Annotated in this window: 58 protein-coding genes, 1 tRNA gene and 1 riboswitch (1 of these 60 cut by a window edge); of the genes, 23 read left to right on the top strand and 36 right to left on the bottom strand. The window is 57.0% G+C overall.

Annotation, left to right across the window (positions count from 1 at the left end; translation table 11 throughout):
* On the bottom strand, nt 1-703 hold the 5' portion of the coding sequence (gene gmd, locus RYC17_RS19545) for a GDP-mannose 4,6-dehydratase (protein WP_122281293.1). The gene continues 329 nt to the left of window position 1, outside the view; the window shows 703 of its 1,032 coding nt (coding positions 1-703); it begins with the start codon at nt 701-703; the stop codon falls past the left edge of the window.
* Between the two features lie 712 nt (nt 704-1,415).
* On the opposite strand from gmd, the gene RYC17_RS19540 reads away from it, so the two are divergent.
* From RYC17_RS19540 to RYC17_RS19525, 4 genes are all read left to right on the top strand, one after another.
* The gene (locus RYC17_RS19540; protein ID WP_160329159.1) at nt 1,416-2,204 is read left to right on the top strand and encodes an ABC transporter permease; all 789 of its coding nucleotides are present in this window, start codon (nt 1,416-1,418) and stop codon (nt 2,202-2,204) included.
* Nucleotides 2,205-2,207: 3 nt separating this feature from the next.
* A complete protein-coding gene (locus tag RYC17_RS19535) occupies nt 2,208-2,930 on the top strand; it encodes an ABC transporter ATP-binding protein (RefSeq protein WP_058408005.1) in 723 nt (240 codons plus the stop codon).
* Nucleotides 2,927-4,165, top strand: coding sequence for a hypothetical protein (locus tag RYC17_RS19530; RefSeq protein ID WP_122281295.1), 1,239 nt, complete (start codon nt 2,927-2,929; stop codon nt 4,163-4,165). The genes RYC17_RS19535 and RYC17_RS19530 overlap by 4 nt, the downstream gene beginning before the upstream one ends.
* A gap of 325 nt (nt 4,166-4,490) precedes the next feature.
* Nucleotides 4,491-5,633, top strand: a complete 1,143-nt coding sequence (locus RYC17_RS19525; RefSeq protein ID WP_316904166.1) for an acyltransferase — start codon at nt 4,491-4,493, stop codon at nt 5,631-5,633.
* Nucleotides 5,634-5,874: 241 nt separating this feature from the next.
* On the opposite strand, the gene RYC17_RS19520 is transcribed toward RYC17_RS19525, so the two are convergent.
* The 4 genes from RYC17_RS19520 to RYC17_RS19505 form a co-directional block, all read right to left on the bottom strand.
* Nucleotides 5,875-6,078, bottom strand: a complete 204-nt coding sequence (locus RYC17_RS19520; RefSeq protein WP_054091872.1) for a hypothetical protein — start codon at nt 6,076-6,078, stop codon at nt 5,875-5,877.
* 387 nt (nt 6,079-6,465) lie between these two features.
* Nucleotides 6,466-7,347: a glucose-1-phosphate thymidylyltransferase RfbA gene (gene rfbA / locus RYC17_RS19515; protein WP_058408002.1), complete on the bottom strand. Its 882-nt coding sequence runs from the start codon at nt 7,345-7,347 to the stop codon at nt 6,466-6,468.
* An 8-nt stretch (nt 7,348-7,355) separates the two neighbouring features.
* Nucleotides 7,356-8,261, bottom strand: coding sequence for a dTDP-4-dehydrorhamnose reductase (gene rfbD / locus RYC17_RS19510; protein ID WP_058408001.1), 906 nt, complete (start codon nt 8,259-8,261; stop codon nt 7,356-7,358).
* A gap of 568 nt (nt 8,262-8,829) precedes the next feature.
* Nucleotides 8,830-9,978, bottom strand: a complete 1,149-nt coding sequence (locus RYC17_RS19505) for a glycosyltransferase family 4 protein (protein WP_122281297.1) — start codon at nt 9,976-9,978, stop codon at nt 8,830-8,832.
* Between the two features lie 277 nt (nt 9,979-10,255).
* On the opposite strand from RYC17_RS19505, the gene RYC17_RS19500 reads away from it, so the two are divergent.
* On the top strand, nt 10,256-11,674 hold the full coding sequence (locus tag RYC17_RS19500; RefSeq protein WP_058407999.1) for a mannose-1-phosphate guanylyltransferase/mannose-6-phosphate isomerase: 1,419 nt from the start codon (nt 10,256-10,258) through the stop codon (nt 11,672-11,674).
* 94 nt (nt 11,675-11,768) lie between these two features.
* Here RYC17_RS19500 and RYC17_RS19495 read toward each other — a convergent pair whose 3' ends face one another.
* On the bottom strand, nt 11,769-12,425 hold the full coding sequence (locus RYC17_RS19495) for a glutathione S-transferase (RefSeq protein WP_177342358.1): 657 nt from the start codon (nt 12,423-12,425) through the stop codon (nt 11,769-11,771).
* A 182-nt stretch (nt 12,426-12,607) separates the two neighbouring features.
* Between RYC17_RS19495 and RYC17_RS19490 the strand changes: the two genes are divergently transcribed.
* Nucleotides 12,608-13,186 (top strand): TetR/AcrR family transcriptional regulator, encoded by a 579-nt coding sequence (locus RYC17_RS19490; RefSeq protein ID WP_058407997.1) that lies wholly within the window; start codon nt 12,608-12,610, stop codon nt 13,184-13,186.
* Nucleotides 13,187-13,312: 126 nt separating this feature from the next.
* Here the strand turns inward: RYC17_RS19490 and ychF are convergent, their stop codons facing one another.
* The 8 genes from ychF to RYC17_RS19450 form a co-directional block, all read right to left on the bottom strand.
* Nucleotides 13,313-14,413, bottom strand: a complete 1,101-nt coding sequence (gene ychF, locus RYC17_RS19485; protein ID WP_003404927.1) for a redox-regulated ATPase YchF — start codon at nt 14,411-14,413, stop codon at nt 13,313-13,315.
* A gap of 21 nt (nt 14,414-14,434) precedes the next feature.
* Nucleotides 14,435-15,019, bottom strand: a complete 585-nt coding sequence (gene pth / locus RYC17_RS19480) for an aminoacyl-tRNA hydrolase (RefSeq protein ID WP_003317127.1) — start codon at nt 15,017-15,019, stop codon at nt 14,435-14,437.
* A gap of 164 nt (nt 15,020-15,183) precedes the next feature.
* Complete coding sequence (locus tag RYC17_RS19475) at nt 15,184-15,795, bottom strand: 50S ribosomal protein L25/general stress protein Ctc (protein WP_002552144.1); 612 nt, start codon at nt 15,793-15,795, stop codon at nt 15,184-15,186.
* A gap of 124 nt (nt 15,796-15,919) precedes the next feature.
* On the bottom strand, nt 15,920-16,861 hold the full coding sequence (locus tag RYC17_RS19470) for a ribose-phosphate pyrophosphokinase (RefSeq protein ID WP_002552145.1): 942 nt from the start codon (nt 16,859-16,861) through the stop codon (nt 15,920-15,922).
* Between the two features lie 45 nt (nt 16,862-16,906).
* Nucleotides 16,907-16,981: transfer RNA gene (locus RYC17_RS19465), tRNA-Gln, on the bottom strand.
* Between the two features lie 37 nt (nt 16,982-17,018).
* Nucleotides 17,019-17,867, bottom strand: coding sequence for a 4-(cytidine 5'-diphospho)-2-C-methyl-D-erythritol kinase (gene ispE / locus RYC17_RS19460; RefSeq protein WP_316904203.1), 849 nt, complete (start codon nt 17,865-17,867; stop codon nt 17,019-17,021).
* A gap of 20 nt (nt 17,868-17,887) precedes the next feature.
* Nucleotides 17,888-18,505 carry a lipoprotein insertase outer membrane protein LolB gene (gene lolB / locus RYC17_RS19455; protein WP_316904158.1) on the bottom strand — a complete coding sequence of 206 codons (618 nt, stop codon included), beginning with the start codon at nt 18,503-18,505 and terminating at the stop codon, nt 17,888-17,890.
* A gap of 4 nt (nt 18,506-18,509) precedes the next feature.
* On the bottom strand, nt 18,510-20,237 hold the full coding sequence (locus RYC17_RS19450) for a tetratricopeptide repeat protein (RefSeq protein WP_316904156.1): 1,728 nt from the start codon (nt 20,235-20,237) through the stop codon (nt 18,510-18,512).
* 226 nt (nt 20,238-20,463) lie between these two features.
* Between RYC17_RS19450 and hemA the strand changes: the two genes are divergently transcribed.
* From hemA to RYC17_RS19420, 6 genes are all read left to right on the top strand, one after another.
* Nucleotides 20,464-21,741, top strand: coding sequence for a glutamyl-tRNA reductase (gene hemA / locus RYC17_RS19445; protein WP_002552149.1), 1,278 nt, complete (start codon nt 20,464-20,466; stop codon nt 21,739-21,741).
* The gene (gene prfA / locus RYC17_RS19440; RefSeq protein WP_002552150.1) at nt 21,738-22,820 is read left to right on the top strand and encodes a peptide chain release factor 1; all 1,083 of its coding nucleotides are present in this window, start codon (nt 21,738-21,740) and stop codon (nt 22,818-22,820) included. The genes hemA and prfA overlap by 4 nt, the downstream gene beginning before the upstream one ends.
* The gene (gene prmC, locus RYC17_RS19435; RefSeq protein ID WP_316904154.1) at nt 22,821-23,654 is read left to right on the top strand and encodes a peptide chain release factor N(5)-glutamine methyltransferase; all 834 of its coding nucleotides are present in this window, start codon (nt 22,821-22,823) and stop codon (nt 23,652-23,654) included.
* Nucleotides 23,648-24,418 carry a molybdopterin-synthase adenylyltransferase MoeB gene (locus tag RYC17_RS19430; protein ID WP_316904153.1) on the top strand — a complete coding sequence of 257 codons (771 nt, stop codon included), beginning with the start codon at nt 23,648-23,650 and terminating at the stop codon, nt 24,416-24,418. The genes prmC and RYC17_RS19430 overlap by 7 nt, the downstream gene beginning before the upstream one ends.
* Nucleotides 24,411-25,226: a glutamate racemase gene (gene murI, locus RYC17_RS19425; protein WP_316904151.1), complete on the top strand. Its 816-nt coding sequence runs from the start codon at nt 24,411-24,413 to the stop codon at nt 25,224-25,226. Before RYC17_RS19430 ends, murI begins: the two co-directional genes overlap by 8 nt.
* Nucleotides 25,227-25,343: 117 nt before the next feature.
* Nucleotides 25,344-25,862 (top strand): acyloxyacyl hydrolase, encoded by a 519-nt coding sequence (locus RYC17_RS19420; protein ID WP_019742552.1) that lies wholly within the window; start codon nt 25,344-25,346, stop codon nt 25,860-25,862.
* Between the two features lie 441 nt (nt 25,863-26,303).
* Here the strand turns inward: RYC17_RS19420 and RYC17_RS19415 are convergent, their stop codons facing one another.
* From RYC17_RS19415 to RYC17_RS19360, 12 genes are all read right to left on the bottom strand, one after another.
* Nucleotides 26,304-26,660 (bottom strand): YkgJ family cysteine cluster protein, encoded by a 357-nt coding sequence (locus tag RYC17_RS19415; protein ID WP_058402372.1) that lies wholly within the window; start codon nt 26,658-26,660, stop codon nt 26,304-26,306.
* Nucleotides 26,615-27,124, bottom strand: coding sequence for a DUF2878 domain-containing protein (locus tag RYC17_RS19410; protein ID WP_230017537.1), 510 nt, complete (start codon nt 27,122-27,124; stop codon nt 26,615-26,617). Before RYC17_RS19410 ends, RYC17_RS19415 begins: the two co-directional genes overlap by 46 nt.
* Entirely contained in the window at nt 27,117-28,385 is a 1,269-nt protein-coding gene (locus RYC17_RS19405; RefSeq protein WP_058407989.1) for an SAM-dependent methyltransferase, read from the bottom strand. The genes RYC17_RS19410 and RYC17_RS19405 overlap by 8 nt, the downstream gene beginning before the upstream one ends.
* On the bottom strand, nt 28,372-29,172 hold the full coding sequence (locus RYC17_RS19400; protein ID WP_058402375.1) for a DUF1365 domain-containing protein: 801 nt from the start codon (nt 29,170-29,172) through the stop codon (nt 28,372-28,374). The genes RYC17_RS19405 and RYC17_RS19400 overlap by 14 nt, the downstream gene beginning before the upstream one ends.
* Nucleotides 29,169-30,416 (bottom strand): NAD(P)/FAD-dependent oxidoreductase, encoded by a 1,248-nt coding sequence (locus tag RYC17_RS19395; protein ID WP_316904148.1) that lies wholly within the window; start codon nt 30,414-30,416, stop codon nt 29,169-29,171. Before RYC17_RS19395 ends, RYC17_RS19400 begins: the two co-directional genes overlap by 4 nt.
* Nucleotides 30,413-31,201, bottom strand: coding sequence for an SDR family NAD(P)-dependent oxidoreductase (locus RYC17_RS19390; protein ID WP_316904146.1), 789 nt, complete (start codon nt 31,199-31,201; stop codon nt 30,413-30,415). The genes RYC17_RS19395 and RYC17_RS19390 overlap by 4 nt, the downstream gene beginning before the upstream one ends.
* Complete coding sequence (locus RYC17_RS19385) at nt 31,198-31,620, bottom strand: nuclear transport factor 2 family protein (protein WP_058402378.1); 423 nt, start codon at nt 31,618-31,620, stop codon at nt 31,198-31,200. The genes RYC17_RS19390 and RYC17_RS19385 overlap by 4 nt, the downstream gene beginning before the upstream one ends.
* Nucleotides 31,613-33,061 carry a deoxyribodipyrimidine photo-lyase gene (phrB, locus tag RYC17_RS19380; RefSeq protein ID WP_058402379.1) on the bottom strand — a complete coding sequence of 483 codons (1,449 nt, stop codon included), beginning with the start codon at nt 33,059-33,061 and terminating at the stop codon, nt 31,613-31,615. The genes RYC17_RS19385 and phrB overlap by 8 nt, the downstream gene beginning before the upstream one ends.
* Before the next feature lie 9 nt (nt 33,062-33,070).
* Nucleotides 33,071-33,973, bottom strand: a complete 903-nt coding sequence (locus tag RYC17_RS19375) for a MerR family transcriptional regulator (protein WP_058402380.1) — start codon at nt 33,971-33,973, stop codon at nt 33,071-33,073.
* A 3-nt stretch (nt 33,974-33,976) separates the two neighbouring features.
* The gene (locus RYC17_RS19370; protein WP_316904144.1) at nt 33,977-34,933 is read right to left on the bottom strand and encodes a DUF523 and DUF1722 domain-containing protein; all 957 of its coding nucleotides are present in this window, start codon (nt 34,931-34,933) and stop codon (nt 33,977-33,979) included.
* A 233-nt stretch (nt 34,934-35,166) separates the two neighbouring features.
* Nucleotides 35,167-35,382: a TIGR02450 family Trp-rich protein gene (locus RYC17_RS19365; protein ID WP_002552164.1), complete on the bottom strand. Its 216-nt coding sequence runs from the start codon at nt 35,380-35,382 to the stop codon at nt 35,167-35,169.
* On the bottom strand, nt 35,379-36,365 hold the full coding sequence (locus RYC17_RS19360) for an NAD(P)/FAD-dependent oxidoreductase (protein ID WP_058402382.1): 987 nt from the start codon (nt 36,363-36,365) through the stop codon (nt 35,379-35,381). The genes RYC17_RS19365 and RYC17_RS19360 overlap by 4 nt, the downstream gene beginning before the upstream one ends.
* A gap of 288 nt (nt 36,366-36,653) precedes the next feature.
* Between RYC17_RS19360 and RYC17_RS19355 the strand changes: the two genes are divergently transcribed.
* A complete protein-coding gene (locus RYC17_RS19355) occupies nt 36,654-37,556 on the top strand; it encodes a TIGR01777 family oxidoreductase (RefSeq protein ID WP_316904141.1) in 903 nt (300 codons plus the stop codon).
* Between the two features lie 22 nt (nt 37,557-37,578).
* Nucleotides 37,579-38,601, top strand: coding sequence for a ferrochelatase (gene hemH, locus RYC17_RS19350; RefSeq protein ID WP_058407982.1), 1,023 nt, complete (start codon nt 37,579-37,581; stop codon nt 38,599-38,601).
* Between the two features lie 188 nt (nt 38,602-38,789).
* Here hemH and RYC17_RS19345 read toward each other — a convergent pair whose 3' ends face one another.
* Both RYC17_RS19345 and upp read right to left on the bottom strand, forming a co-directional pair.
* Complete coding sequence (locus tag RYC17_RS19345) at nt 38,790-40,067, bottom strand: uracil-xanthine permease family protein (RefSeq protein WP_057456331.1); 1,278 nt, start codon at nt 40,065-40,067, stop codon at nt 38,790-38,792.
* Between the two features lie 4 nt (nt 40,068-40,071).
* Nucleotides 40,072-40,710: a uracil phosphoribosyltransferase gene (upp, locus tag RYC17_RS19340; protein ID WP_002552170.1), complete on the bottom strand. Its 639-nt coding sequence runs from the start codon at nt 40,708-40,710 to the stop codon at nt 40,072-40,074.
* Between the two features lie 207 nt (nt 40,711-40,917).
* On the opposite strand from upp, the gene RYC17_RS19335 reads away from it, so the two are divergent.
* The 3 genes from RYC17_RS19335 to RYC17_RS19325 all read left to right on the top strand — a co-directional run bounded on the left by RYC17_RS19335 (nt 40,918) and on the right by RYC17_RS19325 (nt 42,390).
* Nucleotides 40,918-41,475 carry a hypoxanthine-guanine phosphoribosyltransferase gene (locus tag RYC17_RS19335; RefSeq protein WP_002552171.1) on the top strand — a complete coding sequence of 186 codons (558 nt, stop codon included), beginning with the start codon at nt 40,918-40,920 and terminating at the stop codon, nt 41,473-41,475.
* A gap of 66 nt (nt 41,476-41,541) precedes the next feature.
* Nucleotides 41,542-42,036 (top strand): hypothetical protein, encoded by a 495-nt coding sequence (locus tag RYC17_RS19330; protein ID WP_230017543.1) that lies wholly within the window; start codon nt 41,542-41,544, stop codon nt 42,034-42,036.
* A gap of 66 nt (nt 42,037-42,102) precedes the next feature.
* A complete protein-coding gene (locus RYC17_RS19325) occupies nt 42,103-42,390 on the top strand; it encodes a PA4642 family protein (protein WP_058402386.1) in 288 nt (95 codons plus the stop codon).
* Nucleotides 42,391-42,750: 360 nt separating this feature from the next.
* Here the strand turns inward: RYC17_RS19325 and RYC17_RS19320 are convergent, their stop codons facing one another.
* Nucleotides 42,751-43,584 (bottom strand): amino acid ABC transporter permease, encoded by an 834-nt coding sequence (locus tag RYC17_RS19320; RefSeq protein WP_058402416.1) that lies wholly within the window; start codon nt 43,582-43,584, stop codon nt 42,751-42,753.
* Nucleotides 43,581-44,402: an ABC transporter substrate-binding protein gene (locus RYC17_RS19315; protein WP_002552174.1), complete on the bottom strand. Its 822-nt coding sequence runs from the start codon at nt 44,400-44,402 to the stop codon at nt 43,581-43,583. The genes RYC17_RS19320 and RYC17_RS19315 overlap by 4 nt, the downstream gene beginning before the upstream one ends.
* Before the next feature lie 110 nt (nt 44,403-44,512).
* On the opposite strand from RYC17_RS19315, the gene RYC17_RS19310 reads away from it, so the two are divergent.
* The gene (locus tag RYC17_RS19310) at nt 44,513-45,409 is read left to right on the top strand and encodes a homocysteine S-methyltransferase family protein (protein WP_058402417.1); all 897 of its coding nucleotides are present in this window, start codon (nt 44,513-44,515) and stop codon (nt 45,407-45,409) included.
* A gap of 102 nt (nt 45,410-45,511) precedes the next feature.
* Here the strand turns inward: RYC17_RS19310 and mqo are convergent, their stop codons facing one another.
* Together mqo and RYC17_RS19300 are read right to left on the bottom strand one after the other, a co-directional pair.
* Complete coding sequence (mqo, locus tag RYC17_RS19305) at nt 45,512-47,020, bottom strand: malate dehydrogenase (quinone) (protein WP_316904138.1); 1,509 nt, start codon at nt 47,018-47,020, stop codon at nt 45,512-45,514.
* Nucleotides 47,021-47,741: 721 nt separating this feature from the next.
* Nucleotides 47,742-47,975: a hypothetical protein gene (locus RYC17_RS19300; RefSeq protein WP_122259514.1), complete on the bottom strand. Its 234-nt coding sequence runs from the start codon at nt 47,973-47,975 to the stop codon at nt 47,742-47,744.
* Nucleotides 47,976-48,203: 228 nt separating this feature from the next.
* Between RYC17_RS19300 and RYC17_RS19295 the strand changes: the two genes are divergently transcribed.
* Nucleotides 48,204-48,785, top strand: a complete 582-nt coding sequence (locus tag RYC17_RS19295) for a YajG family lipoprotein (protein WP_002552178.1) — start codon at nt 48,204-48,206, stop codon at nt 48,783-48,785.
* An 87-nt stretch (nt 48,786-48,872) separates the two neighbouring features.
* On the opposite strand, the gene RYC17_RS19290 is transcribed toward RYC17_RS19295, so the two are convergent.
* Both RYC17_RS19290 and RYC17_RS19285 read right to left on the bottom strand, forming a co-directional pair.
* Nucleotides 48,873-49,079, bottom strand: coding sequence for a hypothetical protein (locus RYC17_RS19290; protein WP_057413506.1), 207 nt, complete (start codon nt 49,077-49,079; stop codon nt 48,873-48,875).
* 280 nt (nt 49,080-49,359) lie between these two features.
* The gene (locus tag RYC17_RS19285; RefSeq protein ID WP_010192881.1) at nt 49,360-50,523 is read right to left on the bottom strand and encodes a 1-acyl-sn-glycerol-3-phosphate acyltransferase; all 1,164 of its coding nucleotides are present in this window, start codon (nt 50,521-50,523) and stop codon (nt 49,360-49,362) included.
* A gap of 106 nt (nt 50,524-50,629) precedes the next feature.
* Between RYC17_RS19285 and RYC17_RS19280 the strand changes: the two genes are divergently transcribed.
* The 4 genes from RYC17_RS19280 (at nt 50,630) to RYC17_RS19265 (ending at nt 52,732) form a co-directional block, all read left to right on the top strand.
* Nucleotides 50,630-50,812, top strand: a complete 183-nt coding sequence (locus RYC17_RS19280; RefSeq protein ID WP_002552181.1) for a CPXCG motif-containing cysteine-rich protein — start codon at nt 50,630-50,632, stop codon at nt 50,810-50,812.
* A complete protein-coding gene (locus tag RYC17_RS19275; RefSeq protein WP_057421880.1) occupies nt 50,812-51,072 on the top strand; it encodes a DUF2007 domain-containing protein in 261 nt (86 codons plus the stop codon). Before RYC17_RS19280 ends, RYC17_RS19275 begins: the two co-directional genes overlap by 1 nt.
* A 29-nt stretch (nt 51,073-51,101) precedes the next feature.
* Nucleotides 51,102-51,731: an SOS response-associated peptidase gene (locus RYC17_RS19270; RefSeq protein WP_316904136.1), complete on the top strand. Its 630-nt coding sequence runs from the start codon at nt 51,102-51,104 to the stop codon at nt 51,729-51,731.
* 182 nt (nt 51,732-51,913) lie between these two features.
* On the top strand, nt 51,914-52,732 hold the full coding sequence (locus tag RYC17_RS19265; RefSeq protein ID WP_004663924.1) for a M48 family metallopeptidase: 819 nt from the start codon (nt 51,914-51,916) through the stop codon (nt 52,730-52,732).
* A gap of 51 nt (nt 52,733-52,783) precedes the next feature.
* Here the strand turns inward: RYC17_RS19265 and RYC17_RS19260 are convergent, their stop codons facing one another.
* Both RYC17_RS19260 and RYC17_RS19255 read right to left on the bottom strand, forming a co-directional pair.
* Complete coding sequence (locus RYC17_RS19260; RefSeq protein ID WP_002552184.1) at nt 52,784-53,368, bottom strand: TMEM165/GDT1 family protein; 585 nt, start codon at nt 53,366-53,368, stop codon at nt 52,784-52,786.
* A 13-nt stretch (nt 53,369-53,381) separates the two neighbouring features.
* Nucleotides 53,382-53,575, bottom strand: a riboswitch (yybP-ykoY riboswitch).
* Nucleotides 53,576-53,614: 39 nt separating this feature from the next.
* Nucleotides 53,615-54,613, bottom strand: a complete 999-nt coding sequence (locus tag RYC17_RS19255) for a class I SAM-dependent methyltransferase (protein WP_058402422.1) — start codon at nt 54,611-54,613, stop codon at nt 53,615-53,617.
* Nucleotides 54,614-54,736 lie beyond the last annotated feature (123 nt).

The following is a 54,736-nucleotide window of genomic DNA, read 5'->3' as shown; positions in this document are numbered from 1 at the left end:
GCAGCATGCGCCACATACCTTCGACGTACTCCTTGGCAAAACCCCAGTCGCGCTTGGCGTCCATGTTGCCGAGTTCGAACGACTCGATCAGGCCCAGTTTGATCTTGGCAACCGAATCGGTGATCTTGCGGGTAACGAACTCACGGCCACGAAGTGGTGACTCGTGGTTGAAGAGGATGCCGCTGGTGGCGAAGATGTCGTACGACTCGCGGTAGTTGATGGTCATCCAGTGAGCGTAGAGCTTGGCGACGCCATACGGACTGCGTGGGTAAAATGGAGTGCTCTCTACTTGCGGGATTTCCTGGACCTTGCCGAACATCTCGGAAGTCGAGGCCTGATAGAAGCGGATCTTCGTGTTGACGATACGGATGGCTTCCAGCAGGTTGACCGCCCCAATGCCGGTGATTTCGGCAGTGGTCAACGGCTGTTCGAACGACACACCCACGAAGCTTTGTGCCGCGAGGTTGTAGACCTCAGTAGCGCCAGTGGTTTGCAGCAAGCGAATGCTGGCAGACAGGTCAGTCAGGTCATACTCGACGAGATGCAGATTAGGGTTGTTCTGAATCCCGAGCTCTTCTATACGCCAGAAATTGACGGAGCTGGTACGGCGGTAGGTGCCGTAAACGGTATAGCCTTTTTCGAGCAGCAGCTCAGCCAGGTAAGCGCCGTCTTGACCAGTAATGCCGGTAATGATTGCTTTCATGCTAGATTTTTTAACTCCATCAAAGAATAGGTGTCAAAGGCTAATTTCGCCGGGCCTTTCGCCATACGCAACTGCAGAATGATACAGGTTGGGAGGCGTAGATACGACTATTATGCGGCTTTGCAGAAGGGATATCGACGAGCGATCAGGAGTCTTTAGGCGTGTTGTATTTGCAGAGCGCCAGCATGCAGCGGCAGACATTGGTTTCTTGACGTGTCTAGGCGTGCAGGTTGCTGTCAAGAGTGGGGTCAGCTCCGCTGAGTGCTTGACATGCCACCTTGTTGATAAACCTTCATCAAGGCTATAGATCATTCGTTCTCCAGACCTTTCCGAGCCACTCGGAGCGTGTGCTCAAAAGCCGGTAGCGTTTCTGCTCCGCTCATTCGGTGCAGACACAGTCATCCGCTCACGGCGATAATCTGCGGTGTGCATCAGTAATGCCCTCCTATAACAATGAGATTTTTTTCAGTATTCTCTTTTGGGGGGCGTCTGATACCCTGTGCGTTTGGTCCAAAAGCGTAGTAAATCTTCCTGACGACCGCGCAGGTCGGTAACATAGGCTCCCTCAAGCAGCTCAAATATCTGTGAAACCTCAGGTGCTTCAGCGTCTTAAACGAGAGCCTGCGAAATGCTTTGGATTGGAAAGGTAGAGGAGTTCCCTGTCTGCAGGCAGCATATGAGGGTATAAAATGATACTGGTGTGGAGAGCAAGGTGAACCTGATAGATTTTTTTTTACGTGAGCTGAATGTATTTTTTGGCGGGCGTTATACATGGTCTTTACTCTCATTGCAAGACGTAAAGAGCCGGTATAGGCGGTCAGTAATAGGCCCCTTTTGGATAACACTCACCTCCATTTTTTTTGTCGCTGGCCTGGGGACGGTTTACTCGAGACTATTAGGGCTTAACCTTCAGGAGTACCTTCCCTATTTAGCCACCGGGATCATTGTTTGGACGTTCATAACAAGCTTGATTAGTGAAGGGGCGAATTCATTAATTAGTGCAGCGGGCATCATAAAGCAAATTAACTTACCTTACATGACGCATGTGGTCCGCATTGTGTTTCGTAATTTCATAGTGTTTCTGCACAGCTGGGTAATATTAATCCCTCTTTTGATGTGGTACGGATACCTAACGGTTTACGGGTTTTTCGTTTCAATATTTGGGGTGATGCTTGTTCTTTTTTCTTTAACGCCTTTGGTGACGTTGCTTGCTGTGCTCTGCGCTCGCTATAGAGATGTGGTTCCCATGATTGCAAGCGGCTTGCAGCTATTGTTTTTTGTCACCCCTGTTATGTGGCACGCAGAACAATTGTCCGGGCTGGAAGTAGTCATTAAATACAATATATTTAATTATTTTATTGATGTGGTTCGCGAGCCTATGCTCAAAGGATATTTCCCCTTGAATTCTGCGGAAATAGTATTCTTTTTTGGTGCGGTTTGCTGGGTTGCTGCTTTTTTAGCAGTTTTCGTAAATCGTAAAAAAATACCTTACTGGCTTTAAAATATGTCTTATATAGAAATTAAAGCTGTCACTGTTGACTATCCTATTCTTGACGTATCAAGACGATCTTTCAAGAAAGACGCATTGTCCTGGGTCACGGGTGGGAGTGTAGGCGGCAATACCAAGCATGTAAGCGTTCGGGCGTTGGACAATATAGATTTGTCTATAAAGTCGGGCGAGAAAATAGGTTTGCTCGGTCATAATGGGTCAGGAAAAAGTACCCTGCTCAAAGTCATTGCGGGTGTGTATTATCCTACCGCCGGCAATATCTCGTGTTCTGGAAAAATAACATCACTGCTTGACCTCACGTTGGGTATGGAGATGGAAGCCACCGGTTATGAGAATATTTTTCTTCGCGGCGTAATAATGGGCGTGTCTCCGAAGCAAATCAAAAAAACGGTCAAAGATATCGCAGAGTTTTCCGGGCTTGGTGACTATCTTAAATTGCCCATCAGGACCTACTCTTCGGGTATGCTTGTACGTTTGGGGTTTTCCATATCTACCGCATTCCCCGCCGATATTATTCTCATGGATGAGTGGTTGGGAGTAGGGGACGCAAAGTTTCAAGAAGAGGCTAACAAGCGTTTGCAAGAAATGACAGAAAATGCGGCAATACTAGTATTGGCATCGCATTCTCCTGACCTTATTGAGGAAGCATGCAATCGATGCGTACGCCTTGAGCATGGGGTAATTGTTGAAGACTATAAAATAGGTGCTTGTGCATGAAGATTGCTATTGTTTCAACGTACAAAATAGAATGCGGTATTGCTCGTTTCTCAGAAATTCTCGAAAAGAACTTGTCTGTGACCGATGAGGTTACAGTTTTTGAATTGCCACGGCACGAATTGAAGCTGAGTTTCGGTGCTACAAAAGAAGGTTCTGATCGATTTATAGAAACACTTTGTGAGCAGCTGAAAAGCTTTGACGCTGTCTCGGTGCAGTGTGAGTATAGTCTTTTTTCAGATGATATAAGGGTTTCTGTAGAGCGTATAAAGAAAATTCTTTCGTCAAATAAGAATTCTACGTTGACGTTGCACACAGTTATTAATCGGTCTACTTCCGCTGATACCGATATGCCCTCTTTGTTTAGGTGGATGACCTCGCCGAAGAGTGCTTTCAAGACGTTGCTGCATAGCCTGCGTTCCACCAGATCGGCCAAGGCTGAACTGCATTTGTTCGAGTTTGTTAAGAAAAATAATATAAAGATAATCGTCCATACCGAAACGACCAAAGAAATTTTGAGCCAACGGTTCCGGTTATCAAATGTCCATTGCCACCCGCTTTGCTATACAAGCGAATCAGAAAAAAACCAGTACGTTTATGAGGAATGTCGGCAAGAGCTCCTGGATAAATTGGTACTTGATAAAGATGTAAAGCTAATTGGTGTGTTTGGCTTCTTTGGCCATTACAAAGGGTTTGATTATGCGATTCAATGTATCGATAGGATGCCGAGAAATTATAAGCTTTTAATCTTTTCAGGCCTGCACCCAAACCTGATCAAAAACTCAGACAGTTCCCAAATTGAGTATTTGCTGAGCATGGCAAAGAAACTCAAGGTTTTGGATCGAGTGTTTTTCATGGGCAGCGTTGATGATCGTTCTCTCTACCGAGCAGTGGCTGGGGTAGACTGTTCATGGCTTCCCTATCGAGAAGTAGGTCAGGAAGCTTCCGCTATCTGCAGTGAAGTGTCAGAACTCTCGAAAAGAGTGATTGTTTCAAGGAATTTTGCTTTCATTGATTATATGAAATTTGGTTTGCGTAAACAGTATCAGTTTTTTGAGATTGGTAATATTGAAGAGCTTAAGTTAAAAACAGTGTTTTATGATCGATTTTTCCCTGAGCCGTCACGGTCTGATGGCGTCGTAAACCATGCCGAATTGCAGGCGGCCTTCTATAAAAAAGTAGTCGAATATGTTCCGGCAGGTATAGCTCAGCACCAGGCAAATGCAAAGGTAGCTTAAGTGTTTTTTGGATGTTTTCCAGTCGCTAGCATTTAAGCGAATGAGAGATATTGGAAAAGCGAATCACAATATGAGATTTTTCATTGAATAATCTCATATTGTATGCATCGTTTTCACATCATGTTCGCTAGGTGCGTGCGATGGTGGTGTGCTAGAAATAAGCTACCCGTGGATCATGATTTAAGCGGGTCGCGTAGTTGTTGATTGTGGGTTTCAAAGCGTCCGCTGTTGCTTTTGTTTTTTCACAGTGCTAACAGTGGCATGGTGCGGTCAGTGACCTATTCATAGGTATGAAAGAAAATCGCCTCGGTGGAATATTTTCTATATGGATAATAAGACGTTTGCTGTAAAGAAAATGTCGCCTAGTCTCTCGGTGTATATTGATTTGCTGCGCGTGATTTGTGCGGTGTCAGTAATGATGGAGCATTATCCATTTTCATCAAACATAGAAAATTTTTTCACGGCTACTAATTATGCATACGATGCTGTAGTCGTTTTTTTTGTACTTTCTGGATACGTCATAAGCTATTCGGCGGATACGTTCGAAAAAGACAGAAGGGATTACGCCGCTAACCGTATGGCAAGAATATTGCCGGTCGCATTTACAGCTGTTTTACTCTCGGCAATTTTTTTCCTGGCGGTGGGTGATTCCAGAGTCGACCTTTATGGTGATGTATCTCAAAAAACTAATGGGGTGATAACCTTCATTCAATCGATTACCTTCACAAATCAAGTGTGGAGTAGTAATGAACAGCCATTTGCCAACGGTCCTTATTGGTCGCTCGCGTTTGAAGTTTGGTGCTATGTTATTTACGGTGTGATGTTCTATTATCGCGGGTGGACAAGAGTTTTGCTGTTGTTGGTGTTGGTCGTTATGCTGGGTCCAAAACAGTTGATAATACTTCCCATGTGGCTGGCAGGCTCCCTAGCCTATCATGTCCGATTTAAAGCGACTTTACCTAGGTTTGTGTTGTATTTGTTATTGTTGCTGCCGATTGCGATATATATTTCTGTGCAAGCTGCTATGCCTCGCGATTGGTCATATGTTTATGCTGGGCGTAATGTTGAAAGGATCTTGGGTTTCGGGCTGGATGGCGCTGCAAACTTTGGTTGGGGGTATCTGTTGGCTATTTTGATGTCCTTGCATTTGTATGCTTTTCAGCGACTTTTCAATGAGGTCAATGTTGATCTTGATATTCTTTTCTCTAGGTTAGTGCGGTTTCTTGCAGGTTACACGTTTACGCTTTATCTTTTTCATGTTCCAATTATTAAATTTATTTTGGCTGTTACTGGATTGGATAAAACTGATTTGTTAGGGGGGTACGGCGCTGTTGTTTATGGAGCTGTTTTTGTAGCTGTTTATTTTATTGGTAATGTCGTTGAGCATAAAAAGGTTTTGTTCAGAGGGTGGGCGCACTTTGTAATTGGGCGATTTAGCCAGGCGTTACAGCGAACAAGTAGGAGTTAAGGTGAGGTTAAGGCCGTTGTGTATTGTGCAATCTCACGCCTGTGTGTCACGCGACTCGGTGTAATCTATTTGGTGGTTTTATCGCGTTCAAAACTCGTTCTTTCTTATGAAGGTCTAGATCGCTTTCTAATTGATAAGTTTTCCCGCTGTTACGGTAGCAATAGTGGAGGGGATGAGGGCAGACTATAATGCGTAAATATGGATTTTACGGATTCTAATCTACCTGTCGTCCATTGAGTCGTTATTGACTTTGCTTTTTAACTTCGATCACAGAGTCAATCATGCCTATCTGCTTTGCTGATTTTCCAAGTATATAACATGGCTGGCGTTCACCTTCATAGGTGCCTGAAGTCACTGCGAGTAATGTCCAGCCTATTCCGATGTTTTCATTTACCATGTCTTCACTGAACGTACTAAATATCTCTACTGCCTCATGGAGTTGCATAAAGCTTCCTTTGAGCTTGGGTAATGACCTGGTCAGGTAAGTGACGGCGGTCCTAGGTATTTGACTGGGGCACCTGGGTGCCTTCCAAGTGAGTGTTTTATCAGAAGCTCACCCCAAGTGGAATATTTTTCATCGGTAGCTCCTCGAGTGGCTATAAACTTGGGCGATTGTCACCGATTTACCACACGATTGGTTTGAGAGCAGTCATTCATGAGCATGCTGGATCTATGGTGATGAGGCTCCCAGCCTCCTTCTGAAGCCCTTTCTCCGCCATGCAGCTGTCGTGTTTCATGAGTCGAAAACTCTAGTTCGACAGACATAGTTAATCGGTTGCCATGCGTGAAAAGTCGCCCTGATGGCTTTCATCACGCACGTAGAAAGCCTTCGTCAAAACGCCTTATCTTTGAGAAGGCTTTTCAAATATTGTCCATAGCCGTTCTTAATCAAAGGTTGTGCAAGCTTTTCAAGCTGCACGGGGTCGATCCAACCTGAGCGATAGCATATTTCTTCAGGGCAGGCCACTTTCAGACCCTGGCGCCTTTCCAGCGTGGCGATGTACTGACCGGCTTCCAGCAGGCTGTCATGCGTACCGGTGTCCAGCCATGCATAGCCACGACCCATAATCTCGACGTGCAGCTGCTTCTGCTCCAGATACAACATGTTGAGATCGGTAATCTCCAGCTCGCCGCGTGGAGAAGGCTTCAACTGACGAGCCAGATCCACTACCTGATTGTCGTAGAAATACAGGCCGGTGACGGCATAGTTCGACTTGGCAACCTTGGGCTTCTCTTCCAGCGACAGTACTCGACCGCTTTCGTCGAATTCGGCTACGCCATAACGTTCGGGGTCCTGTACGTGATAAGCGAACACCGAGGCCCCTGACTCACGGTTACTGGCGTTGAGCAGCAGCGACTGGAAGTCATGGCCGTAGAAAATGTTGTCGCCCAATACCAATGCCGACGCATCGTTGCCAATGAAGTCCGCACCGATGGTGAACGCCTGAGCCAGGCCGTCCGGGCTTGGCTGTACGGCATAGGACAGGTTCAGGCCCCACTGGCTGCCATCGCCCAGCAACTGGGTAAAGCGCGGCGTGTCCTGTGGTGTCGAGATGATCAGAATATCGCGGATCCCGGCCAGCAACAGCGTGCAGAGCGGGTAGTAGATCATCGGCTTGTCGTACACCGGCAACAACTGCTTGGAGACAGAGAGCGTGGCCGGGTGCAAACGGGTACCCGAGCCACCAGCCAGAATGATTCCTTTACGAGCCATGAGAGTCCTTAGCGCTGAATTTCATCCAGCATGCGTTGTGCGCCTTGTTGCCAGGGCGGCATCTTCAGTTGAAAAGTGGTTTCGAGTTTACCTAAAGCCAGCCGCGAATTGTGCGGACGCGGCGCGGGCAGTGGATACGCTTCTGTAGGAATCGCGCCGATCTTGTCGGGCGAGACCTTAAGCTGCACCCCGTTGCGCTCGGCATGTTCCAGAACGAACCGGGCAAAGCCATGCCATGACGTTTCACCGGCTGCAGCCAGATGATAAACGCCGCCCAGCTCCGCCGAGTTCTGATCACCCAATACCCGGTGCAGCATGTGCGCTGTCACGTCGGCTATAAGCTCGGCGCCGGTCGGCGCACCGTATTGATCCGCCACCACGTTCAGCGAGTCGCGCTCGCTCGCCAGGCGCAGCATGGTCTTGGCAAAATTGTTGCCTTTCGCCGCGTACACCCAACTGGTGCGCAGAACCAGCGCCTTGGCACCACTGGCCTGAATGGCCTGCTCTCCCATCAGCTTGCTGCGGCCATAGACCGACAGTGGGCCGGTAGGTGCGTTTTCCTGCCATTGGCTATCGCCGCTGCCATCAAACACGTAGTCGGTAGAATAGTGAATCAGCCAGGCACCCAGCGCCGCAGCTTCCCGAGCCAGCACGCCAGGCGCCTCGCCGTTGATCAGCACGGCCAGATCCTGTTCGCTCTCAGCCTTGTCCACAGCGGTATATGCCGCTGCGTTGACGATAATATGCGGGGTCAGTATTCGAACGGTGGCAGCCAGGCCTTGCAGATTGGTAAGGTCTCCGCACAAGCCATCAGTGCCTTGACGATCCAGCGCGATCACATCACCCAATGGGGCCAGAGCACGCTGCAGTTCCCAGCCAACCTGCCCGTTTTTTCCCAACAGCAAAATTTTCATGTGTCAGCGGCCTTACACTGTTGCACGATCTGGTCAAGATAACATTCAGCCATGACTCCACTCACCTTGTTCCTGATTGGCCTGATACCACTGTACTGTTTTGCGAATGCCTGTATCGGGGGGTTCTACTGTTTCCACACCGCCCGCAATAGAACAAGGATGCATTACCAGCATAGCGGCGATAATTGCCCTCGCTACCCGACAAATGAATTATCAGATAGGTAGAAAGCTTGAGTAACCCCGAGTCGATGGCATTTTTGATGAGCTGGAGAGACGCCAGTTTGTGAGATGCCTCGCTCCAGGATCGTGGTCCCGCAACGTGGAGTCATTGAAAGGTTGGATCGTTAGCTGGATTGCCAGAACATTCAGGGCGGCGCCCGTCGACCGTTCAATAAATTGACTTACGGTCGTTGAAAGCAGTCCGCGTTCATCGTGATTATAGGCAAGCTGGTCCTGATTAAGTCATCGTCAATGCCATCGATGACCTAGAGACAATTCAGCAGCCGAGCCAATTGCTGGGTTTCCGTTGAAAAGAAACTTTCATCCCCACTCGGCCCTCGCCCTGGGACTAACGTCGATTAGCCAAGACCATACGATAAATATCCAACGTTTTTTGCGCACATGCATCCCAACTGAACTGGCGCGCACGCTCCAGCCCTAGCTGCACCTTGCGCTCACGTTCTTCAGGCTGTTCCAGTACGTCGCGCATCGCGGCACTGATGCTGTCGGCGTTGTGCGGATCAACAGCCCAAGCGGCATCGCCTGTCACTTCCGGCAGCGAAGAGTTATTGGATGCGATCAGTGGACACTGGGCAGCGAACGCTTCGATAGCCGGCAGACCAAACCCTTCATACAGCGAAGCAAACACCAGCGCCCCGGCACTTTGCAGCAGTGACAACACTTCTTTCTGCGGCAGATAACTCAGCCAGCGGCCTTCGCCCCTTTGCTGCAAGGCCTCAAGCTGCGGCAGCAGATCCTCGTTGCTCCAGCCGTCACGACCGACAATCACCAGCGGATGCTCCTTGCGCACCTGCGCGGGCAGTTGCTGGAAGGCTTCAAGCACGCGTTGCAGGTTCTTGCGGGGTTGCAGGGTGCCCACCACGAGAAAGAAGCCGGGTTTGAGGCCGTGTGTAGCCAGCACTCTGTCACGCTCGGCAGTGTCGATGCGCTCGAAATACACAGGGTCCACGCCCAGTGGCGTGACGCTAATGCGCTCTGGTGCGATGCCCAAGTGACGAACCATATCCTGCTTGCTGTACTCAGAGATGGTTATGATGTGATCGGCACGTTCAATGCTAGTAGTGAACAGCCAGCTTTTCAGGCGCTTGAGGTCTTGCTTGATCCATTCCGGGTACAGCACCGGAATCACATCCATAATCGTGGCGACGACAGGTACGCCTTTGATCCGAGGGATGTGGTGGTCGGTGGCATGGAACAGATGTACGTTTTTGGCAATGCTTGCCGAGTTGATCAGAGGCAGTTTGAATACGCCACTGAGAACAGCATGCACGCGGTAATCGCTGGCCAGCTGTGCAGGTTTACCACAGCCCAGCGCTGGCAGGTGACTGCCGAATGCGTAAGGCTTGATGTGGATTTCGTTAGCCTGACTCAACCTGTCAAGACCTTGCCAGAGCGCTCTGGAATAAATACCGATACCGTCCAGATGCCCGGCTCGCTCGCCGTAGGCCCAGACCGTGCAGCTGAAGCCTATATCCATGTTCTGTCATTCTCAATGTCAATCAATTGCATCACTTCTCAATGGTGTCTCGGATAGCGTCTTTACGCATGCCTGTAGGGGATATACTGAGGCAGGTACGGAATCGGGCGCGAAGACTAACATGGGGCAGCTCGGCTCGCACGGGATGGTGAGCGATTGCAACGACACAGTTGCTGAATGGTAGATACATTGTAATGGCCATCCTGTTGCATAGCGGCCGGAGCACCCGGATAATGCGGCCTTTGTCACGCCTTCGTGGCCTAAGATTGGAGCGTCTATGTTCACCCCTGTAGTTCTGGCTGGCGGTAGTGGTTCGCGATTGTGGCCTTTGTCGCGGCAGAGTTTCCCGAAGCAGTTTCTTGCCCTAGATGGCCAGGATCAGGGAACGATGTTCCAGCGCACGCTGGCCCGGCTCAAAGGCCTGGAGCATACGCCTGCGGTTGTTGTAAGCAATGAAAACCATCGTTTTATCGTTGCCGAACAACTGCGTGTCGCGAAGATGGGCAGCCGTCGCGTTATTCTTGAACCGCTTGCCCGTAACACTGCTCCAGCGATTGCTCTCGCTGCGCTGGAAGCAACTGCTGATGGCTCCGACCCGATCCTTCTAGTCCTTGCTGCTGATCACCATATCCATGATGAAGACGCTTTCCGACAAGCGGTTCAGGTTGCTCAGGTACACGCCGAGGCTGGCCGTCTGGTGACTTTCGGGATCACCCCCACTCACGCGGAAACCGGTTTTGGCTATATCCAGTGCGGAGAATCCATTGCCCAGGGTGGCTTCGCTATCGAAGCCTTTATGGAAAAGCCTTCCTCAGAGATGGCCGCCGAATATTTTTCCTCGGGCGCTTACCTGTGGAACAGCGGCATGTTCATGTTCCGTGCCTCAGTTTTCCTGGCTGAGCTTAAAAAGCATCGCTCCGACATACTTTCTGCGTGTCGCGTAGCGCTGGCAGACTCCGAAGCCGACAACTACTTTCTGCACGTCTCTGCAGAGAAGTTTGCCCTGTGCGCCGATGAGTCCGTGGACTATGCGGTCATGGAACACACCGATGTTGGTCTGGTCGTACCGCTGGACGCTGGCTGGAACGATTTGGGTAGCTGGGCTGCTATCTGGGATGTGGGTCCGCATGATGCCAACAGCAATCGCCTGGAAGGCGATGTGATGGCGATCGATACCCGCAATTGCCTGGTACAGTCGCACCATCGACTGGTAGCCACCGTCGGCGTCGAGGACCTGATCGTCATCGAAACCAAGGATGCAATCCTGGTCGCCAACAAGCACAACAGCCAGCAGGTCAAGGACGTGGTCAAACGTCTGCAAGCCGAAGAGCGCCCCGAGTTTGTCACTCATCCGTTGGTCAACCGTCCGTGGGGTCATTACGACACGATCGATCTGGGCGAGCGCTATCAGGTCAAGCGCATCAGCGTGCTGCCGGGCGAGTGCCTGTCGCTGCAGATGCATTACCACCGCGCCGAGCACTGGATCGTGGTATCGGGTACTGCCAAGGTGATTTGCGACGATCAGGAACTGATCCTCTCCGAGAATCAGTCCACCTACATCCCGCTGGGCGTCAAACACTCGCTGGCCAACCCCGGCAAGGTGCCGTTGGAGCTTATCGAGGTGCAGTCGGGCTCGTACCTGGGTGAAGACGATATCGTGCGCTTTGAAGACCGCTACGGGCGTTTGAAGAAGTAAGCTTCTCAGGCACCGCTACACGTTTGGCAAAACGCCCCGCAAGCTCGCTTGCGGGGCGTTTTTTTGTGTGGCGGTAACCACAACTTCATCCGACTCAGCTTTGCGGTGCGCCACGCTCAACCATCGCTCGCCATTCCTGAACGCTGGGTCTTTCTTGCATCCTGGTATGCCATTCACGTAATGCTTCGCACTCGTCTGGCACTGGAAGTTTGACCAGCGAGGCGAAAATCATGCCGCCCAGCACTGCGATATCAGCCATGGAGAATGCGTCGCCGACGACAAAAGGTCGATCTTTGAGGATGCTGTCAAAATAGCGCATGCCACGAACGGCTTTTTCGCGCATGCGGCTACCCCATTCCTGATTTTGATAAAGCTCGACGTGTGGCCCAAGCCCCGGCGTAGCGTGATGAAAGTACGTACTTACGGCATCGAGAAACTCGATCTCGGCACGCTTGGTCATCATGTGAATAAGGCCCTTCTCGACAGCCGTTTCACCTGTAAGCACAGGGCTCCCGGTCACCAGGTCCAGGTATTGAGTGATCGCCGTGCACTCTGCAATGAGTGTTCCGTCATTCAGCTCCAGCACTGGAAGTGTTCCGGAATAGTTGATGGCCAGAAACGCTGGTTGTTTGTGTTCGCCTTTCCACAGATTGACCGATTTGAATTCAACCCTTGAAAGCAGTCCTTTCTCTGCCAGCGCGATTCTTACGCGAGCGGGGTAGGGGCCATCAAACCAGTCATGAATGGTCATGAGGGGGACTGAGGTGTTATCGAGTTGCGAGTCTGCGAATGTCATTATCAGATACCTGCCTGCCAGTTGGTAGGTAAAGACTGGTCCTTTGTCTCTTTCTTGTCAATCCCCTACCTGTCAGTTGGCAGGTGTCCGCGCAGTGAGTAGAATTCGCAACTATCAGACAAGTTGAGGAGTCGAGCGTGAGTGAAAATGCGCGGGAGGCCATATTGGCGGCTGCGAAAGCGGCTGCTCAGGTGCATGGCTACAGCGGAATCAATTTCCGCAATATCGGCGAGGCGGTAGGGATCAAGAACGCCAGCATCTATTACCACTTCCCGAGCAAGGCAGACCTCGGCGCTGCGGTGGCGAGACGCTATTGGCAGGACACCGCAGCTGTGCTGGACGCATTACGTGATCCAGATCCCAGCCGTAGCCTGCAGCACTATCCTTCAATATTTCGAACATCGCTGGAGCATGCCAACCGACTTTGCATGGCCAGCTTCATGGCTGCTGAGTACGAAGACCTGCCCGAAGAGGTCAAGGTTGAAGTAAAGGCGTTTGCAGATACAAACGTGGCCTGGCTGACCGATGTCCTGATTGACGCAGGACTGGGCGATTCAGCCAGCTGTGAGCGACGCGCCCGTTCCATCTACACCGCCGTTGCCGGTGCGCAACTGATGGCCCGCACCCGCTGTGATATCGGTTTATTCGACGAGCTGATACTTACTTATCAGGAGACGGGACTGATTCCAGTGCGGCAGATCCAGGCGTCCAGATGATGCTTTGAATTGAAAGCGGTGCAAACGAGGTGCGCAGAAACAATAAAACCGCACAAAGGTGCGGTTTTATCGAGGTTTCAGCAACTACCCAATGTCTTAAGAAGCGCCTGAAGCCAGGTACTTAAATCAGACGTTAAACCTGAAATGCATCACGTCACCGTCTTTGACGATATATTCTTTGCCTTCCAGACGCCATTTACCCGCTTCCTTGGCACCGGACTCGCCCTTGAACTGGATGAAGTCGTCGTAGGCCACCACTTCGGCACGGATGAAGCCTTTTTCGAAGTCGGTGTGGATGACACCTGCTGCCTGTGGTGCGGTGGCACCGACGCGGACGGTCCATGCGCGGACTTCTTCGACGCCTGCAGTGAAGTAGGTCTGCAGGTGAAGCATTTCGTAGCCAGCGCGAATGACGCGGTTCAGGCCGGGTTCTTCGAGGCCTAGAGCTTCGAGGAACATGTCTTTTTCTTCGCCGTCATCCAGCTCGGCGATTTCGGCTTCGATCTTGTTGCAGACCGGCACCAGCATTGCGCCTTCTTCTTCGGCGATGGCGCGGACCACGTCCAGCAGCGGGTTGTTCTCGAAACCGTCTTCGGCAACGTTGGCAATGTACATGACCGGCTTGGTGGTCAGCAGGTGGAAGCCACGGATGGTGGCCTTCTCGTCGTTGCTCATGCTCTTCATCAGGCTGCGTGCTGGCTTGCCTTCGCTGAAGTGGGCGATCAGTTGTTCAAGCAGGCCTTTCTGGACCACTGCGTCCTTGTCACCGCCCTTGGCATTGCGCGTGACCTTTTGCAGTTGCTTCTCGCAGCTGTCGAGGTCAGCGAAGATCAGTTCCAGATCGATGATCTCGATGTCGCGCTTGGGGTCGACGCTGTTGGAGACGTGAATTACGTTCTCGTCTTCAAAGCAGCGCACCACGTGAGCGATGGCGTCGGTCTCGCGGATGTTGGCGAGGAACTTGTTGCCCAGGCCTTCGCCTTTCGAAGCGCCTGCCACCAGGCCTGCGATGTCGACGAACTCCATGGTGGTCGGCAGGATGCGTTTCGGGTTGACGATGGCTGCCAGGGCCGCCAGGCGCGGGTCAGGCATCGGCACGATGCCGCTGTTCGGTTCAATGGTGCAGAAGGGGAAGTTCTCGGCCGCAATACCAGATTTGGTCAGGGCGTTGAACAGGGTGGACTTGCCGACGTTAGGCAGGCCGACGATGCCGCAATTGAATCCCATGGTGTTTCCCCTCGAGTGATGTCAGGCCTTCTGGCTGTGCAGGTTTTTCATCGCCCGGTTCCATTCACCGGCGAAGATATCCGGCAGCACGCCGAGGGCAAAGTCGATACTGGCGTCCAGTTTTTCCTGTTCGGCGCGTGGCGCTCGACCCAGGACAAAGCCGGATACCTTGCTGGCATCGCCCGGGTGGCCGATGCCAAGCCGCAAGCGATGAAATGTGTTCTGGTTGCCGAGCTGCGCGATGATGTCGCGCAGGCCGTTATGACCGCCATGGCCGCCACCCACTTTGAGTTTGGCAACGCCCGGAGGCAGGTCCAGCTCGTCATGCGCCACCAGAATCGACTCAACCGGAATGCGGTAGAAACCGGCGAGTGCCGCGACGGCCTGGCCGCTACGGTTCATGTAGGTGGTGGGGATCAGCAGACGAACATCCTGACCTTGATGCGTAAAACGCCCGGTCAGGCCAAAGAATTTGCGCTCGGGAACGAGATTGACTCGCTGCGCCGCAGCAATACGCTCAACAAAAAAAGCCCCTGCGTTATGCCGGGTCTGTTCGTATTCAGCGCCTGGATTTCCCAGGCCCACGATCAGTTGTATGGCGGTCACGACAGGGGCTCTTCCTTTGGAGTTGAGGGTTAGACCGCTGACGACAGCGGCAATGTGGGCGAAAACTGCTCATTTACCATGATGTAAACTCAGCGATCTCGCCCGCTTTGCCTGCTATCGCTCGCGATGTTTCCTGAGCAACTCCGACGTTACCAAGTAATGAATTACTCGGCTGCGCCTTCTTCACCTTCTTCTGCTTCGTCTTTGACGATGCGCGGTGCGTGGACGTTGGCGATTGCCAGGTCAGTACCGTGTGCCAAGGCAACGAACTCGACGCCTTTAGGTGCTTTCAGCTCGGACAGGTGAACGTTGTCGCCCACTTCCAGCGCGCCCAGATCAACCTCGATGAACTCAGGCAGGTCTTTAGGCAGGCAGGTCACTTCCAGTTCAGTAGTAGTGTGCGAGATCTCGCCGCCTTTCTTGACTGGAGCTTCTTCATTCAGGAAGTGGATCGGCACGATTGCGGTCAGTTTCTGGCCGGCAATAACGCGCACGAAGTCAGCGTGCATCACGTGGCCTTTGGCCGGATGACGTTGCAGCGCCTTGATGATGACGTTCTGCTTCTGGCCACCAACGTTCAGCTCGATGATGTGGCTGTAGGCCGCATCGTTTTCGAGCAGTTTGGCAACTTCCTTGGCCAGCATGCTGATGGACTCAGGGGCTTTGTCGCCACCGTAGACGACAGCTGGAACCAGGCTGGCGAGACGACGCAGGCGGCGGCTCGCACCTTTCCCCAGGTCGGAACGCTGTTCTGCATTCAGGGTAAATTCGTTCATGTTGTATCTCCAAATTAACCACATCCGCCGTTGCGTTTGCGACCAGCGCTTGGGCGGTATGGGCAAAAAAGCCCCGCCCTGACCGGATGTCAGGGCGGGGCGCTTTTCGTCTGCGTGATGTCAGTTAACGGAACATCGCGCTGATCGATTCTTCATTGCTGATGCGGCGAACCGCTTCGGCGACTACCGGCGCAATATCCAGTTGACGGATACGGCTGCAGGCTTGTGCTGCTGCGGACAACGGGATGGTGTTAGTGACCACCAGTTCGTCCAGCACGGAATTTTCAATGTTTTCGATCGCCCGGCCCGACAGCACAGGGTGTGTGCAGTAGGCAAAGACCTTGGCTGCGCCATGCTCTTTCAAGGCCTTGGCCGCGTGGCACAAGGTGCCGGCGGTGTCGACCATGTCATCGACCAGAATACAGGTACGCCCTTCGACATCACCGATGATATGCATCACTTCAGAGTGATTGGCTTTCTCACGGCGTTTGTCGATGATACCGAGATCGACGCCCAGGGATTTAGCGACAGCACGTGCACGCACGACGCCGCCGATATCCGGGGAAACGATCATCAGGTTTTCAAAGCGCTGGTCTTCGATGTCATCCACCAGAACGGGGGAGCCGTAGATGTTATCTACCGGAATATCGAAGAAACCCTGGATCTGGTCAGCATGAAGATCAACCGTAAGAACACGGTCGATTCCCACCACGGTGAGCATGTCAGCAACAACTTTCGCGCTGATGGCAACACGTGCGGAGCGCGGACGGCGATCCTGGCGGGCATAACCAAAGTAGGGAATCACAGCAGTGATTCGGGACGCTGAGGAGCGGCGGAAGGCATCAGCCATCACAACCAGTTCCATCAGGTTATCGTTCGTTGGTGCGCAAGTCGGCTGAATGATGAAGACGTCTTTACCGCGGACGTTTTCATTAATCTCAGTGCTGATTTCGCCGTCGGAAAATTTTCCGACAGAAACATCACCGAGTGGGATATGCAGCTGACGTACTACACGCCGAGCGAGATCGGGGTTGGCATTCCCCGTAAAGACCATCATCTTGGACACGCGCAGTACCTAGAGGCTGAGGGTAACCTGGATGAGTATAGAAAATGGCAGGGGCGGCTGGATTCGAACCAACGCATGGCAGGATCAAAACCTGCTGCCTTACCGCTTGGCGACGCCCCTGTATTGAATCAATCGAGTGCCTGGCACTCAATTCCTGTTACAGAATTTGCAGCTTGCGATGCAACATCGAAATGTTACTTCCTTTCGCTACGAACCCCGTAAGGGTCTCTGTAAGAAGGGCCGAGACTTTATCAGCTTCAGCTTTGTTTGGGAAGGCCCCAAACACACAACTTCCAGTTCCGGTTAATTTTGCTTCGGTAAATTTACCTAACAAATTCAAAGCGTTACGTACTTCTGGGTAACGCCTCTCTACAACCGCCTTACAGTCATTTCGACTGTTTCCCTTGGGAACGGGGCGCACTTTAATGGGCGGCGTGTCGCGTGTCAACAACGGATCTGAAAAAATTTCTGCTGTACTTACAGCGACTTGCGGAACGAGCACCAAATACCAGGGTTCTTCGGGGTCAACCGGGGTGAGAATTTCCCCGACACCCTCAGCAAATGCGGCGTGTCCACGGACAAAAACCGGTACATCAGCGCCCAGAGTCAGGCCCAGTTGCGCCAGACGATCTTCATCCCAGCCAAGCTGCCACAAATGATTCAGCGCCAGCAGTGTGGTGGCAGCATCCGAGCTGCCGCCGCCAATGCCGCCGCCCATGGGCAGGCGTTTTTCCAGCCAGATATCCATGCCCAGCGTGCAACCGGACTGTTTTTGCAGCGCGCGGGCGGCTTTGACGATCAGATTGCTGTCATGCGGGACGCCGGGTACATCGGTCTGCAGGCGAATCTCGCCGTCCTCGCGAACGGTAAAGCCCAGTTCGTCACCATAATCGAGAAACTGAAACAGGGTTTGCAGCTCATGGTAGCCGTCCGGGCGGCGTCCCAGAATGTGCAGCATCAGGTTCAGCTTTGCCGGAGCAGGCAAAACCAGCTGGGCCTTGGCCATATCCTGTAATGCAGTCATGGTCATTGCCCCAGTTTGCGAGGCTGCCAGTCCTTGATGACCAGCGTGACATCGAGGTCCTGACCGTGCAGCTTGACGCGTTCGGGCAGCCAGTAGCCATTCTGTTCGACATAACTGAGGTATTCCACCTGCCAGCCGTCCTGTTCAAGGCTGGCCAGACGGCTGTCACCGTCGAGTGTCACGCTACTTTTGCTGTCCGGTGCCGGCAAGCCGCGCACCCACCATACGAGGTGGGAAACCGGCAGTTTCCAGCCCAGTTGGTCCTGAAGCAGTGTTTCCGGCGTCATGGCTTCGTAGTGGCCCTGATTGGCGACTTCAAGCGCGACAGCGCCGGGCCTGCCGGTCAGTCGTGCTGCGCCGCGGCCGAGCGGACCGGACAAGCGGATATCGTAGTAATCCTGGCGCTGCAGCCAGAACAGGGTGCCGCTGCCGGAGTCCTTCGGCGCACGAATACCGACCTTGCCGTTGATCTGCCAGCCATCAAGGCTGCTCAGTTGCTGTTTGTGTTCGCGCCATTGCGCGGGGTCGCCCTTGCCCTGAACGGCTTCGCGGGAAGTGAGACCGGCACAGCCGGTGAGCAGGGCGATGAGGCTGAATACGATTACGTGGCGCAAAAACATAACGTCAAAGGGTCTCTGAACCGGTCAAGCGTCGCAGTGTGCTGCGCAGGACGGTGCTGTCGGGTTGTTGTTCCAGGGCCTTGGCCCATACTTTCCGGGCTTCGCGCTGTTCGCCTTTGGCCCAGAGTACTTCTCCCAGATGTGCGGCTACTTCGTGGTCGGGGAAGCGTTCGAGCGCCTGACGCAGGTAGCGTTCGGCGTCGTCCAGATTGCCCATGCGGTAATTCACCCAGCCAAGGCTGTCGAGAACCGCCGGATCGTCGGGGCTGATCTGATGGGCTTTCTCGATGAGTTCGCGGGCCTCGGCGTAACGCGTGGTGCGATCGGAAAGGGTGTAGCCCAGCGCATTCAGCGCCATGGCGTTTTCCGGCTCGCGCTTGATGATGCTACGCAAGTCTTTTTCCATCTGCGCCAGATCATTGCGCTTTTCAGCCAGCATGGCGCGGGTATAGAGCAGGTTGGCGTCGTCCGGGTACTGCTTGAGCGCCGTGTTCAGCACCTGCCAGCCGCGATCCAGTTGATCATTGCTGGTCAGGGTTTCGGCTTCGATCAGGTACAGCTGAATGGCGTAATCGGGCTCTTCGGCACGTGCTTCAGCCAGGCGTTTGGCAGCTTCTGCGCCGTTGCCATTGCTGACCAGAATATCGGCCTGGCGCAATTGAGCCGCCAGGAAGTCCGGGCCCGTTCCGACCTGAGCGTATTCGTTGAGCGCGCTTTGCGGGTCCTCGCGCTCTTCGTGGATGCGGCCCAGATTCAAATGCGCTGAATCGACGTGTGCACCACGGGCGATCAGTTCTTCCAGGTAGCCAGCCGCTTCGTCCCAGGCCTTGGCTTCAAGGCACACCAGAGCCAGCGAGAAGCGCAGTTCGTCATCGTCCGGATATTGCTGCAAAAGAGCGGAAAACTGCACTTTGGCGTCTTCCATACGGTTTTGCTCAACGAGCATGCGCGCATACGTCAGGCGCAGGCGTTTGTCGTCCGGGTATTTCTTGATGCTTTTCTCAAGCAGGGGCACCGCTTCCTTGCCCCGGTTCATGCTTTGCAGCAGACGGGCATGCAGCAGGATGGGCGCGATTTCGCCTTCTTTGGGCGGGTTGTCTTCCAGCAGCTTCAACGACTGTTCGGCGTCACCATTCTGCTGAAGCAACAGCGCCTTGCCGAAAATCAGCTGGCTGTTGTTCGGGTATTTGCCCAGCAACCGATCAAAACTTTTGAGCAGGCCGTTGCGGGTGTCTGGATCGGTTTCGGCTGCGGACAGTGCCAGAAAGTCGAAGTGCGTGTCGCCCTGACCCTGCAGGACTCTCTCCATGTACACCAGAGAGTCGTCGTAACGTCCGGCGCGCGCCAGTTGAATGGCTGCGGCACGTTGCGCTTCAAGGTCGGTCGGTGCGTTTCTTGCCCAGATCAGCGCGGTTTCCAGCGCAGACTGATCAGCGCCCATGTATTCGGCGATCTGATAGGCGCGTTCGGAGACCCCCGGGTCCTGAGTCTTGATCGCCTGGGTCACGTAGTTATCCAGGGCGATGTCGAAGCGGTTGCGCTGGCCGGCCAGCTCCGCGCTCAACAGGCTGACCAGGGTGTCCTGAGTGAACGAACCATAGACCTTCGGCTTGGCTTCAGGCGCGGGAGGGGCGTCTTTCTGAGCGGGCACGGGCTGTGACGAGACGGGGGCCATTGACTGGCAGCCGCCTAGAAAGGCAAGAGCAAGGAACAACGCGGAGGATCTATTCATATATAAGAAGGGCGGCTTACCTGCGGTGGGAGCATCATGACACAAGGCTGTTGGCAAAACCCACAGCCGTCGGAAAAACTGATGCAATGCTTGTGTTTGCAGTGTCGCCAGCCTGAAAACGCAGGCTGCGACGATCGATTGTAGTGGGACAATAATATGTGGTGGTTGTTCTGAGCTTATTGAAGTAGGACAATTACCGGCTTCACGTCACCACCTGCGACCCTGAATGGCCTTCCTTGCACTCGGTATCAATCATAAGACCGCCTCGGTCGACGTTCGCGAGCGCGTGGCATTTACCCCGGAACAGTTGGTGGAGGCGTTGCAGCAGCTTTGCCACCTGACCGAAAGTCGCGAGGCTGCGATTCTTTCAACCTGTAATCGCAGCGAGTTGTACATCGAGCACGAGCATCTCGGTGCGGACAGCATTCTTGCCTGGCTCGCCAATTACCATCACCTCAGCCTGGAAGAACTGCGTGCCAGCGCTTACGTCCATGAGGACGATGCTGCCGTGCGGCACATGATGCGTGTCGCCTCGGGGCTCGACTCCCTGGTGCTCGGCGAGCCGCAGATTCTCGGCCAGATGAAGTCTGCGTATGCCGTTGCGCGCGAGGCCGGAACGGTCGGGCCGTTACTGGGTCGCCTGTTTCAGGCCACGTTCAGCGCCGCCAAACAGGTGCGTACAGACACTGCAATTGGTGAAAACCCGGTGTCCGTGGCCTTCGCCGCGGTCAGTCTGGCCAAACAGATTTTCAGCGACCTGCAACGCAGTCAGGCCTTGTTGATCGGTGCGGGCGAGACCATTACTCTGGTCGCCCGGCATCTGCATGACCTGGGCGTCAAGCGTATCGTGGTTGCCAACCGTACGCTGGAGCGCGCCAGCATGCTGGCTGCCGAGTTCGGTGCCCATGCGGTGTTGCTGTCGGATATCCCGGCCGAGCTGGTCAACAGCGATATCGTGATCAGCTCCACCGCCAGCCAGTTGCCGATCCTGGGCAAGGGTGCCGTGGAAAGTGCGCTGAAACTGCGCAAACACAAACCCATTTTCATGGTCGATATTGCCGTGCCACGGGATATCGAGCCTGAAGTCGGCGAACTGGACGACGTTTACCTCTACAGCGTTGATGATCTGCACGAAGTGGTGGCAGAAAATCTCAAGAGTCGCCAGGGGGCCGCACTGGCTGCCGAGCAACTGGTCAGCGTGGGTGCCGAAGACTTCATGTCGCGGCTGCGCGAACTGGCGGCGGTGGATGTGTTGCGCGCCTATCGTCAGCAAAGCGAACGGCTGCGTGACGAAGAACTGAGCAAGGCGCAACGTATGCTGGCCAACGGCAGTAATGCCGAGGACGTATTGATCCAGCTGGCACGCGGCCTGACCAACAAATTGCTGCACGCACCCAGCGTGCAGCTCAAGAAGCTGTCTGCCGAAGGTCGCGTCGATGCGCTGGCCATGGCCCAGGAACTTTTTGCCCTCGGTGAGGGCTCGACGGATAAAACCCCGCAATGAAAGCTTCACTGCTCAATAAGCTGGATGTCCTCAGCGACCGTTTCGAGGAACTGACCGCGCTGCTCGGCGATGCCGAAGTGATCAGCGATCAGACACGCTTTCGCGCCTATTCCCGTGAGTACGCCGAAGTGGAGCCGGTCGTTGCGCTTTACCAACAGCTGATCAGGGTGCAGGGTGATCTGGAGGGCGCGCAGGCGCTGCTCAAGGACAGCGACCCGGACATGCGCGAAATGGCCGTCGAGGAAGTTCGCGAAACAAAACAGCAACTGGTCGAGCTGGAAGCGCAATTGCAGCGCATGTTGTTGCCCAAGGACCCGAACGACGGCCGCAACGTGTTTCTGGAGATCCGTGCGGGCACCGGCGGTGATGAAGCCGCGATCTTCTCCGGCGACCTGTTTCGCATGTACTCGCGTTACGCCGAGCGGCGTGGCTGGCGGGTGGAAATTCTGTCCGAAAACGAAGGCGAGCATGGCGGCTACAAGGAAGTCATTGCACGCGTCGAAGGTGACAGTGTCTATGGCAAGCTGAAATTCGAGTCCGGCGCGCACCGTGTGCAGCGCGTGCCCGAGACCGAGTCGCAGGGCCGCATCCACACGTCTGCCTGTACCGTTGCGGTGTTGCCGGAGCCTGACGAGCAACAGGCGATCGAGATCAACCCGGCCGACCTGCGTGTCGACACCTATCGCTCCTCAGGGGCCGGTGGTCAGCACGTCAACAAAACCGATTCGGCGATCCGCATTACCCACTTGCCATCGGGTATTGTCGTCGAGTGTCAGGAAGAGCGTTCGCAGCACAAGAACAGAGCCCGGGCGATGTCCTGGCTGTCTGCCAAACTGAATGATCAGCAGACCAGCGCGGCGGCCAATGCCATTGCCAGCGAGCGCAAGCTGCTCGTGGGGTCGGGTGATCGTTCCGAGCGCATTCGTACGTATAATTTCCCTCAAGGGCGAGTGACGGATCACCGCGTGAACCTGACTCTGTATTCGCTGGATGAAGTTCTGGCGGGCGGGGTCGATGCAGTGATAGAGCCGCTACTCGCTGAATATCAGGCTGATCAACTTGCGGCACTGGGTGAGTAAATGACCATCATCGCAAGTTTGTTAAGAAGCGCCGAGCTTCCCGATTCACCGACCGCGCGGCTCGACATAGAGCTGCTGCTGGCGGCAGCGCTGGGCAAACCGCGCAGCTTTCTGCATACCTGGCCTGAGCGCATCGTCAGCACCGAGGCTGCACTGGCCTTTGCAGGTTACCTGCAGCGTCGACGCACGGGCGAGCCGGTGGCTTACATTCTCGGTCAGCAAGGTTTCTGGAAGCTCGATCTGGAAGTAGCGCCGCATACCCTGATTCCGCGTCCAGAGACCGAAATGCTGGTCGAGGCAGCGCTGGAACTGGTGCCTGCGTTCGCGCCCGCCAAGGTGCTTGACCTGGGCACCGGCACTGGGGCGATTGCGCTGGCGCTGGCCAACGAGCGCCAACAATGGAAAGTGACAGCGGTGGACCGTGTACCCGAGGCGGTCGCGCTGGCCGAACGCAACCGGCAACGTTTGCAACTGGATAACGCCCAGGTGCTCAACAGCCACTGGTTCAGTGCGCTGGAAGGGCGTCAGTTTGATCTGATCATCAGTAACCCGCCGTACATCGCCGACGCTGATCCGCATCTGTCGGCCGGTGACGTGCGTTTCGAGCCGAGCAGTGCGTTGACTGCCGGTTCCGACGGGCTGGACGATTTGCGCACGATCATTGCCGACGCGCCGGCGCACCTCAGCGCCGATGGCTGGCTGCTGCTGGAGCACGGCTACGATCAAGGCCCGGCGGTGCGCGAACTGTTGATTCGTCATGGTTTCGAGCGCATCCAGACCCGCCGTGATCTGGGTGAACACGAGCGCATCACGTTCGGATGCAAGCCGTGCTGAGTGATCAGGAGCTGCTGCGCTACAGTCGCCAGATTCTGCTGCAACACGTTGATATCGACGGCCAGCTGCGCCTCAAGCAAAGTCGTGCGCTTGTCGTCGGCGTCGGCGGGCTTGGTTCGCCGGTGGCCCTTTATCTGGCCGCGGCAGGGGTCGGTGAACTGCATCTGGCGGATTTTGATCACGTCGACCTGACCAACCTGCAACGTCAGATTATCCACGACACTCATAGCATCGGGCAGGCCAAGGTAGACTCGGCTCTCGCCCGGCTCAAGGCGATCAATCCCGAGATCACTCTTGTCGCTCACCGCTCAGCGCTGGATACCGACTCACTGGAGGCGGCGGTACAGGCTGTCGATCTGGTGCTGGACTGCTCGGATAATTTCGCCACCCGCGAAGCGGTCAATGCCGCCTGTTTCGCTGCTGGCAAGCCATTGGTCAGCGGTGCCGCCATTCGGCTTGAAGGGCAGTTGTCGGTGTTTGACCCGCGTCGTGCCGACAGTCCTTGTTACCACTGCCTGTACGGTCACGGCAGCGAAGCCGAACTGACCTGCAGCGAGGCCGGCGTCATCGGCCCGCTGGTTGGCCTGGTTGGCAGCCTGCAAGCGCTGGAAGCCTTGAAGCTGCTGGCCGGTTTTGGCGAGCCAATGGTTGGGCGACTGTTATTGATTGATGCCTTGAGTACCCGTTTCCGAGAACTGAAAGTCAAGCGCGACCCGGCGTGCAGCGTTTGCAGTGCAGCAAGCGGGCAGGGCGAACATGCCTGACATGCAGATGAGCTACGCCAGCGATGCGCCTGTCGGAATCTTCGATTCCGGGGTCGGTGGCCTTTCAGTGCTCAATGAAATCCGCCAGTTGCTGCCCAGCGAGTCACTGCTGTATCTGGCGGACTGCGGGCATATTCCGTATGGCGAAAAGACCCCTGAATTCATCACCGAGCGGTGCCTGACAATTGCCGGGTTCTTCCGCGAGCAGGGTGCTAAGGCACTGGTCGTCGCATGTAATACGGCGACGGCTGCGGGCGTGGCGCACATTCGTCAACGCTACCCGGACTGGCCGATTGTGGGCATGGAGCCTGCTGTCAAACCTGCTGCCGAGGCCACTCGCTGCGGCGTTGTCGGCGTGCTGGCGACTACCGGAACGCTACAAAGCGCCCGCTTTGCGGCGTTGCTGGACCGTTTTGCCAGCGATGTACGTGTGGTCACCCAGCCGTGCCCAGGGCTGGTCGAACTGATCGAAACCGGCGATCTGGTCAGTCCGCAAATCCGTCAATTGCTGCAGCATTATGTCGAGCCGCTGCTGGCAGCGCGCTGTGACACCATCATTCTCGGCTGTACTCACTACCCGTTTCTCAAGCCTTTGCTACGGGAAATGCTTCCCGAGTCGGTCACCCTGATCGACACCGGGGCTGCGGTAGCGCGTCAGTTGCAGCGTCTTTTGTCGCGTTCCAGCCTTCTTGCCACTGGCACCGCGCGAGAGACTATGTATTGGTCTAGTGACATACCGGACAATTTCAGAAAAATCCTACCTTTTTTGTCGCAAAATCCTGGCAATGTGAGAAGCTTCCGTTTGTAAAAAAAACGTGAAAAAAGGCGCTTTTCGGGTGAACTAACCTCACCTCGCTGGCTTCTATAAAAGCGGCTGATGAATTTCAACACTTTCATACAATTTTATATATTTAGGACGTTTCTCATGAAGAGACTCTTTTGCCTGGCCGTGATTTCGGCCGCTTTGGCAGGGCAAGCTTCAATGGCGCAAGCCGACGGTGTTGAGTTTTCGGTCGGGCAGACCGGTGAGTCGACCATGACCTATCGTCTGGGCGTGCAGTTTGATTGGGATAAAACCTGGCTGCAAAGTGACATTGGCCGTCTGACCGGTTACTGGGACGGCGCTTACACCTACTGGGATGGCAAGGACTACAAGGATAACCACAGCCTGTCGTTCTCCCCGGTTCTGGTCTACGAGTTCGGCAACGGCAACGTCAAGCCTTACGTAGAGGCCGGTATCGGCGTCTCGGTGTTCTCGAACACCCAGGTTGAAGATCGCAAGTTCGGTTCTGCCTTCAACTTCGAAGACCGCATCGGTTTCGGTCTGCGCTTCGCGGGCGGGCATGAAGTCGGCATCCGCGCGACTCACTATTCCAACGCCGGCATCAAAGAGCCGAACGACGGTATAGAAAGCTACGCACTGCACTACAAGATGCCGTTCTGATTTGACTGGCATTCGTGCCAACGCTTCGCTGCAGCACAACGTAATGCCCTGCCCAAAGCCATTGCGCATAAAATGCTTTTTTATCGCGATGGCACTGACAACGCAGAGTGCGACGTTAGTGACGGCTGAGTTCTGACGCTGATCCGGGGGATGCGAGGCAGGACGCCGAGCAAGCCGCACCGGGCCAAGGATGGCCCGTTGCGGCGGCCCCCGGATCAGTGACAGGGCGAAGGAACCCGACGAAGTCGGGCCGGAAACAGGAGCGAAAGGCTTTGGTTACTTTGGCCCCATCAAAGTAACTCGCCGAGGGGCGAAAAGGTGACCTGAGTCGAACCTCAATCCACCTGAAGTCGCAGAACTGGTGGGTGACGCGGAGCGTCACGAACTGCATTACCACGCGGAGCGTGGGAACGATGATGAGCGTCAAGTCAGCAGCATTTTTTACAGATAAGCCGTCGCAATCCCTTTGCGTTCGTTCAGGCAGTCTTCTGCTCCGGCTTCGAACTCACGGCAGATCAGCGGGCGTTTCTCGTAGATCGTGCACATCATGGTGTTGCGATCCAGTGCCGCACACCAGCCGTCGTCCAGACGCAACATGACCTCGCCACCCCACTCGTCGGTATCAATGTAGCGCTCAGGCACGCCCGTGTCGGTGATGAGCATCACCTCCAGTTGGCAACAGCAGGCTGCGCAGGTCGAGCAGGTGACTTCCGTTTCGCTTTGAATGTCTGCGAGCGGAATGAGTGTAGCGTTCAGAGCGTTTCTCCCGATTGTCTGGCTGCGCGTGCTGCCAGCCATTGCAGCAGGGGAAATACACCCGCCCAGACCAGCCCCAGCACCAGCATGCCAGGCCACACTCCGAGGGGAAGGTGGACCTGAGCCAGTTGTGAGCCGGCATAGTACGACATCGGGCCGCCAATAGCGCCCAGCACGGCGGCGCGCCGTAGCGGCTTTGCGGTCCACGCCAGACAATGATTGAGCGTGGTGCCCAGCACCGCCCACAACAGCGCCAGCCACAGCGGCAAGAGATAGCCGCCCGTGCCGAAATCAAAAACGCCGAGTGTCATCAAGGCACTGTCCAGCACGATACCGATCAAGGTCACGGTCAGAATCAGCCGGCCTTCGGCTGCCCATGAGCTGATCCACAGAAAATGCACCGCCAGCACGCCGACTGCAATCAGCAGCCAGTAACTGTTACCGCCCAATACGCAGGCGAACCAGCCGATCTGAAAGAGCAGCGCGTTGGCGATTGATTTAAGCATTGAAGCGCCCAAGCAAGGGTTCGCGCAGGGCATCAGGCTTGGCCAGAAGTAGCTGCGCCGTACCGATGGTCCGTTCCAGAAAGCCGCCTTCGCAGTAGCACAGGTAGAACTCCCACAGACGCAGGAAGTGTTCGTCGTAACCCAGTTCTGCCAGTTTGCCGTGGGCGTGTTTGAAGTTGTCGTGCCACAGGCGCAGCGTGCGCGCGTAGTGCAGGCCGAAATCTTCCATGTGCAGCAGGTTCATGTCGGTATCGCTGCCGACAATGTCCAGCATTTTCGCCACCGAGGGCAGGGCACCACCGGGGAAGATGTAACGCTGGATGAAGTCCACATTGCGTTTGGCCTGAGCATAACGCTGCTCGCGGATGGTGATCGCCTGCAGCAGCATCATGCCGTTGCTTTTGAGCAGGTTCGCGCATTGCTTGAAGTACGTCGGCAGAAAACGATGGCCGACCGCTTCGATCATCTCGATGGACACCAGCTTGTCATATTCGCCGGTCAGGTCCCGGTAGTCGGTCAGCAGCAGCGTGACGCGTTCCTGCAGGCCCAGTTTGATCAGGCGTTGTTCGGTGTAGGCGAACTGTTCTCTGGACAGGGTCGTGGTAGTCACCCGGCAGCCGTAATGCTGCGCAGCATAGATAGCCATGCTGCCCCAGCCTGTGCCGATTTCCAGCAGGTGATCTTCAGGTTTCAGGGCCAGCTTCTGACAGATGCGTTCCAGTTTATTCAACTGCGCCTGCTCCAGCGTGTCATCTTCGCTGAGGAACTGTGCGGCGGAATACATCATCGTCGAGTCGAGAAATTGCTCGAACAGCGTGTTGCCCAGGTCATAATGAGCGGCGATGTTTTTCTGCGAGCCTTCGCGCGTATTGCGATTGAGCCAGTGCAGGGCGTGAATGAACGGGCGGGTCAGGCGAGCCACGCCGCCTTCCATTGCATCCAGCACATCCAGATTGCTGACAAACACCCGGACTACCGCTGTCAGGTCCGGAGTGGTCCAGTAGCCGTGAATAAACGCCTCGCCAGCGCCGATGGAGCCGTTGCTGGCAACCATGCCCCAGGCTGCGGAATCGAGAATATGAATTTCCGCCTGAATCAACGCGCCGGTCTTGCCGAACACATGGCGCTCTCCCGAATCGATAACCACCAACTGGCCATTGCGCAGGCCTGCGAGTTGTCGCAGCACACCTCGGCGCAGGATATTGGCCGTCAGACCATTGGTGCCCAGATTGGCAGAAAAACTACTGCTACTGCTTTTCATGGCGTGAGTCCTTGGTTTGAGCGGCGGCAGCACGGTACTCACCGTCGGCGGCCTGATGAGAAAAAATGGGGATGCGCTTGACCAGCAGACGCATCGCCTGCCAATAAATCGCCAAACATGTTTTGGCGGTCATCCACGGGTAAGTGATCAGGTAACGATGCAGCGTCTGGCGGCTGAGGTTCTGACGGGTCAGGTTGAGCGTGGCGTCGAACATTTTCAGCTCGCCTTGCCAGTCAGCCATGTGCACACCAATCCGCTCGGCGGGCTGGCTGAAACTCATGCGGTATTCAAGGTCGCGCGGCAAAAACGGTGAAACGTGAAAGGCCTTGGCCACTGCGAAATACTGATGCCCTTCACCTGTCGCGGGCAGCACATAGCTGTAGCGTTCGCCCCACGGTGTGTTGGTGACTTCACAGAGAATGCCTGCCAGTGTGCCGTCTGCCTCATGGCAGTAGAAAAAGCTTACCGGATTGAACGACAAGCCCCAGCTGCGTGCCTGGGTCAGCAGGCAGACGCGACCTGATGGTATGCGGCCCAGCGCTTTGCCAACCTGCTCGCGGACCGCCTCTATCAGGCTCATGCCTTGCCCGGTCAGTGCTGGCAGGTAGTCACGTTCGCGGAACGAGAAGGGCGCGAAACGCTTGCTGCCAGCCAGCGGCGAAAGCCCCAGCACGCTGTCCTGTTCATCCAGATCCAGATAGAGCAGGCCTATCCGATAGGTGAACTCATGGGCACGCGGCGCAAACCGCCGGTGGCTGATCCAGCCACTGTAGAGCGCACTGTTCAAAGCGTTTCACCAAACGCCTGGGCGACACGCAAGCCGCTCACAACGCCGTCTTCGTGAAAGCCGTTGGCCCAGTACGCGCCGCAGTACCAGGTGTGGTCGACGCCATTGATTTCTTCCCAGCGCGCCTGCGCGGCGATTGCATCAAGGCTGTATTGCGGGTGCGCGTAACGGTAGCGGCCGAGGATTTTGGCCGGGTCGATGGCTGCGGTCTGGTTGAGGCTGACGCAGAAGGTTGTGTCGCTGTCGATCCCTTGCAGGATGTTCATGTCATAAGTGACGGCTGCCGATTGCTGTTCGCTGCCGCCCAGCCGGTAGTTCCAGCTGGCCCAGGCCAGTTTGCGCTTGGGCAGCAGTCGCGTGTCGGTGTGCAGCACCACGTCGTTTTCGGCATAGCGCAGCGCGCCGAGAATCGACTGCTCGGCACTCGATGGCTGCGCCAGCAGGGCCAGGGCCTGATCGCTGTGGCAGGCAAACACCACCTTGTCGAAACGTTCGCTGCCCATGGCGCTGTGCAGCGTCACACCTTCGCTGTCGCGCTCGACACGTGTAACCGGACATGACAGACGAATCCGCTCGCGGAACGAGGCTGTCAACGGTTCGACATAACTTCTGGAGCCACCTTCGATCACGCACCATTGCGGCCGATGGGTGACCGAGAGTAGGCCGTGATTCTTGAAAAAGCGCACGAAGAACTGCAGGGGAAAGCCGAGCATGTCGGCCAGCGACATCGACCAGATGGCCGCGCCCATGGGCACGATGTAGTGATCGATGAAGCGCTGCCCGTAGCCGCCGCTCTTCAGGTACTCGCCCAACGTGGTGTCGGCCGCGATACGCTGGTTTTCCAGGTCATCGACCGATTGACGATTGAAACGCAGGATATCGCGCAGCATGCCCCAGAACCTGGGTGACAGCAGGTTGCTGCGCTGTGCGAACAGACTGTTGAGGTTGTTGCCGTTGTATTCCACGCCGGTGCGCGGGTCGTGCACCGAAAAGCTCATTTCGGCGGGCTTGAAGCCAACACCCAGCTGACTCAGCAAGCGAATGAAATTGGGGTAGGTCCAGTCGTTGAAGACAATGAAACCGGTGTCAATGGCGTAAGCCCGGCCTTCGACCTGCACGTCCACCGTATGAGTGTGCCCGCCGATCCAGTCGGAGGACTCAAACACTGTCACCTCATGCGCGCGGTTGAGCAGGTAGGCACTGGTCAGGCCAGCGATCCCGCTACCAATGACGGCGATTTTCATTGCGCATCCTTATTCGACGACTCGGTCCGCGCCATGCGTTTGCCGAGGGCAAGTCTGGCGCGTGCCGGGAGCATTGCCAGCGCGCGCATGCTGAAAATGAACAGCGCCGGGAAGGCGATATCCAGTGGGCGTTTGTTGCGCCCCAGTCTGCTGGCGATATGCTTGGCGGCCTTCTCGACAGGCCAGCGCATCGGCATGGGGAAATCATTTTTCTGCGTCAGGGGCGTGTCGACGAATCCGGGGCTGACCACTGTAACGTCGATGTTCTCGCTGGCCAGATCCAGACGCAGCGCTTCAAACAGATAACGCAGGCCGGCCTTCGACGCGCCATAGGCTTCTGCGCGAGGTAGCGCCAGGTAGGTCACCGCACTGGCCACGCCGACCAGGTGCGGCTGATGCCCCTTGCGTAACAGCGGCAGTGCTTGCTCGATGCAATAACTGCTGGCCAGCAGGTTGGTGCGCACCACGCGCTCGACCATTGCCGCTTCGAACTGCCGCACGTCGATGTATTCACAGGTACCCGCGTTGAAGATAGCGGTGTCCAACGCTCCCCATTGCTGCGCGATCAGGTCGGCCATGGCCTTGACCTGCGCAGGCTCGGTGATGTCGCCTGTCACCAGCAGCACCTGGGTCGGGTAAACAGTCGCCAGGTTCTGCAGCGGTTCAAGCGTTCGTGCGGTCAACGCCAGCCGATGTCCGGCGTTGAGCAGTTCTTTGGCCAGCGCCAGACCAATGCCGCTGCTTGCTCCGGTCAACCAGATGCGTCGTGCAACAGGAGTGCTCATCCCAACCTCTTCTTCAGCCAATGGATGACTCGACCCATGATGGGCAGATGTTCGTAGAGCAATGCACCGGCATCGAAGTAATCCCGGTGTCGATAAACCTTGTCGTGCCACTTCAGGTGCGAACAGCCTTCTACCTGAATTGTCCGGCCGGCGGCTAGACGCGGATGCGAATAACTCATGGTCCAGACCAGATAGCCCTCGCCGGGGCGAACCTCGTCGAAGGCATGGAAGTCGAAGCGCAGGTCCTGGACGTTGGCGTACAGCTCGCCGAAATAGCGGCGCATGGCGGCAAGGCCGTGGATATCGTGCATCGGGTCGCTGAACGACACGTCGTCGCTATAAAGCTCGGCGACCTGATCAAGGTTGTCCTTGTTCAGCGCGGCAAAACCTTCGGCGAAGCGATGCAGGAAATCAGCCATGTTCGACTCCTGCGGCCGGCTGTCGAGCCGGGAGCGCTTTGAACGCTGCCAGGGCGCGGGCGCGGCTTTTGCTCAGGTCGACGATGGGTTTCGGGTAGTCGGCAGCGCCAAACAGGCCGCCGATGGACGCGGGGTCATGAATCTGCTTTTTATTCAGATCGGCGAGCTCTGGCAGCCAGTGCTTGATGAACACACCTTCGGGGTCGAAGCGTTCCGACTGCGACAGCGGATTGAAAATACGGAAGTAGGGTGCCGAATCGGTGCCTGTGGACGAGCTCCACTGCCAGCCGCCGTTGTTCGACGCCAGGTCGCCATCGATCAGGTGGCGCATGAAAAAGCGCTCGCCCTCGCGCCAGTCGATCAACAGGTTCTTAGTCAGGAACATCGCAACGACCATCCTTAGCCGATTGTGCATCCATCCGGTTTCCAGCAACTGGCGCATTGCTGCGTCAATAATCGGCAGTCCGGTACGCGCCTCTTGCCACGCCAGCAGTTCTTCGGGGGCATCGCGCCACTTCAACGCCTCGGTTTCCGGGCGGAAGGCACGATGACGTGATACACGAGGGTAGCCGACCAGCGTGTGTTTATAAAACTCTCGCCATAATAGCTCGTTGATCCAGGTCACAGTGCCAACGTCGCCGGTTTCGAATTCCCCTTGGTTGCTGCCCAGCGCCGCATGCAGGCACTGGCGCGGCGAAATCACCCCTGCCGCCAGATACGCTGACAGCTGGCTGGTGCCGGGCTTGGCGGGAAAGTCGCGTTCGGTCTTGTAATAACTGATTTGCGCGTCGGCGAAGGTCGCCATGCGCCGTCTGGCTTCGGCCTCGCCTGCTGGCCACAGGTCACGTAATGCTTTCGAGGGCGTGGCAAAGCCCTTGACCTGATCAGGGATCGAATCGCTTTTGATCGACAGTGATTGCTGCGCCTTGGGTGTGCGCACCGGCTGCGGCATGGCCTGGTGCATCCGGTTGTAGCAGACTTTCTTGAACTGGGTGAACACCTGAAAATAATTGCCGGTCTTGGTCAGTATGCTACCCGGCTTGAACAACAGCTGATCAAGGTAGCTGGTGACCTGCACACCGGCTTTTTCCATCGCCTTTTGCACCGCCTGATCACGGCGTGTTTCGTTGATGCCGTATTCCTGATTGAGGTGCAGGCCTTCGACCTTGAACTGCGTGCACAGTGTCGACAGCACTTCAGGTGCCTGATCCCAGGTATCGGCTTCGCGAATCAACAGCGGTACGTTCAGCGCGCCCAGCGCCTTTTCCAGCTCGACCAGATTGCGCAGCCAGAAATCCACCTTGCAGTCAGCGTCGTCGTGGCTGCGCCACTGCGCCGGGCTGAGCAGGTAAACCGCCAGCGTCGGACCGCGCTCCATGGCAGCGGTCAGGGCAGTATTATCGTGAACGCGCAGGTCGCTACGCAGCCAGATCAGTTGCATGAGAAGTCCTTAGATAAGTCCGAGCTTGCCCAGCTCGATCTGCGCGCTGAGTGCGTCGTGGGCAAGGGTCAGTCCAGCTATCTCGCTAGCCTGTACGAGCAGCTCGGCGTTATGGATCTGCACCGTTGGTCCGCTCAGCACCACAGGGCAGGTGATATTGGCCAGTAAACGGGGCAGTTGGGCCACATTCAGGGCTTTGCTGGAGTACAGCAATATGCCACGTGGCTTAAGGTATTCCGCGGCCAGCGCCAGCTCACCGACCGGCAAGGGCCAGTCGAACACCTCGACCGGGCAGTCGGCACTGCTCGCCAGCCAGGCCGCGAGCCACAGGTGTGGTTCCAGCGGCAGATCGGACTGATTGACCAGCAGCAGCGGGCTGCCATTGAGCTGGCGGTTGTTGTGGTAGATCCGTGCGCCAAACTTGCTGCGCAGCCAGGAGTAGAAAAACGTGCGCTCCAGTTGTGCGCCGAACTTGCCTTGCCAGCGCTGCTCCAGTTCGGCCAGCAGCGGCAGCAGCAGCTGTTCACACAACGTGCGCGGCGGGTACAGCGACATGGCCTGATTGAACACGTCATCGACCCGGCGTTCAGCCAGTTCGCCGATCGCCACCAGCAGGGTCTGACGCAAGGCGTCCCAGTCGTTGGTCGGCGGCAGGGCGTCCTGGCGGTTGTCATCGATCAGGCCTTTGACCTGGCTCACGGAGACGCCACGGTTGAGCCAGGTCAGAATCTTCATGACGCGCTGCACATGCTCGTCCGAATACAGCCGATGGCCTTTGGCGGTGCGGTGCGGGACGATCAGTCCGTAACGGCGTTCCCAGGCGCGCAAGGTAACGGCGTTGACGCCTGTCTGCCGTGCGACCTCGCGGATAGGCAGCCAGTCGCCCGGCACCTCTGTGTCTGTTTCATTCATGAGTCAAATCGCATTGCGCAGGCTGAGGTTTTCCGGGTGGGGCTGCATGTACACCTGCAGCGCTACATACGGATCCGGATGTTGGCGAAAATGATGCTTGAGCAGGGTCAGCGGTACGATCAGGGGGACGATGCCCTGGTGATACTGGCTGATCACTTCCTGAATTTCCTGCTTGTCCTCGGCACTGATGGTTTGTTTCAAGTAGCCGCACAGGTGTTGCAGGACGTTGGTATGAGTGCGACGCGTTGCGCACTTCTTCAGCGCCGCCATCAGCTCGCTGAAATACAGCGGCGCGATTTCGTTCGGGTCGGTGCGGCCCATGCTGCCAAGCATTTTGCCCAGTGCCTTGTATTGCACCGGGTCATTGGCCATCAGCTGGTATTTGTAGCGCGAGTGAAATTCGGTCAGTGCACGCCGGGTGACGCCGTCTTTCAACAATTGCTGCCAGGCGGCATAGGCAAACACGCGGGTCACGAAATTTTCCCGCAGCACAGCGTCATTCAGACGCCCGTCTTCCTCGACCGGAAGGTTGGGGTGGCGCTCGCAAAAGGCCTGCGCGTAGATACCACGACCGCCGCCGTCTACCGGGGCACCGTTTTCGCGGTAGACCTTGACTCGCTCCAGGCCGCAGGACGGGGATTTCTGCATGAAAATGTAACCACAGATATCACCCAGCTCATCGGCCATCTGTATGCCGTAATCCGCCAATGCCTCGGTAACGTCCAGGTCACGATTGACTGTGCCGAGCGCCTTTGGATTTTCTGCGTCGCCTACCAGCCTGATCGGCTCGCGGGGGATACCCATGCCGATAGCGACTTCGGGGCACGCCTGGACGAAATCGAAATACTTGCTCAGCGCCTGCGTACACAGATGAGATTCCTTGTGGCCGCCATTGAAGCGAACCTCGGCACCCATCAGGCAGGCACTGATGCCTAGCTTGGGTTTTTCGATTGCGGACATTGGCATCGGTCACCTCTACAGAAGACTTGTACAGATAGTTAGCGCTGTACAACTTGTCTTCATCATAGGGGGATAGGTGTACAAGTCAAATTCTTTGTAGAGGGTTTTGAAGACTGCTCCGAAATGGCCAGAGCCAAAGCTGCGTTCGCACGCATTCCGTGACGCAGAGCGCCGCGAACTGCATGCTGGCGCGGAGCATCGGCACGATAATCATCTGAATCCGGGCAAGCCAGCTACTTCCAGCCCATCCGCCACGTATCCGCCTGCTGCAGCACCTGCCACGGCAGGCGCTCGCTGCGCTGGGTCAGCACGGCCTGCAGCTCGATTTCCAGCACGGTGCCTTCTTCGTCCTTGAACAGCTCTGTCACCAGAAAGTGTTTTTCCCGGTTGAGCGGGGTGGCTGCTGTCCATTTCGACAGCAGCAGTTTGCGGGGGTTGATCTGATTCATTGCAGGTGTTCCAGCAGTCGGCGCGCTGCTTCCTGGCCACTCAGCCAGGCGCCTTCGACGCGCCCTGACAGGCACCAGTCGCCACAGACATAAATGCCCAGGTCGGCATCCGATAGCGCGCCCCATTCATGAGAGCCGGCAGGTCGTGCATACAGCCAGCGGTGCGCCAGGCTGAACGCCGGCGCGGGCATGGCGCAGTCGATCAATTCCGCAAACGCGCCGTGCAAGTGTTCGATCACCTGTTCTCTGGAGGCGTCCAGGTTCTGCCTGCTCCACTGGCTGGTAGCGTGCAGGACCCAGCTATCAAGCGTGTCGTCGCGTCCGGGTTTGCTGCGGTTGCGGGCCAGCCAGTCAATTGGGCTGTCCTGTACGAAGCAACCCTGCATGGGAGTTTGCAATGGGGTTTCGAAGGCCAGGGCAACTGCCCAGGTCGGATCCATCTTGACGCCTGCCGCCACACTTGCCAGCTTCGGTGCGGCCGCCAGCAGGGCAGTGGCCTGAGGGGCCGGGGTGGCGATGATCACGTGACTGAAAGGGCCATGGTTCTCGCCTTCGGCATCCAGCAGGTTCCAGTGCTGCTCCCCGCGGAACACTTCAGTGATGCGGCACGAGAACGAAACCGGCAGATCGCCGCGCATCGCCCGGGTAATGGCGCTCATGCCAGGCGTGCCGACCCAGCGCACTTGCTCGTCCGGCGATGGGCTGAGCCTGCCGCCGTGAAAGTTGTAGAGCAAGGGTGTCCACTCGGCGACGTGGCCTTGGGCCTGCCATTGCTTCACGGCGGTGGCGAAACGTCGGTCACGAGCGGTGAAATATTGTGCGCCCATGTCCAGCGAACCTGCGTCGCTGCGCTTGCTGGACATTCGACCGCCGCTGCCGCGGCTTTTGTCGAAAAGGTGCACCTGATGCCCGGCGGATGTAAGCGCCTGGGCTGCTGAAAGTCCGGCGATACCGGTACCGATGATTGCGATAGGGACAGTCATAGGGGCCTCGTTACCTTGTCTGTACAGACTACGCCGTAGTTAAAACCTGTACAGTCTTCTTCTTTGGTATAACTTGCAGTGGTTTCGGAGTTTGCCTGTTGAGTCACATTGCTGCTTTCAGGGTCGAACGTGGCAGCCATAAAGGCAAGGGCCTCATGGCTGCGCTCTATTAAGCTGTGGCCTATGGTTCAACTGACAGTTTCGTTTTCCGGACAAGCGTCACGGAGATCGCCACTGGTAAAAATAAGACTACTCAATTGTCACGTACGCCACGCGAGGTTATCTGCCATGCACATATTGCTGACCGGTGGTACTGGTTTGATAGGACGAGCGCTCTGCCGTTTCTGGTCTGCTCAGGGCCATGAACTGACGGTATGGAGCCGAAAACCCGCCGATGTCGCCAACCTGTGCGGCGCGTCGGTGCGTGGCATTGCCAGCCTTGATGAATTGGGTGCGCAGCCGGTGGATGCAATCGTCAATCTGGCGGGCGCGCCTATTGCGGATCGCCCCTGGACCCGCAAGCGTCGCCTGCTGCTGTGGGAAAGCCGCATCGGGCTGACCGAACAACTGCTGACCTGGCTGGGTACCCGCTCGCAAAAGCCTGCGCTGATGATTTCCGGTTCTGCGGTCGGCTGGTACGGCGACAGCGGCGAGCGTGAAATCGATGAAACTTCACTGCCTGCCAAAGAAGATTTTGCCAGTCAGTTGTGCAACGCATGGGAAGAAACCGCGCAACGTGCCGAGTCGCTGGGTGTACGTGTGGTGCTGATCCGTACCGGACTGGTGCTGTCGGACCGCGCCGGCTTCCTGCAACGCCTGTTACCGCCCTTCAAATTCGGCATGGGCGGGCCTATTGGCAATGGCAGGCAGTGGATGCCCTGGGTTCATATTGACGATCAAATTGCGGCGATTGATTTTCTGTTGAATCTGAATGAAGCAAAGGGTCCTTATAATGTTTGTGCGCCATCACCGGTGCGCAATCGTCAGTTTGCCAAGGCACTGGCAGGTATTCTGCATAGACCGGCATTCATGCCTATGCCTGCACTGGCCCTGAAAGTATTGCTGGGCGAACTTTCGGTGCTGCTGCTCGGTGGTCAGCGTGCCCGGCCAGAGCGTTTGCAGAAAGCCGGTTTCACATTCAAGTACACCGAACTCGACACTGCCCTGCAGGATTTGCTGGGTCGCCACTGAACGCTTTGAAATAGGATGTTGCATGACCGATCACGCTTTGTTGCTGGTCAATCTGGGTTCGCCTGCTTCTACTCAAGTGGCAGACGTGCGCAGCTATCTGAACCAGTTCCTGATGGATCCCTATGTGATCGACCTGCCGTGGCCCGTCCGCAGGCTGCTGGTCTCGCTGATTCTGATCAAGCGGCCAGAGCAGTCCGCGCATGCCTATGCGTCCATCTGGTGGGATGAAGGTTCGCCGCTGGTGGTGCTGAGCAAGCGCCTGCAGCAGGCGATGAAAAAAGAGTGGTCGCACGGGCCGGTCGAGCTGGCGATGCGCTATGGCGAGCCGTCTATCGAAACGATGCTGACGCGCCTTTCAGAGCAGGGCTTCAAGAAAGTCACCCTGGCGCCGCTCTATCCACAGTTTGCCGACAGTACCGTGACGACGGTGATCGAAGAGGCCAAGCGCGTGGTGCGCGCCAAATCGTTGAAGATGCAGTTCTCGGTTTTGCAGCCGTTCTACGATCAGCCCGAATACCTGAGTGCGCTGGTGGAAAGCGTGCGGCCGCATCTGGAACAACCTTACGACCACTTGTTGCTGAGTTTCCATGGTTTGCCCGAGCGGCATTTGCACAAACTCGACCCGACCGGCAAACACTGCCTCAAGGACGATTGCTGCATGACCGCGCCGGCCGAAGTGCTTGCCACCTGCTACCGCGCCCAGTGCATACAATCGGCGGCGGCGTTCGCCAAGCGCATGGGCATTCCTGACGGCAAATGGTCTGTGTCGTTTCAGTCACGTCTGGGGCGTGCCAAGTGGATCGAACCCTACACCGAGGCGCGTCTCGACGAACTGGCTGCACAGGGCGTGAAAAGGCTGCTGGTCATGTGCCCGGCATTCGTGGCTGACTGCATCGAGACCCTGGAAGAGATCGGCGACCGTGGTGCCGAGCAGTTCAAGGAAGCGGGGGGAGAGGAGCTGGTGCTGGTGCCGTGCCTGAACGACGACCCCAACTGGGCGAAAGAGCTGAACAGGCTTTGCGAGCGAGCGCCGTTGATGCTGTGATGCGCCGCACGCAATAGTCGCAGAACTATCGTTCCTCACGCTCCAGCGTGGGAATGCCTTGGGTGACGCTCTGCGCCACAGATCTGTGCAGCGCCACAGCTTCAAAATCGGACGCGAAGCGTCCATAACGGCATGCCGACACGGAGCGTCGCACGATAGTCAAACTATCGTGCCTCACGCTCCAGCCATTACAGCAACTGATCATCCGGCTTGTTGCGCTTCCAGGTGTCATGCCCCGGCAGGACCAGGTTGAGGATGATCGCGGTGATGGCGCACAGGGCGATGCCCTTCAGGCCAAAGTCGTTCGGGCCGTTGCCGGTGCCGATCAGTACGCCGCCGATTCCGAATACCAGCGTCACCGAGACGATGACCAGGTTGCGGGCTTCGGCCAGGTCGATCTTGTGGCGGATCAGCGTGTTCATCCCCACCGCTGCAATCGAACCGAACAGCAGGCACAGAATCCCGCCCATTACCGGCACCGGAATACTCTGCAGCAACGCACCGAACTTGCCGATGAATGCCAGTGTTATGGCGAAGAACGACGCCCAGATCATGATCTGCGGGTTGTAGTTCTTGGTCAGCATCACTGCGCCGGTCACTTCGGCGTAGGTGGTGTTGGGCGGGCCGCCAAACAGGCCTGCGGCCGTCGTGGCGATGCCATCACCGAACAGCGTGCGATGCAGGCCCGGCTTTTTCAGGTAATCGCGCCCGGTCACACTGCCGACTGCGATCACGCCGCCGATGTGCTCGATGGCCGGGGCCAGAGCAACCGGGACGATGAACAGAATCGCCTGCCAGTTGAATTCCGGTGCGGTGAAGTGCGGCAGTGCCAGCCAGGCCGCGTCAGCAATCTTTTTCGTGTCGACCACGCCAAAGTAGAACGACAGCGCAAAGCCCACCAGCACACCTGAGATAATTGGCACCAGACGGAAAATCCCTTTGCCGAACACCGCCACGATCAGAGTCGTGAGCAACGCGGGCATCGAAATCAGCATGGCGGTCTGATAAGGAATCAGCACTACGCCGTCGCCGGTCTTGCCCATCGCCATGTTGGCCGCAATCGGGGCCATGGCCAGACCGATGGAAATAATCACCGGCCCAATCACCACCGGAGGCAGCAGCCGGTCGATGAAACCGGTGCCCTTGATCTTCACCGCCAGACCGAGAAAGGTGTAGACGAAGCCTGCCGCCATCACGCCACCCATGGTCGCGGCCAGACCGAACTGGCCCTTGGCGAGGATGATCGGGGTGATAAACGCAAAGCTCGAGGCCAGAAACACTGGCACCTGACGCCCGGTGACAATCTGGAACAGCAATGTGCCAAGACCTGCCGTGAACAGCGCCACGTTTGGATCGAGCCCGGTGATCAGCGGCATCAATACCAGTGCGCCAAAGGCCACGAACAGCATTTGCGCGCCGGAAAGAATCGTGCGCCACAGTGGATCGTTGAACTCCTGCTGCGTCATCGGGTTACGCGTCCTTCTGTTTGGTGCCGAAAATCTTGTCACCGGCATCGCCCAGGCCCGGAATGATGTAACCGTGTTCGTTCAGACGCTCGTCGATGGAGGCGGTGTAGATCATCACGTCCGGGTGTGCCTTCTCTACGGCCGCGATGCCTTCAGGTGCCGCGACCAGAACCATCGCGCGGATTTCCTTGCAGCCAGCCTTCTTCAGCAGGTCAATGGTGGCGACCATCGAGCTGCCGGTGGCCAGCATCGGGTCGATGATCATTGCCAGGCGCTCGTCGATTTCCGGGACCAGTTTTTCTAGGTAAGTGTGTGCCTGCAGGGTTTCTTCGTTGCGGGCCACGCCGACCGCGCTGACCTTGGCACCCGGAATCAGGCTGAGGACGCCGTCGAGCATGCCGATACCGGCGCGCAGGATCGGCACGACAGTGATTTTCTTGCCCGCGATTTTCTCGACTGAAACCGTACCGGCCCAGCCCTGAATGTCGTAGTTTTCCAGGGTCAGGTCAGCCGTGGCTTCATAGGTCAGCAGCGCGCCGACTTCCTGAGCCAGCTCACGGAAGTTCTTGGTGCTGATGTCGGCGCGGCGCATAAGGCCGAGCTTGTGGCGGATCAGCGGGTGACGGATCTCACGAATGGGCATGGGGAAAGGCTCCAGCGGGGCAAAAATCGGTCTAGGTTAATCTATTCAGCTGTTACTGTCTTAAAGCACGTGCAGTATCGTTACGAAGCTTCGACGTTCGCGGCTTTTGCAAGACACACGCAACGTTAGTCCAGAATCACTTGCTCTGGCTTGAACGGATGCGTACCTTTGCCCGCTTTTCTCAAACTGCCTTACCTGGAGAGCGTCATGTCCGCTGATCTCGAGCATATCCGTCAAATCATGCGCGAAGCCGACTGCCTGTACACCGAGGCCGAAGTGGATGCTGCCATTGCCCGCGTCGGCGCGCAGATCAATGCCGAACTGGCCGAACGCAACCCGGTTGTGTTCTGCGTGATGAATGGCGGCCTGATTTTCTCTGGCAAGCTGCTGACTCATCTGAATTTCCCGCTGGAAGCGTCCTACCTGCACGCAACACGCTATCGCAACGAAACCACTGGCGGCGATCTGTTCTGGAAAGCCAAACCCGAAGTCTCGTTCATCGACCGTGACGTGCTGATCATCGACGACATCCTCGATGAAGGTCACACCCTGGGCGCCATCATCGACTTCTGCAAACACGCCGGTGCCCGCGCTGTGCACACTGCCGTGCTGATCGATAAAGACCACGACCGCAAGGCCCGCCCGGACCTGAAAGCCGACTACGTCGGCCTGCCGTGCATCGACCGCTACATCTTCGGTTTCGGTATGGACTACAAAGGCTACTGGCGTAACGCTGCCGGTATCTATGCGGTCAAAGGGATGTAAGGCATTCTGACGACCGCTTCTGCGAACAGGGGCGGTCGTCGATTCGCGATTATATGGAAACCCTCAATGAAGCTAATGATTCCCGGCGCTGTGGCGTTGGTGCTGTTGTCTGGTCTGACAGTTGCTGCGCCGGTATCGGCCAGCCCGATGCACGAGCAATATCTGCCGCCTGATGACCTGAGCCTGCGTGAGGGTGCGCCCGAGCAGCAACAGTTGATGCGTGTCACCGAATACACCATCGTTGCCGGTAACCAGCGGCAATCCAGCCAGCAGCCGATTCCGGTCACTTCCCCGCTGTCGCTGCGCCTCAAAGGCAAGTCGTTGAACAAGGGCGCGTCCATTTCACAGGTGCTTGTGCACTTTGATGGTGGCGATAGCAAAAGCCTGAAAAAGCCGACCTACGACGAGCCAACTAGCACCCTGACGCTTTATTACCCACTGGCCCAGTACCGCGTACTGGTCGACTTGCTGCGCAACGAGAAGGTTTATTGCCAGTTCCTCAGTTACGCCAACGGGCATATCTGGGCCGATTTGCATACCACCTCTGCACGTGCGCGTTGAGCGCTGTGCTTGCCGAGGGGTAAACTGCCCGCCCGTGAAAGTGTCTGCGACCTGCTGGAGCCTGTAATGCGTAAAGATAAGAAGCAGTTGATTGGCGATGAGATCGGCGATGAGCAGATCAAACTGTTCCTCGACTTCGAGCCGTATGATGCTACCTCGCCGTCGCTGCACAAACTGATCAAGGCCTACCGTGGGCTGCGCATCAACGATTTTGAACGCTTTTTGGTGTTCTTCAGAGAGGCGGGCCACGACTTCGATGGCAAGGACGAGCACGGCAACGACTTTATTGCCCTGATCAAGGATCAGCGCAACGCTGATGAATACATCGAACTGATCGAGAAAGCCCGTACGTAATTATCTTGCCGATGCACCGCATTGCCAGGGCTGGACGCAGAGCGTCCGGAACTGCATTCCCACGCGGAGCGTGAGGAACGAGAGGCGCGCGGGAGAACACCATCGTGCCACTGCACCGCATTGCCAGAGCTGGACGCAGAGCGTCCGGAACTGCATTCCCACGCGGAGCGTGAGGAACGAGAGGCGCGCGGGAGAATACTATCGTGCCACTGCACCGCATTGCCAGGGCTGGACGCAGAGCGTCCGGAACTGCATTCCCACGCGGAGCGTGAGGAACGAGAGGCGTGCGGGAGAACACCTCTCGTGCCAATGCTTCTTGTTACCAGGGCTAGGCGCAGAGCGTGAAGGCGAAAGCTGCCGTTATTTACGCGCCTGATACGCCTTGCCGTAATGCCGTTCCAGCCTGGACTGCAACAGCTCCAGGCCGATCGACATGATCCAGTACAGCACCGCTGCGGTGGTCAGCATTTCGATGTATCGATAGCTGGAGCGGCCATACGATTGAGCCAGAAACATCACCTCCCAGACGCCCATCACTGAAATCAGTGACGAATCCTTGAGCATGGAGATGAACTGGTTGGTGGTCGGCGGAATGATCGTGCGCATGGCCTGGGGCAGGGTGACGCGCCAGAATATCTGCGCAGGGCGCAACGCCAGGGCCAGTGCGGCTTCTCGCTGTCCGGCTGCGACGCCGATGATTCCCGCGCGAAAAATCTCGCTCAGGTAAGCCCCGTAGTTGAGCGACAGCGCAATAACCCCCGCCGCGATTGCGCCGGGCACGATGCCCAGTTGCGGCAAGCCGAGATAGATCAGCAGAATCTGGATCAGCAGCGGCGTGCCGCGAAAGAACGACGCATAAAAGCTGGCGATGCCGAACGCCACTGCACTGCTGGACAGCCTCGCCAGTGCGGTGACAAAACCCAGCAGCACTGAAACCACAATCGAACACAGCGAAACAAACAGCGTCAGTGCAGCGCCCTGAAGAAAGCCGTTGGGAGCCAGGTGCAGGCCGATCAGGTTGGGCAGTTTGTCGAGGATGATCGCAAGCTTCAGATCGAAACTCAGAAAGAAGCCGGCGAACAGCACAAACATGACCAGCCAGGTCAGGTACAGCCGCGTACGGAAACCGAAAACTCGCTTGAGCAGGCCTTGATCAGCCTGCTCGGGTGGGCGCTGGGGCTGGAAAGAAGTCATTTGCTGATATCAGCACCGATCCACTTTTGCGACAGCTTGCTCAGCGTGCCGTCTTTCTTGAGTTCGGCGAACACTTCGCGAACCTTGGCGTCCCATTCCGGGTCGTCCTTTTCGATGGCCACGGAGTTGGGTTCTTCGTACAGCGTTTCGCCCGCCAGCTTGAAGCGCTTGTCCTGGTCCAGACGCGGTTTTGCCGTCACCAGATTGGTCAGTATGGCGTCCAGCCGCTTGCCAGCGCCCAGCCCCAGGTCTTGAAACGCCACATTGTCGTTGTCGTACGGGGCAATCTGCACATCGTCGAACGGGTACTGCAGTGGCTTGTCTTCCGCACCATCGATGACCAGATTCTTGTTCAGGTAGCTTTCGTAGCTCGAGGCGCTGGTCAGGCCGACTTTCTTGCCGCTCAGGTCCTTGGCCGAATGAATGCGATCATCCGAGGCATTGACCACAATCACCGCAGGCGATGCGTAATACTCGACCGGGAAGTTGAAGACTTCAGCGCGTGCCTTGCTCGGGGTCATCGAGCACACGCAGATGTCGTAACGGCCGCTCCAGTGGCCTGCGGCGATGACATCCCAGGAGGGCGTTTCGAGGCGCAACTTGACGCCCAGCTTTTGCGCCACGGCCTTGGCGACATCCACGTCGAAACCGTCGAGTTCGTTCTTGTCATTCAGGAAAGAGAAGGGCGGGTAACTTTCCATCAGGACGTTGACCAGCTCTTTGTTTTTCTGCACGCGATCCAGCGTGGCACCGGCCAGGGCTTGAGTGGAGGCAGCCAGAGTGACCAGGCCAATGCCCAGCAGAGCGCGATAGTTCACAGAAATCCCCTGAAAAAGTGTTTGTAGTTTGATTAAAGGGCCGTATTAAATACGTTATACAAGACTGACTCATAATGAGTTTTTTTCATATACATATAAGCAGATCACATATGACGCAAGGCACAACTGTAATTCTTGATGGCGGCATGGGCCGTGAACTGCAGCGTCGCGGTGCCCCGTTTCGCCAGCCTGAATGGTCGGCTCTGGCATTGAGCGAGGCACCTGAGGCCGTCAGTGCGGTACACGCCGCTTACATCGAAAGCGGCGCTCAGGTCATCACCAGTAACAGCTATGCCGTCGTGCCGTTTCATATTGGCGAAGAGCGCTTTGCCCGCGAAGGTCAGGCATTGGCAGCGCTGGCCGGGCGACTGGCGCGTGAGTCGGCCGACGCTTCTGGCGGTCGTGCAAAGGTGGCAGGTTCCATTCCGCCGCTGTTCGGCTCCTATCGCCCTGACCTGTACAAGCCGGAACTGGCCGCCGATGTTCTGAAACCACTGGTTGCCGGTTTGTCGCCGTACGTCGATCTGTGGCTGGCCGAGACGCAAAGCTGCATTCTTGAAGCGCAAACCATCCGCGCCGGGTTGCCCAATGACGGCAAACCGTTCTGGTTGTCGTTTACTCTTCAGGATGAAGACACCGATGAGGTGCCGCGTTTGCGTTCAGGCGAGCCCGTTGCCGATGCGGCCAAGGCTGCTGCCGGGATGGGCGTTGCGACGCTGCTGTTCAACTGCAGCCAGCCAGAGGTGATTGGTGGTGCAATCGATGCGGCACGCGAGGTGTTCAAAGCCCTGAACGTCGACATTGCCATTGGTGCCTACGCCAACGCTTTCCCGCCGCAACCCAAGGACGCCAAGGCCAACGACGGTCTGGATGAGCTGCGCGAAGACCTTGACCCGCAGGGTTATCAACAGTGGGCGGCAGATTGGGTAACGCGCGGTGCCACACACATCGGCGGCTGCTGCGGGATTGGTCCGGAGCACATCGCTGTATTGTCCAAAAGCCTCTGACTGACATTCGCAACAAAAAGCCCCGTGACTCGGCAGAGTCACGGGGCTTTTTGTTTATACAGCGTTTCAGATGCACAGGGCTTTCATGGCAACGCAATCAGCTCAGGCGAAACTCTGCTCCTGACTGCTTTTCTCGACCAACTCCAGCGCCTCGTCATTCTGGGCGCGGACGCGGTTATACAACTGCGCATCGGTTTCGAGGATCTTTTCCCGAGCCGGGAAAATCTCGTCGAGTTTGGCAGCCCACTCGGTGCGGGTTTTCTCCGGGAAGCAGCGCTCCAGCAGTTCCAGCATGATCGACACGGTGACAGAAGCCCCCGGCGAAGCACCCAGCAGGGCGGCCAGCGAGCCGTCCTTCGCGGACACCAGCTCGGTGCCGAATTGCAGCACGCCGCCTTTTTTCGCGTCTTTCTTGATGATCTGCACGCGCTGACCGGCGATTTCGAGACGCCAGTCTTCGGCTTTCGCTTCCGGATAGAAGCGGCGCAGCGACTCCAGGCGTTGCTCCATCGATTGCATCACTTCGCTGACCAGGTACTTGGTCAGGTCCATGTTGTCGCGGGCCACTGCCAGCATCGGTTTGATGTTGGCGACACGAACCGATAGCGGCAAGTCCAGAAACGAGCCGTGTTTCAGGAACTTGGTGGTGAAGCCGGCATACGGTCCGAACAGCAGGGATTTCTTGCCATCGACCACGCGGGTGTCCAGGTGCGGCACGGACATTGGCGGCGAACCCACGGCGGCCTGGCTGTAGACCTTGGCCTGGTGATGCTTGACCACTTCCGGGTTGTCGCAACGCAGCCACTGACCGCTGACCGGAAAGCCGCCAAAACCCTTGCTTTCTTCGATGCCCGACAACTGCAACAGCGGCAACGCTGCGCCACCGGCACCGAGGAACACGAATTTGGCATCTATCTCACGCGTGCCGCCGCCATTCACGTCCTTGACGCTGACGGTCCAGCCAGCGCCGTTGCGGGTCAGGTTGGTGACCCGGCTGCGGTACTTGATCTGTGTGCCTGGAGCACTGGTCAGATGGCCGAGCAGTTGATTGGTCAGTGCGCCAAAATTGACGTCGGTGCCGTTCATCATGCGTGTTGCGGCAATTCTTTCATCAGCCGGCCGCCCAGGCATCATCAGCGGCATCCACTCGGCCAGCTTTGCCTTGTCTTCGGTGTATTCCATCGACGAGAAGGCGTGATGCTTGCTCATGGCTTCAAAACGGGTCTTGAGGAACGAGATACCGTTTTCGCCTTGCACAAAGCTCAGGTGCGGGACCGGATTGATGAAGGAACGGGCTGAACCGAAGGTGCCTTTGCGCGCCAGGTAAGCCCAGAACTGTTTCGAGACTTCGAACTGGGTGTTGATGTGCACCGCTTTCTTGATGTCGATGGAGCCATCAGCCGCAGGCGGCGTGTAGTTCAGCTCGCAAAGACCAGCGTGGCCGGTACCGGCGTTGTTCCACGGGTTGGAACTCTCCGCAGCACCGGAGTCCATCAGCTCAACGACTTCCAGCTTGAGGCCGGGGTCGAGCTCCTTGAGCAATACCGCCAGAGTGGCACTCATGATGCCCGCTCCGACCAGTACTACGTCGACTGCTTCGTTATGCGCCATTAACGCGTCTCCAAAATCTGCAGCACCAAATTGACGGCATACGATCCTGAGGCTGGTTGCCAGGTGTTCGGGGTCTGGATCAAAAGGGTGCCCTCGCTTTCCTGGCCAGGATCGCCTGACCGATTCTTCGCAATTTTCCGCATTTAAAGCGCAGGTCCCGGTCAGGCCCGGTCATGGTTCATCAATGTTTCATGAACGCATTTCCAGGCCCGCAAGGCCATTCGACCATCGTCAGGGAACCCATCGCCCGATGGGCTCCTGTCGATGGCGTCAGGCTCCGGTGATGGAGGCGCAGTCGCGGTCAGTCCTGTTCAAGAGAGCCGGTTCAGAGGCTGATGGTGCATTTACAAACGCGTACCTATTCATTTGCTCGCCACACTCTTGTGAAGTAGTGAAACCCGTTTTTCACGTCCTTTTGGGAACGTGAACCAAACCTCAAAATGGCTGCGATGACAGCGCTGGCAGGTCAGGGGCACCAAGAGTGAGGCGCTGGCGGGCGAGAAAGGTTCGATACGATTCGAGCATTCTTCACCTTTCATCGAGCACACTCGTGCGCACATGACCTGTGTGGGCGGCTCTCTGTGGGCAGTACGAAGGCGCTAATACGGTGATTAGCAATGCTGCGAGGCCCGATCAGGAGACGTCCTTATAATCGGGGGGAGATTATAGCGATGAAATGGCAGGAATTGATCGCTTTAAATGACTTTTATTCGCTGTCGGGTCAGGCGGTGAGCAACTGGCCGCGCGTTGAACGTGCGCTGTGCTGTGTCACCCGGGCGCTGGCGGGCAGTGGCTGGTTCAGCCAGGCAAGTCGTTGCTCGGTCACTTCCACCCACTCGACGCCAGACGGGCGTTGCGCACAATGCTTGAACGCGCAGCAAATGCCTGCCTGATCAATGCGTGCGTAATAGCGATGCTGGTGGCGTGCGGTGAACAGAGACCGGAACAGATTCATGGCGCAGCTCCTGTGACGTGGATGAGCGTCTGTGCGATGAGGGCGAGTCTGCCAACTGGATGTGACGCCCTGATTACATTGCGCTGCACGAATCATTGCCTAAGCTGCTGCCTGAACCCCGAGACGTGCCGAATGTCCGAGGCTTAACGGTCAGCGCCCTCTGGTTAGCGGCTGTTGCTGGCCGCTATACTGCGGCACATTCAGTGTCTGGCCCATGGAGAAATGAGCATGCTGCGTCGCATTTTGTTCGGTTTGCTTGCTGTAAGCAGTTTGACCCTGGTGGGCTGTGCCCACAGTCCGCAACAACTCAGCCCCACTCCCAAGCTCAACGCGCAGCTTGCGGCCGTAGGGCGTGGTCAGCCTGTGGTGGTGCGCGTAGTCGACGGCCGTCCTGGGCCGACGCTGGGCACGCGTGGCGGCATGTACCCGGAAACCAGCGCCATCAGCGTCAACGGTGCGGATATCGTTCCCAAGCTCCAGGCTCAGGCCGAGGCGGCAGTACGCCTGTTGGGCTTTACGCCGACTCAGGGTGGCAACGCTCCGCAGTTGACCGTGACCCTGGCAGACTTGAAGTACCAGTCGCCCAAAGAAGGTCTGTACGTGACTGAAGCCACCATCAGCTCGACGTTCCGCGCTGACGTACGCAATAACGGTCGCAGCTACAGTGGCCGTTACGCCGCATCGCTGGATCAGCGTTTCGGCATGGCCCCGAACCAGGAAACCAACACCAAGCTGGTGAGTGATGTGTTGAGCGATGCACTGACCCGCGTCTTCCAGGACCCGACCATCGGTTCGACCCTGGCGCAGTAATCCCCGCAGCGAAAAAAAGCCCGGCCCTTGTTGAGGGGGCCGGGCTTTTTGCTTTATTCGGTATAGGCCGTGAGGTCGTTGTCAGGCTCAGGCTGCCTGCTGATAAAAATCCAGAAAACTGAAACCGGTGTCCTGATCCATATCCGGCAGGTCATGATGAACGTGCCCGCCCAGTGCGCAATAGACCAGCCAATGGCGGTCCTGAACGTTGAAGGCCAGACCGTCGATCAACTCCTGCTGTTCATCGCTCTGGGCGATGAGGTAAAGGCGATCCTGATTTTTTGCGTGCAGCATGACAAGCTCCAAAAAGAGGGAAGTCCGTTTCTCGAGGAGCCACACAATGAGGGTGTCACGTTACGCTTGGGTGACAGTGGCAGCGAATTGTCATGCAGGATGTTTCGGGGGCTGCATGAATATGCGGAGCACGGACATGATACGTGCTCTCCCGTACACCTATCGTTCCTCACGCTCCAGCGTAGGAATGCCTTGGGTGACGCTCTGCGTCACGGCGCGCTGACGAGCGTCCAGAACGGCGTACCCACGCGGAGCATGGGCACGATAGACGTTCCGGTTCTTAAAGCGCCAACCCGGCCTTGACCCGATATTGGTTGCGTACCGGTGTCGCGTACTGCTGAATCAGGTAAGGGCGATGCTCGGTCGGCACGCCTGCCAGGCGGCCTTCCCATTCATCTTTGGCGCGTTCGAGTTCGTCGGCCGCAAACACTGCGGACGCTGGCGGTACGTCGAGGCTCGGGTCGGCGTCGCTCCATTGCGCGTACGCCAGGTAATGCACCGGGAACAGGCGATAGCCGCCTAGAATCTGCCGGTCCATTTCGATAGCCAGCTGCTTGGTGTCCTCGAAGTGCTCGGTGATCGGCGGCGCGAAGTTCACATGCACGCGACCTTTATAACCGGTGATGCCCAGTGCAATGCTCACGTCGTCTTCGCCCGGCGTCTTGGTGTATGAGCCGGTGGTCGCACGAATGTACAGCTCGCGCGCTTTGGCGCTGTCGCACGGATCGTACTCATAGCTGATCGAAACCGGGATCAGGTTCAGCGAACGAATCACGTCGCCAAACGGCTCGTCCTTGCGGCTCATGTGAAACATCTTGAGGATCGCCGACTCGGTGCGGTCGTCACCATCCTTCGCGCGGCCTTCGGCCTGGGCGATCCAGATGGACTGGCAATCCTTGGTGATCGAGTGGTTGATATACGCCGACAGCAATTGGTAAGCCGCCATTTTCTCGCGCCGCCCGATAATCGAACGGTGCACGATGAAGCTCTTGTTCAGGCGCATCAGATCGCTGACAAACGGCTTTTGCAGCAGGTTGTCGCCAATGGCAATGCGCGGAGTTGGCAGGCCTGCGTGGTACACGGCATAGTTGACGAACGCCGGGTCCATGACGATATCGCGGTGGTTGGCCAGAAACAGATAGGCACAACCGGACTTGAGCTGCTCGACGCCGGTGTAGGTGACTCCGTCCGTAGCGCGCTCAATGGTGTGGTCGACGTAATATTCGACTTTGTCCTGCAGCGTGGCGACCGAGTCGATACCGGCAAACTCGCGACGCAGCTTGCGCGCCAGGGTCGGCTGCAGCAGCCAGCCGAATGCGCCCGCCAGGCGGGGAAAACGGAATCGGGTCAGAATTGCGAGAAAGGCTTTGTCGCTCAGCAGGCGTGCCAAGACGGCGGGGACTTCTGCATCGTTGTACGGTCGGATGGCATCAAATTCGCCCATCATGCTCTCTTGTTGGAATCGGATAGGGTAAAAAGAAGACGTACTTGTTAAAACAGCCTTCTGAAGAATGGGGCAATTATACGCATAACTGATCCCGGAGACCGTGATGCAGGAATTACAGAGTTACGACTGCCCTTATTGCGGCGAGCCTGTCGAGGCCGTACTGGACCTGTCCGGTGGCGATCAACAGTACATTGAAGACTGTCCGGTCTGTTGCCGCCCGATCATTTTCGACCTGCAGACCGACGGCGAAGACTGGAACCTGGATGTTCGCAGCGAGAACGAGTGATGCAAAAGATCTACGAGCCCGAGAACCTCATGGAGGCAGAGTTGCTGCTGGCAATGCTCGCCAGTGAAGGCATCAAGGCGCATCTGGCCGGTCGCGACCTGCTCGGTGCGATGGGCGAGCTGCCGGGGCTGGGGCTTCTGGCGCTCAAGGTCGACGATGCACAGGTCGAACGGGCACGCGAGCTGATCACTGCGTACAATAGCGCTTCGCCCTTGTCTGGCGATGAGCCGGACGACTTCCCCGATGTACTGGTGTGCTGAGCACCTTCAATAGAGTCTGATTAGCCCCCATGTGTGGACGCTTCGCCCTGTTTCGCTGGACCCCTGCCTTTGCCGCATTGCCCGGTTTTCCCTCCGATCAGCAGGCGCAATGGAATATTTCGCCAGCCGACTGGGTGTTGATCATGCGTGCCGCCGAAAACGAGGGCGGTATCGAACTGGTGCGTGCGCGCTGGGGTTTGACCCCGGCCTGGCTCACCGATCTGTCGAAAACGCCTGCCCATGCACGCGCCGAAACCGTGGCCGAGCAACCCATGTTTCGTGATGCCTTTACCCATCGCCGCTGCCTGCTGCCCGCCAACGGCTTTTACGAGTGGCGCGGCACGCTGCGCAAGCGTCCGTTCTGGCTGACGCCGGGGGAGGGGGCTGCGCTGTTTTTTGCGGCAATATGGGAAGCGTATCCGGTGCAGGGGCATACGTACCTGAGCGTCGCGGTGGTCACCCAGGCGGCTGCGACCCAGCGTCGGCCATTGATTCTGGATGCCAAGGGCCAGAAAGACTGGCTGGCCGCCGACACACCGCTGCCGACCCTGCAAGCGTTGCTGGCAGCTCCGCAGACCGCGTTGCGAGAGCGACCACTGGCCAATCTGGTCAACGATCCGAAGCTCAATGCACCTGAGTGTCTGACGCCATTGAGTTAGGCGGGCAGGGATAAGACCGATGAATCAGACAAATCCGATATCCGCCTTGAGGCGCATCTGATACAAACTGGACATACCTGCGGGAACCATCCACTTCTGTCAAAGACCAAGATGCCAGTTGGCCGGTATCTGGCGCAGAGGTCTGCCCCGCAATGGCCGTTTCAAAAACAAGGAGATTCACCATGCGTCAGTCATTTGCCCTCTGTGCCTTGAGCGCTGCGTTGCTGCTCGGCGGGTGTCAGGCAGTCAATACCACCAGTGGTGACTCGGTTGGTGTGGAGCGCAAGCAGTACATGTTCAGCATGCTCTCCACCGATGAAGTCAACAAAATGTACGCCCAGTCCTATCAGCAGACCGTTGGCGAAGCGACCAGCAAAGGTGTGCTGGATACCACCAGCGCGAACGCCAAACGCGTTCACGCAATCGCTGATCGGCTGATCGCCCAGGCCCCGAAACTGCGTCCTGATTCGGCTCAATGGCAGTGGGAAGTCAATCTGATCAAAAGTGACGAACTGAACGCCAACTGTGGTCCGGGCGGCAAGATCTTCGTTTACACCGGTCTGATCGACACCCTCAAACTGAGTGACGATGAAATCGCTGCGGTCATGGGCCACGAGATCGCCCATGCCTTGCGCGAGCACGGGCGTGAGGCGATGTCCAAGGCTTACGGTGTGGCGATGGCCAAGCAGGGGGCGGGTGCCTTTCTGGGGCTTGGGCAAGACAGCCTGGCGCTGGCCGACACTGTGGTCAACTACAGCCTGACGCTGCCCAACAGCCGCAGTAATGAAAACGAAGCCGACCTGATTGGCCTGGAGCTGGCCGCCCGTGCGGGTTACAACCCGAATGCGGCGATTACCCTGTGGCAGAAAATGACTCAGAACTCCGGGGGTTCGCAGCCAGAGTTCATGAGCACTCACCCGGCATCGCAGAGTCGCATTGCTTCGTTGCAGGCCGCGATTCCCAAAGTGATGCCGCTGTATCAGGCAGCCCCCAAATCCTGATCGGCTGAAACACCCGTGGCGTTGCGTGTCTCGCAACGCTACGGGAGTGCATCACACCCAGCCGCTGACTTGCATTGCCTTGTACACCGCCACCAGTGCCAGCACGAAAAACGCACAGGCAGCCAGGCGGCGAATCAGGGTCAGAGGCAATTTCTCGGCGGCGAAATTGCCCGCCAGCACCACCGGCACGTTGGCCAGCAGCATGCCCACCGTGGTGCCCAGAATGACCAGCCACAGATAGGAATACTGCGCCGCCAGCATCACCGTGGCGATCTGCGTCTTGTCACCGATTTCAGCGATGAAGAACGTAATCAGCGTGGTCATGAACGGGCCGAACTTGCGCGCCGTGCTGGCTTCGTCATCGTCCATCTTGTCCGGCACCAGGGTCCACAGCGCGGTGGCCGTGAAACTGGCGGCGAGAATCCAGTGCAGCACTGCGTCTGACAGGAAGCTGCTGAACCATGCACCTACAGCGCCTGCTGCCGCATGGTTGGCCAGGGTTGCGGCGACAATGCCTGCAATGATCGGCCAGGGTTTGCGAAAGCGTGCGGCGAGAATGAGTGCGAGCAATTGCGTCTTGTCACCGATTTCGGCGAGCGCAACCACAGCGGTGGGGATTAAGAATGATTCCAGCATCAGGTTTCCTAAGGGGCGGGTCGACACGGCTATGACACGTACGACCTCCCCGCCCCGGGTAAGGTGTTCGTGTCATAGGTCTTGTCAAACCACCGATCCGTCTGAGCGGATTCCGGGTCGCACGTACCATGGTCTGAGGACCAAGTATGTTGATACGTGCCGGACGAGCATGGCGCTCGTGGGAGACTACTCCCCTAGGACGGAGCGGATTCTGCCTCCGCAAAAACGTTTCGGCAAGTGCTTATTTCAGGAGCGTTTGGCGCTGTAGATTTTAAAACCGCTGCCCTGAGCCCTGACTTCGCACTGCCCGACGTGCTCTTCGATCAGCGGTTGATAACGCAGAAAGTTATTCGCGACAAGGCGCAGTTCGCCGCCTGATTTAAGATGTTGGCGTGCCTTTCTCAGCAGGTTTTCTGTTGCCATGTAGTCGGTATGAACCCCCACATGGAACGGCGGGTTGCTGAGAATTGTGTTCAAGCCCATTGGCGCTGCGTCAATTCCGTCACCGGTCAACACCTGGGCTTGCAGGCCGTTGGCGGCCAGGGTCAGGCGCGAACTTGCGGTTGCGAACGCATCCACGTCCAGCATGATGACGTCGTTGTGCGGGTAGCGACGCTTGACCGCTGCACCGAGTACGCCGGCACCACAGCCGAAGTCGAGCAGGTTGCCGCTCGGCAGCTTGTCGATGTTTTCCAGCAACAGGGCTGAACCACGGTCGAGGCGGCCATGGCTGAACACGCCGGGCAGGCTGACGACGGTAAGCGGGCCGTCCTGCAGGTCGATCTGGTAGGGCTTGGCGAGGCTTTCCAGCGTAACGGCTTGCGGTGCGTTCTCGACAGTGACCTGCCAGAGCTGGCAGTGGCGGGCACTGTCGAGCTTGCGCGCGCGGCCGAAGGGGCTCAGTTGTTTTGCAGCGGCTTCGATTCCGCCACGTTTCTCACCGACCAGAAACAACTCGCGCCCGGCCAGGCGGGAGGCCAGGGCATTGAGCAGGTAGTCGGTCAGATCGCGGGCTTTCGGCAGGAACAGCACGGCGGCTTCGAAGGCGGCCTCTGGCGCTTCAACGCCGAAATCCACACGGCCTTCAAACCGCGCATCCAGCGCGGCCTGGTCACCTGCATGCCAGCACCATCCACGCGCGTCCGGCAGTTTTCCGAGCAGGTCATCGGCGGGCAGCCCGACCAGCAACAGCGAGCCCTGAAACAGCTCGGCCTGACGGAGTAACACTTCACTGCGCGGGTCCATGGAATGGCTCCTGAAAAAGCGCGCAGTCTAACAGCATATGGTTCAGGAGGACGCAGAGCGTCCAGAACGGCATGCGACGCGGAGCGTCGCACGATGATCGAGATGATCGCACGATAGTTGAGA

The organism is Pseudomonas syringae group sp. J248-6 (assembly GCF_032586995.1).
Classification (GTDB): domain Bacteria; phylum Pseudomonadota; class Gammaproteobacteria; order Pseudomonadales; family Pseudomonadaceae; genus Aquipseudomonas; species Aquipseudomonas amygdali.
The sequence above is the reverse complement of the archived record's forward strand: the minus strand, read 5'-3'. Positions and strand labels throughout refer to the sequence as shown.

Excerpts from the sequence above, each read along its gene's own strand:
- mqo (WP_316904138.1), bottom strand. The coding sequence starts at position 47,020 with ATGGCGCATAACGAAGCAGTCGACGTAGTACTGGTCGGAGCGGGCATC.
- RYC17_RS19415 (WP_058402372.1), bottom strand. The coding sequence starts at position 26,660 with ATGGCTGGCAGCACGCGCAGCCAGACAATCGGGAGAAACGCTCTGAAC.
- RYC17_RS19280 (WP_002552181.1), top strand. The coding sequence starts at position 50,630 with ATGCAGGAATTACAGAGTTACGACTGCCCTTATTGCGGCGAGCCTGTC.
- rfbD (WP_058408001.1), bottom strand. The coding sequence starts at position 8,261 with ATGAAAATTTTGCTGTTGGGAAAAAACGGGCAGGTTGGCTGGGAACTG.
- RYC17_RS19530 (WP_122281295.1), top strand. The coding sequence starts at position 2,927 with ATGAAGATTGCTATTGTTTCAACGTACAAAATAGAATGCGGTATTGCT.
- RYC17_RS19295 (WP_002552178.1), top strand. The coding sequence starts at position 48,204 with ATGCTGCGTCGCATTTTGTTCGGTTTGCTTGCTGTAAGCAGTTTGACC.
- RYC17_RS19525 (WP_316904166.1), top strand. The coding sequence starts at position 4,491 with ATGGATAATAAGACGTTTGCTGTAAAGAAAATGTCGCCTAGTCTCTCG.
- RYC17_RS19410 (WP_230017537.1), bottom strand. The coding sequence starts at position 27,124 with ATGCTTAAATCAATCGCCAACGCGCTGCTCTTTCAGATCGGCTGGTTC.
- RYC17_RS19335 (WP_002552171.1), top strand. The coding sequence starts at position 40,918 with ATGTCCGCTGATCTCGAGCATATCCGTCAAATCATGCGCGAAGCCGAC.
- murI (WP_316904151.1), top strand. The coding sequence starts at position 24,411 with ATGCCTGACATGCAGATGAGCTACGCCAGCGATGCGCCTGTCGGAATC.
- hemH (WP_058407982.1), top strand. The coding sequence starts at position 37,579 with ATGACCGATCACGCTTTGTTGCTGGTCAATCTGGGTTCGCCTGCTTCT.
- RYC17_RS19285 (WP_010192881.1), bottom strand. The coding sequence starts at position 50,523 with ATGGGCGAATTTGATGCCATCCGACCGTACAACGATGCAGAAGTCCCC.
- RYC17_RS19320 (WP_058402416.1), bottom strand. The coding sequence starts at position 43,584 with ATGACTTCTTTCCAGCCCCAGCGCCCACCCGAGCAGGCTGATCAAGGC.
- rfbA (WP_058408002.1), bottom strand. The coding sequence starts at position 7,347 with ATGGCTCGTAAAGGAATCATTCTGGCTGGTGGCTCGGGTACCCGTTTG.
- RYC17_RS19330 (WP_230017543.1), top strand. The coding sequence starts at position 41,542 with ATGAAGCTAATGATTCCCGGCGCTGTGGCGTTGGTGCTGTTGTCTGGT.
- RYC17_RS19375 (WP_058402380.1), bottom strand. The coding sequence starts at position 33,973 with ATGAATGAAACAGACACAGAGGTGCCGGGCGACTGGCTGCCTATCCGC.
- prmC (WP_316904154.1), top strand. The coding sequence starts at position 22,821 with ATGACCATCATCGCAAGTTTGTTAAGAAGCGCCGAGCTTCCCGATTCA.
- RYC17_RS19265 (WP_004663924.1), top strand. The coding sequence starts at position 51,914 with ATGCGTCAGTCATTTGCCCTCTGTGCCTTGAGCGCTGCGTTGCTGCTC.
- RYC17_RS19255 (WP_058402422.1), bottom strand. The coding sequence starts at position 54,613 with ATGGACCCGCGCAGTGAAGTGTTACTCCGTCAGGCCGAGCTGTTTCAG.
- RYC17_RS19385 (WP_058402378.1), bottom strand. The coding sequence starts at position 31,620 with ATGGCTGATTTCCTGCATCGCTTCGCCGAAGGTTTTGCCGCGCTGAAC.
- RYC17_RS19495 (WP_177342358.1), bottom strand. The coding sequence starts at position 12,425 with ATGACCATTCATGACTGGTTTGATGGCCCCTACCCCGCTCGCGTAAGA.
- hemA (WP_002552149.1), top strand. The coding sequence starts at position 20,464 with ATGGCCTTCCTTGCACTCGGTATCAATCATAAGACCGCCTCGGTCGAC.
- RYC17_RS19275 (WP_057421880.1), top strand. The coding sequence starts at position 50,812 with ATGCAAAAGATCTACGAGCCCGAGAACCTCATGGAGGCAGAGTTGCTG.
- RYC17_RS19475 (WP_002552144.1), bottom strand. The coding sequence starts at position 15,795 with ATGAACGAATTTACCCTGAATGCAGAACAGCGTTCCGACCTGGGGAAA.
- RYC17_RS19355 (WP_316904141.1), top strand. The coding sequence starts at position 36,654 with ATGCACATATTGCTGACCGGTGGTACTGGTTTGATAGGACGAGCGCTC.
- RYC17_RS19325 (WP_058402386.1), top strand. The coding sequence starts at position 42,103 with ATGCGTAAAGATAAGAAGCAGTTGATTGGCGATGAGATCGGCGATGAG.
- RYC17_RS19370 (WP_316904144.1), bottom strand. The coding sequence starts at position 34,933 with ATGTCCGCAATCGAAAAACCCAAGCTAGGCATCAGTGCCTGCCTGATG.
- RYC17_RS19390 (WP_316904146.1), bottom strand. The coding sequence starts at position 31,201 with ATGAGCACTCCTGTTGCACGACGCATCTGGTTGACCGGAGCAAGCAGC.
- RYC17_RS19360 (WP_058402382.1), bottom strand. The coding sequence starts at position 36,365 with ATGACTGTCCCTATCGCAATCATCGGTACCGGTATCGCCGGACTTTCA.
- upp (WP_002552170.1), bottom strand. The coding sequence starts at position 40,710 with ATGCCCATTCGTGAGATCCGTCACCCGCTGATCCGCCACAAGCTCGGC.
- ychF (WP_003404927.1), bottom strand. The coding sequence starts at position 14,413 with ATGGGATTCAATTGCGGCATCGTCGGCCTGCCTAACGTCGGCAAGTCC.
- RYC17_RS19300 (WP_122259514.1), bottom strand. The coding sequence starts at position 47,975 with ATGAATCTGTTCCGGTCTCTGTTCACCGCACGCCACCAGCATCGCTAT.
- RYC17_RS19405 (WP_058407989.1), bottom strand. The coding sequence starts at position 28,385 with ATGAAAAGCAGTAGCAGTAGTTTTTCTGCCAATCTGGGCACCAATGGT.
- RYC17_RS19395 (WP_316904148.1), bottom strand. The coding sequence starts at position 30,416 with ATGAAAATCGCCGTCATTGGTAGCGGGATCGCTGGCCTGACCAGTGCC.
- RYC17_RS19500 (WP_058407999.1), top strand. The coding sequence starts at position 10,256 with ATGTTCACCCCTGTAGTTCTGGCTGGCGGTAGTGGTTCGCGATTGTGG.
- lolB (WP_316904158.1), bottom strand. The coding sequence starts at position 18,505 with ATGTTTTTGCGCCACGTAATCGTATTCAGCCTCATCGCCCTGCTCACC.
- RYC17_RS19450 (WP_316904156.1), bottom strand. The coding sequence starts at position 20,237 with ATGAATAGATCCTCCGCGTTGTTCCTTGCTCTTGCCTTTCTAGGCGGC.
- RYC17_RS19505 (WP_122281297.1), bottom strand. The coding sequence starts at position 9,978 with ATGGATATAGGCTTCAGCTGCACGGTCTGGGCCTACGGCGAGCGAGCC.
- RYC17_RS19310 (WP_058402417.1), top strand. The coding sequence starts at position 44,513 with ATGACGCAAGGCACAACTGTAATTCTTGATGGCGGCATGGGCCGTGAA.
- RYC17_RS19260 (WP_002552184.1), bottom strand. The coding sequence starts at position 53,368 with ATGCTGGAATCATTCTTAATCCCCACCGCTGTGGTTGCGCTCGCCGAA.
- RYC17_RS19535 (WP_058408005.1), top strand. The coding sequence starts at position 2,208 with ATGTCTTATATAGAAATTAAAGCTGTCACTGTTGACTATCCTATTCTT.
- prfA (WP_002552150.1), top strand. The coding sequence starts at position 21,738 with ATGAAAGCTTCACTGCTCAATAAGCTGGATGTCCTCAGCGACCGTTTC.
- RYC17_RS19270 (WP_316904136.1), top strand. The coding sequence starts at position 51,102 with ATGTGTGGACGCTTCGCCCTGTTTCGCTGGACCCCTGCCTTTGCCGCA.
- phrB (WP_058402379.1), bottom strand. The coding sequence starts at position 33,061 with ATGCAACTGATCTGGCTGCGTAGCGACCTGCGCGTTCACGATAATACT.
- RYC17_RS19365 (WP_002552164.1), bottom strand. The coding sequence starts at position 35,382 with ATGAATCAGATCAACCCCCGCAAACTGCTGCTGTCGAAATGGACAGCA.
- RYC17_RS19290 (WP_057413506.1), bottom strand. The coding sequence starts at position 49,079 with ATGCTGCACGCAAAAAATCAGGATCGCCTTTACCTCATCGCCCAGAGC.
- RYC17_RS19520 (WP_054091872.1), bottom strand. The coding sequence starts at position 6,078 with ATGCAACTCCATGAGGCAGTAGAGATATTTAGTACGTTCAGTGAAGAC.
- RYC17_RS19345 (WP_057456331.1), bottom strand. The coding sequence starts at position 40,067 with ATGACGCAGCAGGAGTTCAACGATCCACTGTGGCGCACGATTCTTTCC.
- ispE (WP_316904203.1), bottom strand. The coding sequence starts at position 17,867 with ATGGCCAAGGCCCAGCTGGTTTTGCCTGCTCCGGCAAAGCTGAACCTG.
- RYC17_RS19420 (WP_019742552.1), top strand. The coding sequence starts at position 25,344 with ATGAAGAGACTCTTTTGCCTGGCCGTGATTTCGGCCGCTTTGGCAGGG.